The organism is Shewanella sp. 10N.286.52.E4 (assembly GCF_041468785.1).
Lineage (GTDB): Bacteria > Pseudomonadota > Gammaproteobacteria > Enterobacterales > Shewanellaceae > Shewanella > Shewanella electrodiphila.
Genome location: NZ_JBFRJJ010000004.1, coordinates 944 through 58,614, shown reverse-complemented (window position 1 = coordinate 58,614; position 57,671 = coordinate 944). Strand labels below are relative to the sequence as shown.

The window sequence follows — 57,671 nt, the reverse complement described above, 5'->3', positions numbered from 1 at the left end:
GGAAACCCCGTTTGAGCTAAAATTTCGGCGATATGCTCACAAATATCTGGTTGAGAGAGTTGTATTGGCGATATATTGACTGAAATATTATCTTTTAATAATCCTTGTTGATGCCATTTTTGCCCATCCGTGCACGCTTGTAAAAGTACCCAATAGCCAATTTCAATAATTTGGCCATTGCTTTCAGCTTCAGGGATAAACTTCACTGGTGATATGAGCCCTTCCGTTGGGTGATACCATCTTAATAATGCCTCAAACGAACAGACTTCACCATTAACCATATTGACCTTAGGTTGATAGTGAACTTGAAACTGCTTATTGATGAGAGCATTTTTCAATTGCTGCTTAATGGTGGTTTTTTCAAGTAGTGCTTGTGATAACGACTCATTGAAAAAATAAGCGCCATTGCGGCCAGCATGTTTAGCGGCGTACATGGCTGTGTCTGCATGTTTTAACAATGTTTTACAGTCAACGCCATCTTCAGGGAAGCAGGCGACCCCTATGCTTGCTGAGCTCGTTATCCAGTGTTCCTTTATTTGATAACCTGTATTAATGCTGGAGCGGATCTGCTCAATAATATTGATGAGTTTAGCTTGAGTGCCAGGATGTTGAATAATGATAGCAAATTCATCCCCGCCTAATCTTGCCAGTAAATCCTCTTCTTTAAGGGTGTTTGATAAACGTTTACTGACTTCAATAATCAACTCATCGCCAATATCATGGCCCATAGTATCATTCACTTCTTTAAAATAATCTAAGTCTATGAACACGACTGCCGCAGGTTTTTGTATATCATTGACTGTTAATTCGAGTTTCGCATTAAAACGGAAACGATTTGATAGGCCAGTTAAACTGTCAAAGTTGGCTCGATTACTGAGTTCGGTAATTTTTTGATAACGGGTATATAGATAAAGAATCGCGAGGAAAGCACAAATAATGATTAAGATAATAATGGCGTAGGACCACCAAGCTTGTTTGACCTTAAAATCAAACGAAGCGACATTTGGACTCCAGCGACCATCACTATTACTGCCTTGGGCAACAAAAGAATAGTGACCTGCATTAAGGTTGGTGTAAGTCGCTGAGGTATGACTGCCTGCATAGATCCATTCGTCATCAAAACCCAATAATCGATAACGATATTGATTCCTATACGGGGCGGTAAAGTCCATTGATGCAAAGGAGAATTGGACAATATTTTGTTCATAGTCTAATTGAACATCACCGATTTTTTGGTTGCTGTTAGGGCCTAAAAACTGTTCATTGGCAATCAGCGCAGAAGTGATATGGACTTTGGGTTTGAAGCGATTACTTTTGATGGCTTTAGTGTTAATTTTATACAGGCCATTATTAGAGCCTAGGTATAAATTATCGTTTTTCATCGCTATCGCAGAATCAGTAAATGAGCTGCCTTTTTCGTTAGTCGCACTTGGGTACTGTGTTACTTCAAAGGTATCAATATTCATTTTGGCGAATTTGGATTGCGAAGTAACCCAGACAAAACCATCTCGATTACCGGTAACTCCTCTTAAGGTGTTGCTGGTAAACCCTTGCTCTTTATTGAAGTATTTAATTTCAACAGGATCTTGCCACATTTCTCCCATTTCGATACGTGCGAGGCCCAATCCTTGGGTGGCAACCCAAATATGGTTATTTTCATCTTGATAAAGTTTAACGGTTCTTATGTTTTCTGTTTCTGAGCCAAGCGATAAATGCTTAACCTCGAAAGTCTCAGGATTCACTCTGTAAATGGCATTGGTTGTTGCTAACCATAGCTCGCCATTATGGATAAATTGCTTATCAAAAGTGAAGTTGCCTCCTGCGGCATAAGAAAAGTCATGTTCTGTCAGTAGTTGCTGTTTAATTCCTTCTTGAGGATTAAACAGGATCAGCCCCACATCTAAGTAACCCGTGATCCAAACATCGCCGTTATTATCAGGCAGCGCCAAATAGAAAGGACTATTAGGGAAGTCATGAGGATTATCTAGCGCGTTACTATAGTGGGTTAAGGTTTCATTAAGTGTGTTAAATACCGACAAACCATTTGCACTGGCAATCCAGAGGTTTTCTTCATCGTCTTTAATTGCACTGTATGGCGACGAAATTGATGCGTCTTCAATTGGGTTTAATTTTATCGCTTCTGTTTTATCGCTGATGAGATTTATTTTTTCTGATGTTGTTACCCAGACATCTTTGCTTTTATCGGTATTAATCCAATAAGTGAAAGGGCTAGATAATTCAGGTGAAAATGGGTGGGGTCTAAAAATTCGAGTGCCATGCTTAAACGGGGAGTAGTACGATGCCCCCATTGTTGTGGCGAACCAAATGCCGCCTGATTGATCAATCTGCAATTCACCGACAATATTATCTGCAATAGAACTAGGGTTGTAGGCTTGATGTTGTAGGTGGGTATAGCTCATTGTGTCTAATGTGACTTTTGTAGCGCCTTTGTCATGGGCTAGCCAAAGGGTATTGTCATTTTCAAGGGTGAGGTCATATATCGTATTTGATATAATTTGATCGATAGAAGGGTTATTTTCATCGATTACATAGGCAACTACTTCCATGGTTTTAGGGTTGAAATCGATTAAACCTTGTTGATAAGTTCCTAACCAAACTTGCTCGTCAGATATCACTTCAACGGCATTGATTGATCCTGTCATAATCTTATTGGTATCAGGATCTAAAGATGTGACTATATCTAACCGCTGGGTGTCCATGTTGACTGTCGTGAGTCCATAGTCTGTAGCAACCCATAGTGTATCTTTGTAATCACTAAAAATACTGTAAATGGAAGTATCGTATTGCTGACCATCTTCGTCAAAAAGTGAAAAACCCGTGAAGGTGTTTGTTTGCGAATTATATAGACTAATTCCTGCACCTGTACCTATCCAGATATTGTCATACTTATCTTCATATATTCGCGTTACCCAACTAGATCCAAGATTATTTTGACTGGTCTGCATATTGTGCAAAACCATTTCATTAGCAGGTGTTAGCTGATTGAGTCCATCTTCAGTACCGATCCAAATATTGCCGGCTTTATCTTCATAAATATCGGTGACATAGTTGTTTGAAATGTGATTCTTTTCATTAGGCGAAAACTGAAAATGAGTGAAGTTGATACCATCGTATCGGCTTGCACCACTGTCAGTGCCAAACCACATATAACCGCTTCGTTGTTGGTGAATAGTAGTAATACTAGAGGAAAGTAAGCCATCACTTACATTGAGGGTCTCAAGCTGGAATTGCTCAGCGTAGGCAAGTGAAAATATGCCGAAATTGACACAAATAGCAATGATAAAGCTATGTAGGGTGCTTGCCCGTAGAAACATCAACTTCTCTGCTATTTAGGGTGATTACTATTACGTAATTGTTACATAAAAAAATGCTCTATGGAATCCTGTATAGCAGATGAGTTTGTTCGAACTCGCTTTGTTAACGCGATGTTAACATCTGATTTTAAAAGAAATATTTTATAGTTAAATTTTTAATGATGATTTAAATACTATTCAATAGCTTAAGCAATATATCTTCAATGTTTGGACTCATATCATGCAAATTAAACCTGAAATTAACAAACAGAAAACTAGAGCAATAAGTTTGATTCGATAGGGATATGACTGCCTATCACATCCAGCAATGATTTCGCTGTAAGAGCAGCGACACTGATCACCTGTGTATCGCAAGCATATTTCTGCGCAACTTTTGCCATCAATAAATCAAAGTCACCGTCACCTGAAAGCAGAATGACCTTATCAACGTGCTCAGCATAATCTAAAACGTCGATTGTTATCCCGACATCCCAATCGCCTTTTGCACTGCCGTCACTACGTTGAATATAGGGTTTGAGTTTAACCTCAAAACCAATGTGCCTGAGTGCATCTTGAAATTTGACTTGGCCATCATCTGCTGGGGCGATGGCATAAGCAAAAGCATGCTCTACTTGAGCTTGTTGGCTCAGCATTTTAAAAAGCGCACGATAATTAAACGAGCGACCATAAGCCTGTTTACAGGTGTAATAGATGTTTTGTACATCAACAAATACCGCGATTTTTTCCATTATTACACCTGTTATTCCGTTATAAATGCTGACTAGTCAGGGATTGCTCGGATCTCGTCGTTAGCAAACCTAAAATTCACTACGCGCTTTTTTGCTTTTGAAGTTCAATAGCATCATTGAGTTGTTGTTCAACAAACCCTGGTGAGTGAGTCGCACCAGATATCAATCGATACATGGCAGGGATCACTAATAAGGTCACTAGAGTAGCAAATGCCATTCCAAAGAACACTACTGTACCGACTGCAATTCGACTTTCTGACCCTGCACCTGTTGACATAATCAATGGGATTGCACCAATAAGGGTGGTAAATGCGGTCATTAGAATAGGTCTTAAACGTCTAGCTGAAGCATCAATAATAGCTTGCTCTAATTCAAGACCTTTGTCTCTAAGCTGGTTGGCAAACTCAACAATCAAGATACCGTTCTTAGTCACCATACCAATCAACATAATCATGCCGATTTGGCTGTAAATATTAAGGCCTTGCCCAGTTAGGTATAAGCCTAAGAATCCACCAAATATTCCCATTGGTACGGTAAACATAACCACTAATGGGTTAATAAAGCTCTCAAATTGCGCAGCAAGAACTAAATAAGCGACTAACAAGGCTAAGCCGAATACAATAAAGATGCTGCTTTGGTTTTCTTTAAAGTCTTTTGATTCACCGGTATATGACACTGTGATATCACTTGGCAGCATTTCAATGGCTTTAGCGTCAAGAAAATCTAATGCTTCACCTAAAGTATGTCCAGCGCCTAAGTTTGCTTTTAGAGTGATCGATTTTTGCTTATTAAGATGACTTAATTTTTGTGCTGAAGCGACTTCGTCAATTTGAGTAATGGTATCTAAGGTGATCAGCTGGCCTGTTGCTGTGCGCATATATATCTGACTTAAATCAGCGACGCTGTTAAAACTGTTTTCATCACCGCGAAGATAAACATCATATTCTTCACCGCGCTCAATAAAGGTCGTTTCACTGCGGCCACCTAGCATGATTTCCAAGGTGTCAGATACCTCTGTAACACTGACGCCAAGCTCTGCTGCACGTTCACGATCAACGGTGACCAATAACTCAGGTGTTGTTTCTGCATAGTCAAGATCTGCACCTTCTAATATTGGGCTTAAGTCGGCCTCAAGTTGCAGTTTTTGTGCCCAGTCAAATAGTTCGTTGTAGTCAGAACCACCTAAAACAAATTGCACTGGCTCGCTAGATTTACCTCTAAAACCAGGCAGCATAGGGCGAACCATCACATCGGGAATGCCTTCAAGAGACTTAGCAACAATACCGAGTGCCTGTTGGGCATTGATAGAGCGATCTTTCCATTCTTCTAATTGAATAATGACAAAGCCGGTTTGGTCACCAGCACGACCACCAAAAGCGGGCGCCTGAGTACTGAATGACTTAATAAGACCATTACCCAGCATCGGCATTAATCTTTGCTCTACAATGTCCATATTGGCAGCCATGCGATTATAACTGGTGCCTTCTGCGCCTTTGATGAAGGCAAAAATCACTCCACGGTCTTCTTGTGGGGCAAGTTGAGCTGGAACTTGATTCAATAACCAGCCACTACCTACAAGACAGGCAATAATCACAACAGGCGCCGCGAAACGGTATTGAACTGCCTTTGAGACGATAGCGCGGTATTGCTGCTCAAGCTTATCAAATACTCCATCAACCCAAAGGTTAAAACGGTTAGGTTTAACATTGGCTTTAAGTAATTTACTGCCAAGTACAGGGGTTAAGGTGAGGGCGATAAGCGAGGAAAATAGCACTGATACGGCCAGCATTACCGAAAACTCAGTAAATAGTAACCCGACCATGCCCTCCATAAAGGAAATAGGTAGAAATACCATTACTAATACAGCAGTGGTTGCCATGACTGCAAACCCAACTTCGCGCGCGCCTTTGTAGGCTGCTAAAATTGGCGGTTCGCCTTTTTCAATATGATGGAAAATATTCTCGACGACGACGATGGCGTCATCTACGACTAAACCAATGGATAATATTAAGGCCATTAAGGTTAATAAGTTAATAGAAAAACCGAAGGTATTTGCCGCGATAAAGGCTGAAATAAGTGACACTGGCACTGTTACAGCTGGGATTAAGGTCGCACGTACTTGGCCAATGAAAATATATAACACTAAAATCACTAAAATGGCGGTGATAATAAGCGTGTTATAAACTTCATCAATTGAGCGAGAGATAAAAATGGTGGAGTCGTAATCGACAACTAAAGCTGTGCCATCAGGTAAAAAGTCTTGGATTCTATCCACTTCTTTATGGACTAATTTGGCTACATCAAGCGGGTTAGCATCAGACTGAGCAATAATGCCTAAACTGATGTTAGTGACACCATCACTTTTAAACGTTGAGTTTTCGTTCTCTGCACCAATAAATACATCTGCAACATCTTTTAAGTAAATAGGCGTACCGTCATCGGCAGTGCGAACCACTAAATATTCAAAATCGTCGGGGCTGTTATAAAGCCTTGCCGTTCTTACTGTCATTACTGTGGTGTCGTTACGTACTTCACCACCTGGGGTTTCTACATTTTCAGTATTAAGTGCTGAGACAATATCATTGGCCGAAACATTACGACCCGCCATTAGCTCAGGTTTTAGCTGTACGTACATTACCTTGTATAAGCCACCTGATAATGAAATTGAGCTCACACCTGTAATTAAATTAAAGCGATCTTCTAGTACTCGCTGTGAGTAATCCGTCAGCTGAGTTCTATCCATGGTGGATGAACTCAAGTTGACGTAAATAGATGGCTCCCCTGAGCCATTATCTTTTGATACGACAGGATCGTCTGCTTCATCAGGTAATCGGCGTTGAGCGCGCGCAACAGCGTCACGTACATCACTGACGCCTTCAGTTAAATCCCAGCCTAATAAAAAGGTCACTGTAATACGTGACATACCGTTGCGGGTGACAGATTCAATTTCATCAACGCCACTGATACCTGTAAGTTCATCCTCAATGGTAGTGGTGATCTGGCTTTCCATAATCGTTGCCGAAGCACCGCTATATGTGGTCATGACTGTAACGACAGGGCTTTCGACATCTGGCATTTCTCTCACTGATAATTTTGACAGTGAAACAAGGCCAAATACCCCTAATAGCAAACTCAGAACAATCGCAACAACAGGGCGTTTAACTGATACATCAGAAAGCCACATTAACTTTTCTCCTGTTGAACTTCAGCTGTTGGGTTACTCAAAGATCCTAAGATTGATCCATTTTCTGAATGCATGTCTGAATCAACAATTGAATCATCTTCTTCATGGGCTAGCTTTTCCGCAGTACCTTGTTGCTCTAATACGTCTACTGAGACGCCATCACGCATATTAACTAAACCTTGAACGACAACAATATCACCAACGCTTAACCCTTCAGAGATCAGGACTTCATTATCAATACGGGCGCCGAGATTGACTTCAGTGCGCTTAGCAATGTTTTGGCTATCAACAAGATACACAAATCTTTTGGTGCCAGAGTATTCAATGGCTTGAACTGGGATGACAGGTTCAGAAACCGCAGGGAAGCTAAGCGTGGCCGCCATCATCATGCCAGGTTTTAACTTGTTATCTGGATTAGCAAATTCTACTCGCACACGTAAGTTTAAGGTGTCTTGATTAATACGCGAATCAATTGCGACTATTTCACCGTTAAACTCATGAGATGGCCATGCACGGCTTTGTGCTGACACTTTCATACCATTAGATAATAATGATAAGTAATGCTCAGGAACTTGTAAGTCGAGTCTCATGGTTGAAAGGTTGTCAAAAGACAGTAATTCGGTACCGACAGAAATCATCTTGCCAACGCTAAAATCGATTAAGCCTGCAGAGCCTGAAAATGGGGCATTAAGTGAGTGGTAATCTAAATCAGCTTGGGCTGCAGCCAATCTTGCCGCAGCAATATCAACACTGGCACGTTGAGCATCAATTTCGGTTTGAGTAATGGCATTGCTTGAAATGAGTTTAAGGAATTCCTTTAACTTTCTTTTTTCATCAGCAAGATAAGCGGCTGCTTCAGCTGTTGCTGCTTTGGCTTTTGAATCGTCTAGCTGAACCATGACTTGTCCAGCTTGAATGTCTTGATCGGGTTTTATCAAAATGTCACTAATTTTCCCGGCAACTTGAGAAGAAATAAAAACAGATTGTTCAGCATCAAGTTTGCCAATTAACGACAGTGATTGTGATAGTTCATGTTGATCGACAATACCTGTCACAACAGGAATAGTTTTTTGGGCTTTTCCCTTTGCATGAGGCTTGGCTTTATCTGCTTGAGATAAACCACTAAAAGACACAACAGCAGCGATAAGACTGCTTACTATGATAAGAAATGCCAGTTTTTTCATTTTTTGACTCTAAGAAAGATCAACAGACCGATTGCTGAATTAGGGTCTATTTTAATGAAAAAAAGTCATATAAGGGTAAAGGAATGTAAAGCTAAACATATAAGATTGTAAGGAAACATGCTGATAACATAAGTGTTTATCAAAATGATCTTAAATGTTGTTTGCCGATCTTACTTGTTACCAAATATATACAGTTGAATCTTTTTTTTAGTCAATAAGTCGTGTTTGAAAGGTAATGAGTAATTTATTTTTTCCAATAAAAAAGCCACCTTTTAGATAAGGTGGCTTGATGCTAGTAACTGGTATTTACAGTTTCTCAGAAGGCGTTGAATCAAAGCTTTTATTTTGCTCTGTCGTTGTTGGTTCAATTCCCATGAAGTACTCATACCCTTTGTCTTGTAGGGTCTTCTTAGGTTTATTTACAGTAGCGTTAGCTTGATTGTTAACTAAGCTAGGCTGTTTTGGCTTCATCTTCATGGTTTGCTTTTTATGCTCGTTATCAGGCAAAGTAACCATGTCACTATTATGAGAATTGCTATTAAAGTTATAGCTAAACACACCGTTGCCCTGAATAAATTCAACACTGGATTTATCTTCAGAATGATAAGACGCTAAAATGCCATGTTGGCCTAATGGCACTTCATGAAACAGTTCACGACCAGTACCAATTTTAACCCCATCTATAAACCAATCGGCAGCAACATTACTGACCAAGGTTATCATCGCAGATTTGAGCCCAAGTTGTTCATTGATTAATGAGTCGATTTTACTGTTATAAGATGGTTTGAATGCCATTTTAATTTTGTAATTTAAATTGCCACTCATATTCATGCTGGCATCAACAACATCGTAGGACAACAGCACACTTCGTTCATTTAAAAACGGGTCGGTTTTAATTGTATTGGTCACAATGTAATTTTCTGAGTCTTTTAAACAATCGTTAATAGACTGAAACTTAGAACATAAAGTTGAACCATCTAAATCGACAGATTGCACAGTATCTGGCTTAGAGACGTCTGCAATAACACGTTTGGTTATTTCACTTTTGAGTGCGGCTAGCTGTTCGTCTTTATTAGTACGAGTACTGTTGATGATATCGTACTCAGCCATGATTGATTTGTACTCTCGCTTTAGAGACTTGCCATCAATATCATATTTAGTTTCAAGTTGATCGACTTTAAGGACTAAAGTTTCGAGCTCTTTATAAAAGGAATCGAGATTAGCGCGAGATAAAATTCTTGTTGGCAGTTTAGAAACTAAATGCTCATATTCTGTTTGCTTACTCTTAATTTCAACGCTCAATGCATGATAATCAGATTCTTTCTTCTTATGAGTCGATAATTTATCGTTCGCAGAAATAAGTAAACTATCAATATTATACTTTTGCTCAATTTCTTGAAGTTTTTGCGTCTCACTACTAGAAATGATCTCTAAACCAAATGAGCTACTTGCATAAAAACATAATAAAATAAAAGTAATTTGACTATATCTCACTGATTCCTCCATTTTTAATTGATTTTTTGGTGTATAGCTTACGCTATAACAATTGGTCAACAGTTAGGTGATCCGTCAATAATTTTATAGTACTTAAGTTAATTTGTCTTTACAAATAGATTGTGGATTTTTGACGCTTTTTTACAACCCCCTCAAACTGTTTAGCAAGATGAATCTGTTACGGCACTCGCTTGATGCTGGTCATTACCTTTTAATGTTACTTAAGTAACTATTAATGTTGAGTATATTTTATTTTTATCATACAAGATGAGAATAGTTTATAGCTTGAGCATGATAGGAGTGAGTTCAAGGTCTAAAACATGAGGTTAATGGGTGGTTGCAGCTAAAATGTTAACTTAACGCCAAAAGTCATTTTTATGACATCGCCTTATTTGAACTTATATTTTTAGCCGCTACAGCCTGATTTTTGTGCTAAACATAGAAAAGCCCCTGTTTAACAATACCTCGAGTGAAAGAGCATTATTACATGGGGCTTTAATATCGTATGAACAACTCAATTTACAACAATTAAATTGCACACTTTTTGTGATGCCTTATTTAGCGATGCGCTTGTACTTCAGGCGATGAGGCTCAATGGCTTCGGTACCTAAGTGTTCTTTTAACCAAGCTGTATATTCAGTGTAGTTACCTTCATAGAAGTTAACTTGTCCTTCATCGCGGTAATCAAGAATATGGGTTGCGATTCTGTCTAAGAACCAACGGTCATGTGAAATAACCATGGCACAACCAGGGAACTCTAAAAGGGCTTCTTCTAATGCACGCAGTGTTTCAACGTCCAAGTCATTGGTTGGTTCATCGAGTAATAATACGTTGCCGCCAGCTTGCAATAATTTAGCAAGATGGACACGGTTACGCTCACCGCCTGATAAAGTGCCAATGATTTTTTGTTGATCGCCGCCGCGGAAATTAAAGCGGCCTACGTATGCACGACTCGGGATCTCAGTATTGTTGATACGCATGATATCTTGACCGTCTGAAATCTCTTGCCAAACGGTGTTCTTATCATTCATTGAATCTCGGAACTGTTCAACAGAGGCTATTTGCACTGATTCGCCGACTTCAATGCTGCCGCTATCCGGTTGCTCTGCACCTGAAATCATCTTGAATAGTGTCGATTTACCTGCACCGTTAGCGCCGATGATACCGACAATCGCGCCTTTTGGAACAGCGAAAGTTAAGTCATCAATCAATACTCGGTCACCATATGATTTGGTCAGGTTATTTACTTCAATAACCTTATCACCTAAACGTGGCCCAGGAGGAATGAATAACTCATTGGTTTCATTTCGCTTTTGGTAATCATTGGTGTTCAATTCTTCAAAGCGAGCCATACGGGCTTTGCCTTTTGATTGACGACCTTTTGAACCTTGGCGTACCCATTCTAATTCTTTTTGAATGGTTTTCTGGCGCGCACTTTCTGTTGAAGATTCTTGCTGTAGACGAGCATCTTTTTGCTCTAACCAAGATGAGTAATTACCTTCCCAAGGAATACCTTCACCACGGTCGAGTTCTAAAATCCAACCTGCAGCATTATCCAAGAAATATCTATCATGGGTAATAGCCACAACGGTGCCAGTATAGTCTTGTAAGAAACGTTCAAGCCAAGCGACTGATTCAGCATCCAAGTGGTTGGTTGGTTCATCGAGAAGCAACATGTCTGGCTTTTCAAGTAGTAAGCGACAAATCGCGACACGGCGACGTTCACCACCCGAAAGTACTTCGATTTTTTCATCCCAATCAGGCAGACGCAGTGCATTGGCTGCTCTATCTAATACCACATCAAGATTATGAGCATCTTGAGATTGAATAATTGCTTCAAGCTGCCCTTGCTCTTTTGCAAGCGCATCAAAATCGGCATCTGGTTCAGCATAAAGTGCATACACTTCATCTAAACGTGTAAGGGCATTTTTAGCTTCGCTTACGGCTTCTTCGATAGCCTCACGGACGGTTTGAGATTCATCCAGCTTAGGTTCTTGAGGAAGGTAGCCGATTTTTAAATCTTGCATCGGGCGAGCTTCACCTTCGATTTCAGTATCTAACCCTGCCATGATTCTAAGCAGAGTAGATTTACCTGAACCGTTTAAACCCAGAACACCAATCTTGGCGCCAGGAAAAAAACTAAGGGAAATATCTTTAAGGATTTGTTTTTTAGGTGGAACAATCTTGCCCACTCTAAGCATGCTATATACAAACTGAGCCATATTTATATCTCTTTGACTAAGATTCGGACTAGGAAATTTAATTAATTCTACTTCAATCTCGCCGTAACTGAAAATCGAACTTTTGTCATTGAAGGTTTATTCCACACCGATAGGTCAAAAAACTACTTAACAAAAACAACCGAATAAAGTAATAATCGTCTACAACATAGTTGTAACAACCCGATTTATGGATAGAAAGAGGGACAATCACTGATTGTTGGTGATATCAGGTTAATTTTTCAAAATATGTTAAGGGATTAAAGTGAGCACGATACAAAGGAAGGCTTTAAAGAGAATATTACTATGTAATTCGTTGTTTTCTGTTTCAATATTCTGCTTGTGTAGTCAAGTTAATGCCCAAGAACTCCAAGCAAAAGAATACAGGTCTTTATTCATTGAAAAAGACCAACCAACCGCTGTTTTCGCCATTAACAGCAAAGATGAAAGTTCAGATAAATCCTTTTATTCAGCAGTTAATCAATCATATTCAAATGAAGTTAATCAACTTAATTATGAGCCATCAGGTTTAGTCATAAGCTCTATCACTGCAGGAAAAGACATTAGAAGTATTAGTGGGCCTGATTTACAAAAAGGTGAAACTCTTATCACAGATACTGAGCTAATAGATAAAGACTGGTGGGGAGCATTAATTGAAATTTCTACGGTATTAGTCATTGGCGAGGTACTTTACCTGACCAGTGAAGAAAGTATGGAAGGAGATTTTGATTACGAAATTGAAGGCAATGCAGGGCAATATTTTGCAGATAGAATTGTGACAACTGATGCTTGGAAACTTGATGACAACAAGGTAGGCATGAATTGGGGGCATACCTATGCTGGCGCACTGTATTATCAAGCGTTTCGTAATTATAACTTTAATTATTATGAATCTATGGCGGGTAATTTTATCGCATCGGCAGTCTGGGAAGTCTTTGCTGAATATAAAGAAGTGGTAAGTGTGAATGATCAAATCGTTACAACATTTGGTGGTGCAGTATTGGGTGAAAGCTTATTTCAAATATCTGAAATGTTAGATTCAAAACAAGGTTGGGTTCCAACGGCTTTTAGTAGTGTTTTTAATCCGGCTAAAACCATTAAAGGTTGGTTTGGTTATGATAACCCACAAAGGTTTAATCGAACATACGCCAAGGATACGTTCAACATCTATACAGGTGCAATGTACTCCAGCAAAAAGCAGGCTGATATTTCTACGACTTCTTTAATATTGGGATTAGAGGCGAGTGTTGATAGCGTTCAAGGAAAATATGATGCTTTATCTGCGACACCTAGCCAGGTCGATTTAAACATGGAACTGGGGGTTTCTAACGAAGGGATTGAAGATTGGCAAATGGATTCTTCGATTTTTTTAGGTGGCTGGACGAGCGATGTTAATACCATATTAGATTCTGAAAATAGACGCCAGACTTGGTTTATTGGCCCATCCATGGGGCTGGAATATAGCAGTCTGGGTCAAGATGAAGAGGAAGATTTTTACGCTGCAATAAATGTGATTGGTGTATCTGCTGGAACGCAATGGTTTGTTGATGATGTTTCGATAAGTATCAGAGGCGACCTGTTTGGTGATTTTAGTATGGTGAAACCATTTGCAACAAAAGATTATCGCCAAAATGGAGGCCATTTTTGGGGGACAAAATCGGTGCTTTGGGAAGGTGGCTATGGATATGCTTTAGGCCATACTGCCAAATTAGCACTAGAGGCGAATTATAAACAATTGTTGCTCGGGGTTAAGTTTCAAAGTCAACGCTGGGACTCTATAGATGATAATGAGTTTAATCGAAGCAGTGATTGGAATCCAAACGTCAGTGACCTAGATTTTAAAGATGCACGTGATAGGTATGAAGTTTATCTCGATGTTCCTTTAACGAATACTATGAGTATCAGTATTCACCATGAACGTATCGATCGAAGTGGCACATTAACCGGAATTGAAAACTTGGCCATTGCCAATCGAAATGATGAAACAGAAAGTCGCAGTAGTATTCACTTTACTTATCAATATTAGCCGATAAATCATTGCCTGTATCATAGATTAGACTATCTAGTTTTTGTGATAAATTGAGCTGTAGAGCTTAAATATTTTGCTGATTAATATTTTAGAAAAGAGTTTTCTTAAAATTGTCACAAGGTTATGAAACTAAGAGTTAATTTGGATTTTTCTATGAAATACAATTACTGAAAGCTGCTGCAGCTGAAAATTTATAGATGGCAAATGGTACTCATAATGAATTGCAAGTAATTTCATGTTTCAAATGCTGGGATTGTGATCAATTGCGCTGTATCATACCGCGCAACCCTACTATAAGAATTAACAGCTGGAGTGAGCAATGCTAAAGAAAGCTATGAATATCGCAGATTATGATCCACAACTATTTGCAGCAATTGAAGATGAGACTCGTCGCCAAGAAGAGCACATTGAATTAATCGCATCAGAAAACTATACCAGCCCACGTGTTCTTGAAGCTCAAGGTTCACAGCTAACTAACAAGTATGCAGAAGGTTACCCTGGTAAGCGTTATTACGGTGGTTGTGAGCATGTGGATATTGCAGAAGAGTTAGCTATTTCTCGTGCAAAAGAATTATTCGGCGCTACATACGCTAACGTACAACCACATTCTGGTTCTCAAGCAAACTCAGCTGTTTTCATGGCACTGCTTCAAGGCGGTGATACTGTTTTAGGTATGAGTTTAGCCCATGGTGGTCACTTGACTCATGGTTCTCACGTTAGCTTTTCTGGCAAGTTATATAATGCTGTTCAGTACGGTATCGATGAAACCACAGGTAAGATTGATTACGCTGAAGTTGAACGTTTAGCCGTTGAACATAAACCAAAAATGATCATTGCTGGTTTTTCTGCTTATTCAGGTATTATCGATTGGGGTAAATTCCGCGAAATCGCTGACAAAGTAGGTGCTTACTTATTTGTCGATATGGCGCACGTTGCTGGTCTTGTTGCTGCAGGTATCTACCCGAATCCACTGCCACACGCTCACGTTGTTACAACGACAACTCATAAAACGCTTGCTGGTCCTCGTGGTGGTTTGATCCTTTCAGCTGTGAATGATGAAGACATTTACAAAAAGTTAAATTCGGCAGTATTCCCTGGTGGCCAAGGTGGTCCTTTAATGCACGTTATTGCTGCTAAAGCGGTTGCATTTAAAGAGGCACTAGATCCTGAGTTCACCACTTACCAAGAGCAAGTTGTTGCGAATGCTAAAGTGATGGCAAAAACCTTCATTGAGCGTGGTTATGATGTTGTTTCTGGTGGTACAGACAACCACTTATTCTTGCTAGATCTAATCAGCAAAGATATGACAGGTAAAGATGCCGATGCTGCGCTAGGTAAAGCTAACATCACTGTTAACAAAAACTCAGTACCAAATGACCCACGTTCACCATTTGTTACTTCTGGTTTACGTATTGGTTCTCCAGCAATCACCCGTCGTGGTTTTACTGAAACTGAATCTGTTGAGCTGACTAACTGGATGTGTGATGTGTTAGATGACATCACTAATGAAGGTACAATCGAGCGCGTTAAAAACCAAGTGCTTGAGTTATGTGCTAAGTATCCTGTTTACGGGTAATACTGTTTACAGGCAGTGCTGTTAACAGGAGTACTGCTGCATTTTTGTCTAGCAAAGATGCTTGTATGTTGTTTAATAATATTAGCAAGCATTTCAACATCAGCTTAGACATATCATCCATATGAACTAAGTAGGATAATCTTAATGATAAGGTTAACCTTATAAAGTAAATAGGATAAACTTTAATGGCTGTAAGTACTTTGTGCTTACGGCCATTTTATTTTTATTTCAGGAGCGAATATGCATTGCCCATTTTGTAGCGCGACAGATACCAAAGTGATTGATTCTCGTCTTGTGGCTGATGGCCATCAAGTCCGTCGTCGTCGGGAATGTACATTGTGCCATGAACGCTTTACCACCTTTGAAGGTGCAGAATTAGTCATGCCACGGGTCATTAAACAAGATGGCACCCGTCAACCGTTTGATGAAGATAAGCTACGTGGCGGTATGCTGCGTGCGGTTGAAAAACGTCCGGTATCGATTGATCAAATTGAACAAGCACTATCTAAGATTAAATCTACCTTACGTGGAACAGGTGAGCGCGAGATTGACTCTGCAATGATTGGCAACCTGATGATGGAACAATTGATGGTATTAGATAAAGTAGCGTACATACGTTTTGCGTCTGTTTATCGCGCCTTTGAAGACGTTTCACAGTTTGGCGAAGCCATCGCTAAATTACAAAAGTAATTCCTGTTTCCATTTTTTATACCGCAGAGGCCATTTGCTGCGGCTATTTCAAGTAGGTGTCTATGTCTCAGTGGTCAGTAGTTGATGTTGAAATGATGAGCCTTGCCATTTCATTGGCAGAGAAAGGGCGCTATACCACGCGTCCAAATCCAAATGTTGGCTGTGTCATTGCTGTAAACGATCACATTATTGGTCAGGGGTACCATATTAAAGCGGGTGGCCCACATGCTGAAATTCATGCGCTTCAAGATGTACAGACGAAGCAAAATCAAACAAAACTATCATCGGCTACTGCTTATGTCACCCTTGAACCGTGCAGTCATTATGGCCGAACGCCGCCCTGTGCTTTAGCCTTAATCGAGGCAGGGGTTAAACGGGTTGTGATTGCTGAAGTGGATGCAAACCCACAAGTGGCTGGCAATGGAATCCGTTTATTAAAAGAAGCAGGCATTCAAGTCGACATAGGTTTGCTAACTGAGCAAGCTAAGCTATTAAACTTAGGCTTCACCAAGAAAATGAACACGGGTCTGCCTAGAGTTACGATTAAACTGGCAGCCAGTATTGATGGCAAAACAGCGCTTTCAAATGGTGTTTCCAAATGGATCACTGGACCTGATGCGCGCGCTGATGTTCAAAAGCTTCGCGCCCGTCATTGTGCCTTAGTGACAGGCGTTGAAACGGTATTGGCTGATGACCCATCATTGAATGTGCGTTATGAACAACTTGGCAGCTTGAAAAACTCAGTTTCGGCCGCAGATCTACAACAACCTCTAAGGGTGATTTTAGATAGCCGCGCAAGGCTAACAAGTGAATTCAAATTATTTGATATCCCATCGCCTATCCTGTTGGTTTCTTGTGTCGACTACGCCGCAGAAGTAAGAGAAAAATTTAACAATCATGTTAGTTGTATCACTATTGCCGCAAATGAAGATGGACGCGTTGATTTACATGCGTTATTTACTTACTTAGGTAAACAATGCAACTCAGTTTTGATTGAATCAGGCGCATCCCTTGCGGGTAGCGTGTTAGATGCAAAGCTTGCTGATGAACTCTACCTTTATCAAGCAATGAAAATTTTAGGTAGTCACGGGCGTAATTTATTACAACTGAATGACTATCAAAGTATGGAACAAATTCCTGAGCTACAATTAGTCGATTCGCGCCGCATAGGTGCAGATCAACGTATGATATTTAGTCTCTAGCAGAATCAACTTGCTTAAATAGGCTGTAATTGCTGGCATGAGCAAGCACTGGCCAAGTTGATTAAATTGAACCGAAATTAATACAAGTGAGTCATTATGTTTACCGGCATTATTGAAGCCTTAGGCACATTAAGAAAAATCGAGCGTAAAGGTGATGATATACGCCTAAACGTAGCAAGTGGTCATCTGGATTTATCTGATGTGAAGTTAGGCGATAGTATTGCCACTAACGGTGTGTGTTTAACCGTGGTCCAATGCCTTGCTGACGGATACGTTGCTGACATTTCGGCAGAAACCGTGGCACTGACAGGCTTTGCTAATTATCACGTTGGTCAAAAAGTTAATTTAGAAAAAGCGGTATTGCCGACAACTCGCCTTGGCGGTCACATGGTCAGTGGTCATGTAGATGGCATAGCCGCTGTTGAGCAAAGAAGTGTCCGCGGAAAAGCGATTGAATTTTGGTTAGCGGCGCCAGCTGAGCTTGCTCATTACATTGCTCATAAAGGTTCAATTACCATCGATGGCGTTAGTCTGACAGTGAATGAAATAGATGGGCACCGCTTTCGATTAACGATTGTGCCGCATACAGCATCTGAAACAACACTTACAGCATTACAAGCGGGTGATAAGGTCAACATTGAAGTTGATTTGATTGCTCGTTATTTAGAGCGCTTAATGAATCCTGAAAAGCCAACAACTTCAGGCGGTGGGGTCACTATGGAAATGCTCGCCAACGCTGGATTTATGCGATAACCCTATTTTTACCCTTTATTGCAAATATCGGGAATAACAACACAAAGGTCTTAATATGGCACTACATAGTATAGAAGAGATCATCGAAGACATTCGCCAAGGTAAAATGGTTATCTTGATGGACGATGAAGACAGAGAAAATGAAGGCGATTTGATTATGGCTGCCGAAAAGGTGACGCCAGAAGCAATTAACTTTATGGCGACTTACGGTCGTGGTCTAATCTGTCAAACTATGACTAAAGAGCGTTGCCTGCAACTAAACTTGCCATTAATGGTGACCAATAATAACGCTCAGTTCTCGACAAACTTTACCGTGTCAATTGAAGCGGCAACCGGTGTAACAACAGGTATTTCAGCTCACGATCGCGCAGTGACAGTTCAAGCAGCAGTGGCAAAAGAGGCTAAAGCGGCTGACTTAGTTCAACCTGGACATATTTTTCCATTGATGGCACAAGATGGCGGTGTGTTAACTCGCGCAGGTCATACAGAAGCTGGCTGTGATTTATCGCGTTTGGCTGGACTTGAGCCGTCTGGAGTGATTGTTGAAATCCTCAATGATGATGGCACTATGGCGCGCTGTCCTGATTTAGAAGTATTCAGTGAAAAGCATGGTATCAAAATGGGTACTATCGCTGATTTGATTGAATATCGTAATACCAAAGAAACCACAGTAGTGCGCGAAGCAGAATGTAAATTGCCGACACGCTTTGGTGAATTTAACATGGTGACTTTCAGAGATACCATCGATAACCAATTACATTATGCGTTAGTTAAAGGTGATGTTGAACAGAACTGTTTAGTACGCGTTCATTTACAGAATACGTTTAACGATTTATTACATTCAGAACGAGATCAAAAGCGCAGTTGGCCACTTGATAAGGCCATGGAACGTATAGCTTCAGAAGGCGGCGTTTTAGTCTTGTTAGGCCATGAAGAACATTCAAGTGAAATGCTAGCCAAAGTCAAAGCCTTTGAAGCTGAAGATAATGGTCAAGCACCCACAGCGGCTAAATGGGAAGGAACCTCTCGTAAAGTCGGTATCGGCTCACAAATTCTATCTAGTCTTGGTGTTAGCACAATGCGTCTATTGAGCTCGCCGAAACATTACCATTCGTTATCAGGCTTTGGTTTAGAAGTTACTGATTACATTGCAGAATAATTCACTAATTTAGTGAAGTTAACATTTATCATTAATTGCACAGGACTCAGGGCATTTTGCTGTGGTATTATAGCGCCACTTTTGCCCAGAGCTGGGTGCTTTAGCTAATTTAGGTAAGATAATGAACGTAGTTCAAGGTAATATCGAAGCAAAAAATGCCAAAGTGGCGATCGTTGTGTCGCGTTTCAACAGTTTTTTAGTTGAAAGTCTGCTTGATGGCGCAATAGATACACTAAAACGTTTTGGTCAGGTTGAAGATGACAACATTACTGTTGTTCGTGTTCCTGGCGCTGTTGAATTACCACTTGCTGCACGTCGTGTTGCTGCTTGTGGAAAGTTTGACGGTATCATTGCACTAGGTGCAGTGATTCGTGGTGGTACTCCGCATTTTGATTTAGTTGCAGGTGAATGTAACAAGGGTCTAGCTCAAGTTGCTTTAGAGTTTGATATCCCAGTTTCATTTGGCGTGTTAACCACAGATACTATTGAGCAAGCAATTGAGCGCTCTGGTACTAAAGCAGGTAATAAAGGCACAGAAGCTGCCCTTGGCCTACTTGAAATGGTTAACGTTCTGCAAGAATTAGAACAACAGTTGGTATAGTAGTAGGAAAAGTAATGAAGCCTTCAGAGCGCCGTAAGGCACGCCGTTTAGCTGTTCAAGCTATTTATTCGTGGCAATTAAGCAAGAATAACGTTGCTGATGTTGAACATGAATTTTTAACTGAGCAAAACATTAACGGTGTTGATGTAGCTTATTTTCGTGAATTGCTATCAGGTGTAGCCACGAAAGCAACTCAACTTGATGATCTTCTAAAACCTCACTTAGATCGTGATATTGAAGATGTATCTCCAGTTGAAAAAGCCATTGTGCGCTTAGCTGCATATGAATTAACTTATCGTAAAGATGTGCCATATAAAGTGGCTATCAACGAAGGTATTGAGTTAGCGAAAGCGTTTGGTGCCGACGACAGCCATAAGTTTGTCAATGGTATGCTAGATAAGCTTGTTACTCGCAAGTAATAAATGAAAACGGTATCTTCGGATACCGTTTTTGTATCACTCAGATACTTCTATAAAACATATAGGTGGGCGGGCAACCGTACCAGATTTATCGTGAAAGAATTCCAAATTATTGAACAATTTTTCCGTGATAAAGGCCAACAGCGCCGTGATGTTCATCTCGGTATTGGCGATGATTGCGCCATAGTGCAACCAGCAGAAAATAAATCCATCGCGATCTCTTGCGATACTCTCGTCGAAAATATTCACTTTTTGCCAACCATGCCAGCTCACGAGTTAGGCTATAAATCTGTGGCTGTTAATTTGTCAGATTTAGCCGCAATGGGCGCAGACCCTGCATGGATGACATTAGCGCTCACTCTACCTGATGTTGATAACCAATGGTTACAAGAATTCAGTGAGGGCTTATTTGAAGCTGCAGAATATTATAGCGTCAGCTTAATTGGTGGAGATACCACTCGTGGCCCTCGATGTATTAACATCACTATTCACGGTCAAGTACCTACCGGTAAAGCATTAACCCGTAGTGGCGCAAAAATCGGTGATTGGATTTATGTGACAGGCACGTTAGGCGATTCAGCCTTAGGTTTAGATGTATTGCTGGGCAACAAAGAAGTTGATCTGCAATATAAAGAATTTTTGATAAACCGACATTATCATCCAACGCCTAGAATTATTGCCGGTCAAGCTCTGCGTTCATTGGCTACCAGTGCCATTGATTTATCTGATGGATTAAATTCAGATATAAAGCATGTTTTAAAAGCCTCCAATGTCGGTGCGATTATTGATGTCAATGAATTGCCTTTATCCAAATCACTTATTGAGTCTGTAGGTAAACATGAAGCAATTAATTACGCACTCACAGGCGGTGAAGATTATGAGCTATTATTTACAGTACCAGAAGCCCAGCGAGGCGCATTAGATACAGCCTTACTCCACGCCGGGGTTAAGTTTGTCAAAATAGGCCAAATTTGTGCCGGTGATAAATTACGACTTGTATCTGATGGACAACCTTTTGAGTTAGACGCGAAAAACTTTGAGCATTTTTAATGAAATTTTTATCTACTGATCCGGCAGTATTAAAGCTGTCTTTAAAAAATCCAGTACACTTCTTAGCGCTGGGTTTTGGTAGTGGTCTTGCTGCGAAAGCACCGGGTACATTTGGCACCCTTGCCGCTGTGCCATTGGTTTATTTAATGAGCCACTTAAGTCTGACAGCTTTTATTATTATAACTCTCGTCAGCACGCTGGTGGGCTTTTATATTTGTGATAAAGCTGCAAAAGATATGGGCGTACATGATCATGGCGCCATTGTTTGGGATGAAGTTGCAGGCTTAATGATTACCATGATAGCTGCGCCTGCTGGGCTTATATGGCTTGTCATCGGTTTTGCATTGTTTCGTTTTTTCGATATCCTTAAACCTTGGCCTATCCGTTGGTTAGACGCAAAAGTTCATGGCGGATTTGGGATTATGATTGATGATGTCTTAGCTGGTATCTTTGCTCTAGTTTGTTTGCAGGCGATTTATTATTTCGTATAGAGCCATCTAAACAGCTATTGAAAGCAACGTTACTTTCAGTAAATTAAAATTTCGTTTCAATAAGTAAAACTAGAAAAGCCCACATGAAGTGGGCTTTTTTGTTTGATAAATAAGTGCCGATTGCGGCTTGTTATCGAGCAAGATTGGCTTAATCAGTGTAAAAGCTCTCGCGCATTTGCGAGTGCATTTTCAGTGATAACATCACCCGCCAGTAACCTTGCTAACTCACTGATGCGCTGCTCTTTATCAAGCGGTTTCATTTGAGTCTCAGTGCCACCACTTTTGGTAAACTTGTTCACTAACATATGTTGATGACCATTACCGGCAACTTGCGGTAAATGAGTCACACAGATAACTTGGGTCGATTCCCCCAAACTACGAAGCATTCGACCGACAACCGCTGCTGTCGGGCCAGAAATACCCACATCAACTTCATCGAATATTAATGTTGGGGTTGAAACTTTTCTAGCCGTGATGACCTGAATACCTAAGCCTATTCGAGATAACTCACCACCTGATGCCACTTTAGCAATAGGTTGTAAGGGCTGGCCTGGGTTGGTGGTTACTTGAAATTCTATTTGATCGCTGCCCATTAATGACTGTGACTCAGGATTAAAGTTAACCGCAATATTGAACTTGCCTTTAGGCATATTTAGCTCGTGTATTGACTGAGTTACCAGTTTATTGAGCTCTTTGGCATAACGTTGGCGGCTTTGGCTGAGTTTCTGTGCGTTTTTAATATAAGCGAGTTTACTGTCATCTAATTGTTGCTGAATCTCATCTAGACGGCTTGCATCGCTACTGAGCTCTGATAGTTCAGCTTTTAACTGCCCGTGGTGCTCAGCTAGATATTCGGTCTGCACATGATGCTTGCGAGCCAGTTGCATTGCTTTAGATATTCGCTGCTCAAGAAAGGCAAAATGTTCAGGGTCTAACTCAATTCTACTGAGATAATCCTGCACTTCACTAGTGCTTTCTTGGACTTGTATCAAAGCTTCATTGAGCATTTCTGCAATGTTTTTAAGTGTAGGGTCAAAGCTCTGTAAGCTGTCAGCGACTGTCACAGCGCGGTTAAGCAAAGATTCAATATTATGTTCGTCATCTTCACTGAGCAATTGGAGTGCGCTTTGACAACTTTCAATTAAGTCGGTGCCGTTTGCTAAGCGTTTATGTTCTTGCTCTATTTGTTCAAACTCGCCAGGTATTAAAGCAAACTCATCTAATTCTTCAACTTGATATTGCACCAGTTGTTTTCGAGCAATACGCTCTTGTTGATTCTGTTGTAATTGTTTGAGTTCATTTTCAACATTTTTACAGCGCTGATAACTTTTAGTCACGCTATCAAGCAATAACTTATGATTGGCGTAGCTATCGAGCAGTGTGAGTTGATGTTCACTTTTTAGCATTGCGTGGTGTGCATGTTGCCCATGGATCCCAACAAATAATTGCCCAAGTGTTTTTAACTGCGAAAGTGGTACAGGGTTACCATTAATGTAAGCGCGAGAACGCCCATCGGCACTGATGGTTCGACGTAATATACATTCATCTTCGACATCAAGATCGTTATCTTCAAGCCAGCGTTTGGCAAATGGCACATCATCTATTGTAAAGCGTGCGCTCACTTCAGCTTTGTTGGCACCTGGTCTCACTGTATTGGCATCAGCGCGATTACCTAAACATAAACCTAAGGCGTCTATTGCAATCGATTTACCCGCACCTGTTTCACCTGTAATGCTGGTCATGCCGGCTTTAAAGTCGAGTTCAAGAAAACGTACAATCGCGAAATTATTAATGCTTAATTGGCAAAGCATAATCAATCCTTGTGTGAATAATCATCAAACCACTGTATTTATAAACAGTTTACACTGTTTTTTTATACAGTAAAGTACTGGTTGTTGATTTTTGTTATAAGGATTTTAATCTCCATGTAAACAATAATATAAGCTGGCTCAGTTTATGTTGTGGAGTAACTTCTCAATAATAGGCAGTGTAATAAATGTGGCGATAGTACTGATTAAAATGCATTTAGCACTGGCTAAACCATAGGTTTGATAGCGTTGGGCAAGTAAGTAAACACTCGCTGCAGTAGGAAGCGCCGCCAAAATAACGCCCATGATAAGCAACTCAGTATCAACATTAAAATACCGTAACAAGGCGTATGCGATAATGGGCTGAAATACCAGCTTTAACATATTTAGCACGGTCATTTCGATAGCAATGTGGTGTCTAGTTTCTGAAGGCTCTTCGCCGCCATGCATGGCTTTGGCTAACACCATACCGATTGCAAACAGCGCACACGGGCTAGATGTATTACCGATAAGTCGCATCATCACGCTTAGACTATCAGGTATGGGAAGCTTAACAGCGGAGGCTGCAACCCCCAGGGCGCAACCAATAACAATTGGGTTACTGCTGAGCGCATTGAGCATGATAATAATGGGATGACGTTTTTGCTGCTTATTAATGGCCAGCTCCATGCTTACCATCACAAAGGCAAACATGACAATTGATAATAAACTGGCAATCGCAGCTAATGTAATTGCATGGTTGTTTCCTGGATAGATCATCATCATCAGAGGAATACCGATAAAGGCTGTGTTACCAAAACTGGTATTAAGCCCCCTGATAGCAGCTAATGCAGGTTGCTTCTTATCAGCTGATAACGAGATGACAGCAGTGACAAAATAGGTAACGAGCATTGTAATGCCAAATGATGCAATAAACCCCCATTGCAAAATTTCATCAATGTCTGTTTCGGCTAAGGCAATAAACAGTATTGAAGGGAAGGCAACATAGTAAACATATTCATTAAGGGTAAAGTCAGTATCATGTGGCAAGACTTTAAGCTTTTGTATAATAAAGCCTAAAAGCATGATTCCGAAAACGGCAATAAGAGGGGTAAGAATACTGGGCATCCCTCAATCCTTGTTAATGAGTAAAGTGATAATGATAGGCGCTAGTCGTGAGTGTTTTGCGATTCAAGCATAAAATACTCAATCATAATGTTGTAAATATTAAGGTGAAACTAATCGAGCGCAACCTTCAATAGCTTGTAGGTAATACAAGAAGTTTTGGCTGTAAGTTGAATGAGTCATAGCCTTTAATTTCGATTCTATTAAATGAGTCTACTTGAAATAACGTAAAAGAAAATGCGATTAAGGTCTTACTTTAGATGATAAAAACCTTCAAAGAAGTAAAGGGAGTGTTGCTGGCATCACTCCCACTATTAACTCTGATTAAACAGCGTCACTTTTAGCTATTTACTGAGCGCTAATGCCAATATTTGATACACCAGCATCGACAATTTCTTTGCGTAACTCTTTAATAAATTCAGCAGATATTTTTGGATTAGCTTCAACAATATCCAACAACATCCCTTGAAGCTCTTTCTCTTCTTTCATAACAGGATGATTGAAAACAAACTCTTCGACTACTTCTTCGTTTAGCTCGTCTTGAAGTTCTTCAACACTGATTGCTTCGATATAATTGGCTACAGTGCTTGAAGACAGCTTACTGATGTTAGTAATATCTTCTTCTATTTTACCTTGAATGCCGCCTAGAAGCGTTGTTAATGCCACTGCTGCGTCCATTGCTGGATAGACACCATATGCTTCAAAGTCACTTGGCTCAGGCGTGTTGTCTTCAAGACGTTGTAAATGGATATCGTAGTTAAATTTAAGTTTTTTATCGTACTGAGATTGCCAAAGCAAATCTAATACAGTGCTGAGCATTTTTGGCTCGCCAAACTCACATACTTCAGAAAAAAGTTGGTAGTTTGGCAGCATACGCTGACAAAGTGCGGTCGCAAATAATTGCTTTTGAGGTAAAGATAACGCTTTTAAACGTTTAAAAAAGCCGGGTTGATTACTCATTGGGAACATCCGCTGATAACTGTGATATCACTTGATTTGCTGCTGATTCTACCTTAGTTAGCTCGTCAAGTAACTCTAGTATTTCCGGTTCTAGATCATCAAGGCTGATTTTTTTCTTCAGTGATGATTCTATCTCTTGGCAAAGCTTTTGGGTATTGGGCACGCCGCAGTAACAACTGGCGCCATGTAACTTGTGTACCGTTTGTATCATGAGTTGATGATCCGCATTTTTGATGGCGGTTTCGATGTCTATGATAGTGCTAGGTAATGAGTCCACAAGCATTTGCAGCATTTCAATTGCCAAGTCTGGTTTTTGATTGGTTTGAGCTAAGCATAGTTCCCAATTCAAGGTGTGCATATCAAAGTGGGTAAACTTAGGTTTATTGATCCAGCGATTAATCACGCCCTTTAGCGCTGCTTCATCAATCGGTTTTGGCAAATAACCATCCATACCACTACCTAAAATCAATTCTCGTTCTTCCGCAATGGCGTGAGCTGTGACCGCAATAATTGGCGTATTTCTATTTTGTGACTCTTGGCGAATATATTTGGTTGCAGTAATGCCATCGGTGCCAGGCATTTGAATGTCCATAAAGATGACATCAAAGGATTGTTGTTTAGCGTATTTGACCGCATCATCACCGTTATTGACAGAAATGACATTAACGACAATTTCTTTTAGCAATGTGTCGATGAGTTTTAGGTTGGCAATGTTGTCATCAACAGCGAGCACGCTTAAATTCTTGCGCTCGAAAACAACCTCTTGGCTAACTTCTGTTAATAATGCCGTTTGGGTTGGCGGATGGATAAGCTGATTGGCTAAATCATAGTCACTGATTGGCATGCTCATCAAAATATCAGTATTAGGGCGTAATGCCTGATTGAGTATTTCTTGTTGTTCTATGCAGTCATGGAGCAAAACTAAGCAAGCCGTTTTTTCTCTCGCAATTTTTAAGAACTCGAGTAATTGTTCGTTATCATTAAAGCCATGACAACTAATCAAAATATAGTCGTAGTGAATTTTGCTTGACGAAAGTGTTGACGCTAAATGGTTAACTTGACCTACAGAAGTTAAATGTAAGCCCCATGCCTCAAAGCGACGGTTGAACGTATCTCGGGTCAATTCACGAGCTTCAAACAATAATAGCGTTTTATCACGAAGGGAGTCTAAATGAAGTACTTCTCCAATATGGAATTGGCTAAGTTCTAGCGGCAGCATAAACCAGAACGTGGACCCTTTGTTCGGCGTGGATGTAAACCCAATTTGACCGCCCATTTGGTTTATTAAGCGCTTGGTAATGACGAGCCCAAGCCCAGTTCCGCCAAAGCGTCGCGAGATTGAAGAGTCAGCTTGACCAAATGCCTGGAATAAATATTCTTGCTGGCTTTCATCAATACCGATGCCGGTATCTATGATTTCACAACGCAAGGTAATGTTTTCATCTTTTTGGCCAACAAGATGAATCTTTAATACCACACTACCTTGGTCGGTAAATTTAATCGCGTTGCCGATTAAGTTTGTCATGATTTGGCCAACACGCATGGCATCGCCGCTGACACTTTCTGGTACGTTATCATCTATATCAATGACTAATTCGATTTTTTTCTCTTGAGCGCTACCCGATACAATACTGACCGTCTCAGAAATGGTTTCTCTTAATGCAAATGGCATTTTCTCAAGCACCATTTTACCCGCTTCAAGTTTAGAGAAATCAAGAATGTCGTTAATGATACCGAGTAAGTTACTGGCACTGCGCTCAATGGTTTTGATGTAGTCAAGCTGACTTGAATGCAAAGGGGTTTTGATTAACTGCCTAGAGAAACCAATTACACCATTAAGCGGTGTGCGTAGTTCGTGAGACATGTTAGCTAAGAACTCTGATTTTATTCGACTGGCTTCTAATGCGCGTTTTTTCGCTAAGTCTAATTCAACGTTTTGAATTTCAATTTGTTCTAAGGTTTCACGTAAATCAGAAGTTGCTTGATCGATATTTTGCTGCATTTCATCGTGATATTCAGATAAGGAGCTCGCCATGGCATTGATACCACGTTTCAATAAATCAAGCTCGCCAATAAGCTGGCCATCTAATCGAGTATCCAGTTTGCCTTCGCGAATTTTAGCCACCACTCGTACCATTTCAGTAATAGGGTAGTTAACGTGTTTTACTAATCTAAACGTGAAAAATAAGTTCAACTGCACACCAATCAAAACGATGACAAATGCCGCTATCGCAGCGCGGTGCTGCTCGAGTAAGGCGTTTTCCTTATTCAACAATATCGAGATATAACCCAAGATCTGCTGACCTTCAGCATTGGTTATCGTAGGGGGGACGTTTTTTGCTGGAGAAGCTGTAGCGATATAATTGGTATTTTGTTGATTGATGCCAGTATGGGAAATAATGGGTACACGGATCACCATAGTGTCATCAATGGTTTCGTACTGACTAGCAATCAGTGACTCAAGCGCTCTGGTATAGCGCATACTTTCAAAATCTTTGTGATAATGGGAGGTGACGAATAATTGGTTATCATTGTCAAAAATCGCAATTGAATGAATTAAAGATGAGTTACTCAGCTGCGATGCTGCCAGTAATCGTTTGCTGGCTTCTCTGTCTTCAGTCGCTAAGCCAAACTCACTGGCAATGGCCAAAGGTTCGACAATACTTCGACCTTGGGCTATTAAGGTTTCTTCAAGTTCATAAAAACGGTTTATGGTGAAGTAACTTCCAAGTAGAATACCCACCATAACAGTAGGCGCTAACGCAAGTACGAGCACCCAAGAACGGAGGCTGTATTTGGTCATGTTGTTAGCAGTATTCATCGTGAAGTTATTATTCCTAAAGACTTTTATTCATTATGTTGTCTAGATTGCCAGAAATACAGCACTCTTGACTAGTGATTTATTCAAAACCAGAGGCCAAAATGGCGCAATTTTTTAAAGCAAAACCAAACAAGACTAAGCAGTTATCAGCAAAGTTGAGTTTAACGGTAACACAACTCGATCACCTCGGTGCAGGTATTGCACAACATAACGGGAAAGTCGTGTTTGTACCGGGTGCGCTTCCTGGTGAAACAGTGACAGCTCAATTGACTGAGCAAAAGAAAAAATATGCCAAGGCCAAATTATTTAAGGTTGATAAACCAGCACCTCATCGCGTAAACGCTCAATGCCCACATTATCAGCAATGTGGAGGATGTGATTTACAGCATATGGACATAGAAGCACAGCGTGACCATAAACAATTAGCGTTAACCAATTTAATGAGTAAATTGGCCATTAATGTCGATTCAACGATGGTAGCTGACGCCGTCATCGGTGAAGAGTGGCATTATCGACGTCGTGCTCGTTTAGCGACATTATTTGATAAAAAAACCAAGAAATTACAACTAGGGTTTCGGGCTGCTAATAGCAGTGACATTGTTCAAATTAAACAGTGTGACGTACTTGCTAAGCCTCTATCAGCATTAATTACACCGTTTACAGAACTGCTCAATCAATTACAGGCTAAAACGACCTTAGGCCATTTAGAACTCACAGAAGCTGAGAACGGTTTGTTTGCTGTATTGCGAATAACTAAAGCATTAAAACCCGCTGATGAGCAATTACTGATTGATTTCGCCGCATCGCATAACATTAACTTGCTTGTGCAAGATAATGATAGTCAAGTTCATGGGTTATATTCAGTGCCGTCAAATACTGCTTCAGATGATACGGCATCAGACCAAGCAGGAATTGAGTTGCCACAATACAGTTTAGCTGATGGGCAAGTGGATTGCCGCTTTAGCCCAGGTAATTTTGTTCAGGTTAATGCTGATATTAATCAACGAATGGTTGCGCAAGCTATTGAATGGCTAGCCCCCCAAGCGAATGAGCGTATTTTAGATTTATTTTGTGGTGTTGGTAACTTTAGTTTGCCACTGGCTACCAAAGCTGCGGATGTTATTGGTGTTGAAGGCGTACCTGAAATGGTGGCTCAAGCAAAACAAAATGCACTGGATAATAATTTAACCAACTTAAGTTTCTTTCATGCCGATTTGAGCGCTGATTTATCAGAAGCATCATGGCTTGGACGTATCGATAAGTTACTGCTTGATCCTGCCAGAGCCGGGGCATATGAAAGTTTACAATGGCTTTCTAAAATGAAGCCTAAGAAGGTCGTTTATGTGTCGTGTAATCCAGCAAGTTTAGCCAGAGACAGTCAAGTATTGATAGAACAAGGCTATAAACTAAAACAATTGATGATGCTCGATATGTTTCCTCAAACACATCATATTGAAGCCATGGCTTTGTTCGAAATAAAGTGAATCATCGCTTAGGTGTACTATGTGTTGCCTGTAGAACATTCGTTAGTAACTTGATGCTTTATTATTGATATCAGATATACGCTAATCTTGTTTTAACTAGAAAACGATGAAACATTGTACTGATATCGGTTTTTTAAGTAAGAATTTGTAAAATGATTAATAATAATTTGACATAGATTACTGAACATTCAAGATGATTCTTTTGTAATAATGTAGAGCGCATCTGCAATAACCAGTTTATTGAACTTTTAAGCTGGTTTGTTAGTACTGGTAGCAATTAGGTACCAATAAGGAAGTTAATTATGGTCTCAGTTCGAGAAGCACATTTTAATTCAGCCGATTTCAATATCGACGAATGGGTGACTCGTTATATTGATAATGCCGAGGAAGCCCAAATGTTGCTGGATCTTATTAAACAGTTAGATGCGCTGCCAACTCCTTCACCTGATGTACATCGCGGTTTATTAGATCGTGCTCGCGAAATGGTCGAAATCCTTGCGCCTTTAAACATGGACATCGAAACGCTCCAAGCCTCTTTGTTATTCATCGTTCATGATGAAGGCATTTTGTCGATTGAAGATATTGAAGAAAAATTCGGTAAAAATTTAAGTAAGCTTGTCGCCAGTGTGGTGACAATGGAAGCGATTGGGGCATTAAAAGTCAGCCAAGATTCTCGTACTGCAGAGCCGCAAATAGACAATATCCGAAAAATGCTTTTGGCAATGGTAGAGGATGTTCGTGCTGTAGTGATAAAACTTGCTGAGCGTTTGCGTTTACTTCGAGAAATTAAAAATGTCGATGAAGAAACACGTGTGCTTGTAGCCCGTGAAGTCGCAGACATTTATGCGCCATTGGCAAACCGATTGGGTATAGGTCAACTTAAATGGGAGTTAGAAGATATCTCATTTCGCTATCTTCACCCCGTTGTCTATAAAGATATTGCGAAACAACTCGACGGTAAGCGTGTAGACAGAGAAGTATTTGTCGATAAATTTGTGACCCAGTTACAAGAGCGATTAGATGCTGATCAGATCCGCGCTAAGGTCTATGGCCGTCCAAAGCATATCTACAGTATCTGGCGCAAAATGAAAGGCAAAGATCTTAAGTTCGATGAACTGTTTGATGTACGTGCAGTGCGTATTGTCACCGACCGACTTCAGGATTGTTATGGCGCATTAGGTGTCGTTCATACGCTTTGGCATCATATTCCACGTGAATTTGATGACTATGTGGCTAATCCTAAACCCAATGGTTACCAGTCAATTCATACCGTCGTCGTAGGCCCTGAAGGTAAAACGGTCGAAATCCAAATCCGTACAGAAGCCATGCACCAAGATGCTGAACTTGGCGTTGCAGCGCACTGGAAGTATAAAGAAGGCACTGCTGGTGGTAAGCAAAGTGGCTATGAAGAGAAAATTAACTGGCTACGTAAAATTTTACTCTGGCAAGAAGATGTTGCTGAAACCGGTAATTTGGTCGAAGAAGTACGTAGTCAGGTTTTTGAGGACCGAGCATATGTTTTTACCCCTAATGGCGAAGTGGTTGATTTACCGCTAGGGTCAACGGTGCTTGATTTTGCTTATTATATTCATTCACATGTGGGGCATAAGTGCATTGGCGCTAAAGTGGATGGTCGTATCGTGCCGTTTACTTATCAAGTCGAAACGGGTGAACGCATTGAAATTATTACCTCAAAGCATCCTAATCCCAAACGTGATTGGTTAAACCCTAATTTAGGCTACATTAAGTCGTCGCGTTCTCGCTCTAAAATCCAACATTGGTTCAAGCAACAAGATCGCGATAAAAATATGGTTGCAGGTAAAGAATTACTTGAAGCTGAATTGACGCGAGTATCGTTAAAGATCAAAGATGCTCAAGTCGCGGTAGAACGATTTAACATGAACAACATGGACGACATGTTAGCAGCGATTGGCGGTGGCGATTTACGTCTTAATCAAGTGGTTAACTTTATTGAAACCAGCTTGCGTAAAGAGCCAAATTCAGAACAAGAAATTGTTGAAGAAATCATTAAACGCTCGCATACCAGAGCGCCTCGTAAAGGTAAGGGGCAAGTTGAAGTGAATGGTGTGGGTAATCTACTCAGCCATATTGCCAGCTGTTGTAAACCGGTTCCTGGTGATGAAATCTTCGGCTATATAACAATGGGACGCGGCGTGTCGGTTCACCGCAGTGATTGCGCACAAGTGAAAGAGTTAATGCGCGCTCATCCAGAAAGAAGTGTTGAAGTGGTGTGGGGCGAGAATTATTCTGGTGGTTATCGGATTAAAGTGCAAGTCAGTGCCCATGACAGAAGCGGTTTATTGCGTGATGTGACTACCGTGTTGGCAGCAGAAAAGTCGAATGTGATGGCGATGAGCTCTACATCTGATGAAAAGAATCAAACTGCAGCGGTAGATCTGGAGCTTGAACTTTATAATCTCGATGGCTTGTCCCGTATATTAGTTAAGCTTGGCCAAATTGAAGGCGTAATAGAAGCAAGACGTCTATAAAGATTAAAGCTTGTAATAAGCTCGTTGTTAATTGAGGTGGTAAATCATTAGGTTTACCACCTTTTTGTTTAATCCTGCTCATTAATTGGATACTTCCCCATGCCAAAAGGCCAATCGAAAACTGACAATATTATCCAACCGCTTTTAACCATCATGGAAAAGCTGCGTGATCCTGAAACTGGTTGCCCATGGGACAAGCAGCAAAACTTTAAGACGATAGTGCCTTTTACTCTAGAAGAAGCATATGAAGTTGCAGATGCAATCGAACAAGCTGACTTTGACTCCTTACCTGATGAATTAGGCGACTTGTTATTCCAAGTGGTGTTTTATTGTCAGTTAGCGAAAGAGCAGGGCATGTTTGACTTTTCAACCGTGGTCGAGAAGATTTGTGACAAGCTGACGAGGCGTCACCCTCATGTGTTTCTTACTGATAATACAGATTCTGCTCTTGTAAGTGCTGAAAAGGTTAAACAATCTTGGGATGCGATAAAGCAGTCTGAGCGAGAGCAAAAACAGCAGTTTTCATTATTGTCTGATATTCCTGTCACTTTACCCGCAATGAACCGCGCAATTAAGATTCAAAAAAGGGTCGCCAAGGTCGGGTTTGATTGGCCTGATTTAGCGCCTGTGGTGGCGAAAGTGCACGAAGAAATAGATGAGGTGATGGAAGAAGCAAAGCACCTTAATACTGAGCCAGAAAAGTACCACGAGCGAGTGGTTGATGAAATGGGCGACTTGTTATTTGCCGTTGCAAACATGGCAAGGCATTTAGGCGTAGAGCCAGAACAAGCCTTAAGACAAGCTAATCAAAAATTTGAACGACGTTTTCGAGGCGTAGAAGCGTGTGCCGAGCAAAGTGGTAAATCAATCAATGAACATTCTTTAGAAGAGCTAGATGCTTACTGGGATAAGGTTAAACAGCAGGAAAAAGCAAAATAACTTTTGCAAAGTAAAGTTAATGCTAGTGGTGACTTCAGTGTTAGTTGGTTTAATCGCATTGTAGCGATAACTGCGGTTATGTTAATAAGCTAAAAATCGCATTGAATGAAGCTGTTGGCTAATTAAACGTTATTAACGCAATTTTATGAGTTTATTGTTTGTTGTTATCAGGCTAATTTGGTAGAATGTCGCCCCGTCCTAGTGCTTTCTTACAAGCACGTATTTTTCAAACTCACATTCTCAGGTTCAGCATGACTACAAGGTATATCTTCGTAACTGGTGGCGTTGTTTCATCACTAGGTAAAGGCATTGCAGCAGCATCTCTAGCAGCAATTTTAGAGGCGCGTGGCCTCAATGTAACCATTATGAAACTGGACCCATACATTAACGTTGATCCAGGAACCATGAGTCCAACTCAGCATGGTGAAGTTTTCGTTACTGAAGACGGTGCTGAAACTGATTTAGATTTAGGCCATTACGAACGTTTTATTCGCACCAAAATGAATCGTCGTAATAACTTCACTACAGGCCGAATTTATGAGCAAGTGCTTCGTAAAGAACGTCGTGGTGACTATTTAGGCGCAACTATTCAGGTCATCCCGCATATTACTAATGCGATTAAAGAAAAAGTGCTTGAAGGTGGTGAAGGCCATGATGTTGCTATCGTAGAAATCGGTGGCACAGTGGGTGATATTGAATCACTACCTTTCCTAGAGTCTATTCGTCAATTAAGTGCTGAGCTAGGACGTGATCGCACTTTATTCATGCATTTAACCTTAGTGCCATTCTTGGGCGCTGCGGGTGAAATTAAAACCAAGCCAACACAGCACTCTGTAAAAGAGTTACGCTCAATTGGTATCGCACCAGACGTTTTAGTTTGTCGTGGTGACCGCGCAATTCCTGCAAACGAAAAAGCGAAAATCTCGTTATTCTGTAATGTAGAAGAAAAAGCGGTTATTTCATTAAAAGATGTAGACAGTATCTACAAGATCCCAGCTTTACTTCGCTCACAAGGCCTTGATGAATTAGTGATCAAGCGTTTTGGCATTGATTGTAAAGAAGCTGATTTATCAGAATGGGAAAATGTTATTTACCAAGAAGCTAACCCAACTGGTGAAATCACCATTGGTATGGTGGGTAAATACATTGAATTACCTGATGCATATAAGTCAGTTAATGAAGCATTAAAACATGCAGGTCTAAAAAACCGCGTTACAGTAAACATTCAATATGTAGACTCACAAACTGTTGAAGCCAAAGGTGCAGAAGTCTTAACTGGCTTAGACGGCATTTTGGTTCCTGGTGGTTTCGGTGAGCGTGGCGTTGAAGGTAAGATTTTTGCGGCTCAGTACGCACGTGAAAACAACATTCCTTACTTCGGTATTTGTTTAGGTATGCAAGTTGCGCTTATCGAGTTTGCTCGTCATGTTGCTAAACTTGAAGATGCCCATTCTACTGAGTTTAACTCTAAAACTGAGCACCCAGTGATTGGTTTGATAACTGAGTGGATCAATGAAGAAGGTAATGTTGAAACTCGCCATGAAGAGTCTGACTTAGGCGGCACAATGCGTTTAGGTGCCCAGCTATGTCATTTAGCTGAAGGCACAAAAGCTGCTGCAGCTTATAACTCGAATACCTGTGTTGAGCGTCATCGTCACCGTTTTGAAGTGAACAACAACTACGTTGAGCGTTTAGAGAAAGCGGGACTGATATTCAGTGGTTTATCATCTGATCGCAAGCTAGTCGAAATGATTGAGTTACCAAACCACCCTTGGTTTGTTGCTGGTCAATTCCACCCAGAGTTCACCTCAACACCACGTGATGGTCATCCTTTATTTGAAGGCTTTGTAGCAGCAGCTGCAGCGCATCAAAAAGGTGAAGCAAGCTAAATAACGAAAGCCATTGATGACTCCATCAATGGCTTTTTTTTCATGGCAGATTCCAACTTGGTACTTTGATAGTTGAAGCATCAAGATAATAGGTCTATGCTATGCATCGAATTGACAGTTAATTACCAAACTGAAAGTGAAATACCAATAATCAATCTTCAATATTAAGAATGTTGCTGATTAATGGTATTGATTTTCTATTTTAATTTTATCTTACATTTATCGAGGAAGTTATGGCTAACATTATTAATGTCATTGGTCGCGAAATCATGGATTCACGCGGTAACCCAACGGTTGAAGCTGAAGTGCATCTTGCAGATGGTTCTATCGGTATGGCTGCAGCACCATCAGGTGCATCTACTGGTTCTCGTGAAGCGTTAGAATTACGTGATGGCGATAAAGCGCGTTACTTAGGTAAAGGTGTATTAAAAGCGGTTGAAGCCGTTAATGGCCCAATCGCAGAAGCGCTAAAAGGTAAAGATGCATTGGCTCAAGCTGAACTTGACCAAATCATGATTGACCTAGATGGCACTGAAAACAAAGCTAAGTTTGGCGCAAACGCTATCTTAGCAGTATCTTTAGCTGCAGCTAAAGCAGCAGCAATTTCAAAGAAAGTTCCTTTATACGCACATATTGCTGACTTAAACGGCACTCCAGGTGTTTACTCTATGCCATTACCTATGATGAATATCATCAATGGTGGTGAGCATGCTGATAACAGCGTAGATATCCAAGAATTTATGATTCAACCGGTTGGCGCAGCTAACTTCCGCGAAGGTTTACGTATGGGTGCAGAAGTATTCCATAGTTTAGCGAAAGTACTTAAAGCTGATGGTCACTCTACAGCTGTGGGTGATGAAGGTGGTTTCGCACCAAACCTTCCATCAAATGCATCTGCTTTAGCTGCAATTAAAGTGGCTGTTGCTAATGCTGGCTACGAGCTAGGCAAAGACATCACCTTAGCGATGGATTGTGCTGCATCAGAGTTCTTTGATAAAGAAGCCAATATCTACGATCTTAAAGGTGAAGGTAAGAAATTCACTTCAGAAGAGTTTAACTACTTCTTACAAGATTTGACGAAAGAATACCCAATCGTTTCTATTGAAGACGGTCTAGATGAGTCAGATTGGGAAGGTTTTGCACATCAAACTAAATTGATGGGTGACAAAATCCAATTGGTTGGTGACGATTTATTCGTAACAAACACTAAGATTTTAAAACGTGGTATCGATAACGGTATTGCTAACTCAATCTTAATTAAATTCAACCAAATCGGTTCACTGACTGAAACTTTAGCAGCAATCAAAATGGCTAAAGATGCAGGTTTCACTGTTGTCATTTCTCACCGTAGTGGTGAAACTGAAGACGCAACCATTGCTGATTTAGCTGTTGGTACTGCTGCAGGTCAAATCAAAACGGGTTCTTTAAGCCGTAGTGACCGTGTTGCTAAGTACAACCAATTACTTCGTATCGAAGAAGCATTAGGTGAAAAAGCACCTTACAACGGTCTTAAAGAAGTGAAAGGCCAAGCTTAATCTTTACTAAATCTTAAAAAGGCCACCACTAGGTGGCCTTTTTTGTTGTACTATAGCGTTACTATTACTAATAATTATCGCTGATAACCGATTTATGAAACGACTTTTACTATTACTGATTATCTTAGTAGGCTTGTTGCAGTATCGACTTTGGTTAGGCGAGAACAATCTTTCCCAGTATATGAATCTGCAAAAGCAGATTGCCAGTCAGCAAGAAAGCAACGATAAACTCATCGCCCGTAACCAAGTGCTTAAAGCCGAAATTATCGATCTAAAAAGTGGCACCGAAGCCATTGAAGAGCGTGCTCGTAACGAGCTGGGTATGGTCAAAGAAGGTGAGACTTTTTATCGCGTTGTTGGAAATAACCCTCGTAATAATTCAACTTTCGGTCAGTAATTTATATGAATTCTGCAAAGCAATCAGTTGTAGCAATTGTACCTGCTGCAGGTATTGGCGCCAGAATGGGCGCATCTATTCCCAAACAATATTTAATGCTCGGTGAACAAACTATTTTAGCCCACACGTTAGACAGTTTAATTTCGCATCCAAATATCAGTAAAGTCATTGTAGCACTGCATCCCGAAGACGAGTTTTTTGCCAACCTTAGCCAAGCTAATCATGCGAAAGTCATGACCGTGATTGGTGGTAATGAACGTGCTGATTCTGTTCTTGCAGCCTTAAACGAACTAAGCGTTAATCAAGTAAATGCAACGGGTGATACATGGGCGTTAGTGCATGACGCAGCAAGACCTTGCCTGACTCAAACTGATATCGATAAGCTTCTACAGTCTCGCGATCATCACCCTCAAGGTGCAATATTGGCCATGCCAGTTCGAGATACGATGAAAAGAAGTATCGTTGCTAAAGAGGCCAACTCAGCTCAAGTTGCAGAAACTGTGTGTCGAGACAACCTATGGCATGCCTTAACACCACAGTTATTTCCTTGTCAGCAACTTAAGAACAACCTAGCTGCAGCACTTGAGCAAGGTGTACAAATCACTGATGAAGCCAGTGCTATGGAGTGGGCGGGTGTAAATCCTGGGTTAGTATCAGGTAGAGCTGATAATATAAAGGTTACACATCCTGACGATTTACAATTGGCAAAGTTGTTTTTAGCCAACATTCAGTCGGTTTGAATAGGCAGAGTTAATTAATAATAGTTAATTCATAAAAATATTGTGCAATAACAGTCATATAATAAACGGTAATCTAAGATAATGAATATTCGAATTGGCCATGGGTTTGACGTACATAAGTTTGGTGGTGATAAGCCCCTGATTCTTGGCGGCGTTACAGTTCCGTATGAGACAGGCTTAATAGCCCACTCTGATGGTGATGTTGTTTTGCACGCTATTTCAGATGCGATTCTCGGTGCCATGGCAATGGGGGATATTGGTAAGCATTTCCCTGATACCGATGCGGAATTTGCAGGAGCTGATAGCCGTGTATTACTAAGGCATTGTTTTAATCTAGCCAAACAGAAACAGTTTGTTATTGGTAATCTCGACGTCACTATTATTGCCCAAGCACCGAAAATGTTACCGCATATTCAAGCGATAAGAATGTGTTTAGCAGAAGATTTAGAAACCGATATTGAAAATATTAACGTTAAAGCCACGACTACAGAAAAGTTAGGATTTACAGGCCGTAAAGAAGGCATAGCGGTTGAGTCTGTCGTCTTAATGAATAAACTGGTATAAACCTGCCCGTTAAGATTTACCTTTTAAACTTTTATCTGTGTAAGTTAGCCATTTGCTTGATGAGTTAGCCGCTTACTATAAATTGATTTCATACTTTGAGAATAAAACATGAGTTCGTTACATTACCTTTTTGATAAACCCACCTGCACTGCAGATTTACGCACTTTTAATAGTGATTTTATCGTGAAGGAAATGCTGCCTTTTAGCCCAACAGGCGAAGGTGAGCATCATATGATCCATGTTCGCAAAGAAGGCCTGAATACAAATCAGGTCGCTGAAATTCTAGCAAAGTTTGCCAAAGTGCATCAAAAAGAAGTGACTTATGCAGGTCAAAAAGACAGAAATGCAGTGACTGAGCAGTGGTTTGGTGTGCGCATACCAGGTAAAGAAACCCCAGATTGGCAATCATTATCAACGCCTGTTGATGAAGTTTCTGTTGGGAATGTCAATGATGAAACTCATCAGAATCAAACTCGATTGACGATTCTGTCTAGTCAGCGACACAGTAAAAAATTACGCATCGGTGCATTATTAGGTAATCGCTTTGAGCTGACATTACGTAACGTGTCAGATAAAGATGCACTTGAAAAGCGCATTCAACAAGTCATGGAAACTGGCGTTCCTAATTACTTTGGTGAACAACGTTTTGGCCATCAAGGTAAAAACTTAATCTTTGGTCAACAAATGCTGGCTGGTAAAAAAGTGAAGGATCGCAAAAAGCGTAGTATCTATTTATCGGCTGTAAGATCGAATGTATTTAATCAGGTAGTTTCTTATCGATTACACCATCACAGTGTTGCGCCCCTTACGGGAGATTGCGTTATGCTTTCAGGTAGTAAAAGCTTTTTTGTGGCTGAAAAGTGGGACCCAGCTACGTTAAAGCGTTTGTCTGATAATGATATTCAATTATCTGCGCCATTGTGGGGACGAGGCTCGGTACTTCCACAAGCTGATGCAGCGTTAGTAGAACAAACTGCATTAGCAGAGCTAACCCAAGATTTAACCGGTCTTGAACAAGCAGGTCTAGAACAGGAACGCCGCCCATTATTGCTTAAGCCACAAGCAATGAAGTATCGATTTGAACAGGACAGTTTAGTTATCGAATTTATTTTACCTGCAGGAAGTTACGCGACATCCGTTCTTCGCGAGTTACTGGATTATCAAGATGTGCAAGAAGTGCAACGTCAACAGATGGTTGCTGAGCAAAATGCACTGATACAGCAACAAAAACTTGCCGAAGCTACAGCAACGAACCAAGAGTCTAACTCGTGATTAATATACTTGTCAGTAATGATGATGGTGTAACAGCACCAGGGATTAAAGCGTTAGCTGAAGAATTAGCCCAAATTGCTAATATTACGGTTGTCGCACCTGATCGTAATTGTTCAGCCGCAAGTAATTCTTTGACCTTGACTAATCCATTAAGAATTAATAACTTAGAGAATGGTTATATTGCAGTTAATGGAACGCCATCTGATTGTGTTCATTTAGCGATTAGAGAGCTGTGCGAAATTGAGCCTGATATTGTTGTTTCAGGCATTAATGCTGGCGCTAACATGGGTGATGATACCCTTTATTCTGGCACTGTTGCCGCAGCAACTGAAGGTCGTTTCTTGGGGTTACCTGCTATTGCAGTCTCCCTTGTGGGTAAAGAACTTATCCATTATCGAAGCGCCGCAATATATGCCGCTAAAATTGTCCAAGGACTACTTGAACACCCGATTGATAGCGATCAGATTTTGAATGTAAATGTTCCTGACTTACCTTTAGAGCAAATAAAGGGCATGAAAGTCACTCGTTTAGGTTCAAGACATAAAGCTGAAGGAATGATCAAAGCCCAAGATCCTGCTGGGCGTGATATCTATTGGCTTGGCCCGCCAGGAAAAGAACAAGATGCGAGCGCAGATACTGACTTTGGTACAGTTGAACAAGGTTACGTGTCCATTACGCCGCTAACCGTCGATTTAACTGCATATAACCAGCTTGCTGGTTTAGAGAACTGGATAAACAAATTATGAGTCAGGTAGCCTCAACTGTAGCTATCAATTTAGCGAGAAAACTGCATGAAGCAGGCATCAGCAATAGCGCTGTATTAGAAGCTGTATCTAATACACCAAGAGAGTTGTTTTTAGATGGTGCTCTTGCCCATAAAGCTTATGAGAATACAGCACTTCCAATTGGCCAAGGGCAAACGATATCTCAGCCATATATAGTCGCGCGAATGACCGAATTACTCCTGCAACATAATCCCGTTAAAGTGTTGGAAATTGGTACGGGTTCTGGTTATCAAGCGGCTATCTTAGCCCAACTTGTACCGCAGCTATGTACAATTGAACGGATCAAAGCACTGCAAATCCAGGCGAGGCAAAGATTAAAGCGCTTAGACTTACATAACGTATCGTTTAAATACGGTGATGGTTGGAAGGGCTGGCAAAATAAAGCGCCATTTGACGCGATTATGGTTACTGCTGCGGCGGCATCAGTACCTGAGGCTTTATTAACCCAGTTATCTGAAGGCGGTGTGTTAGTGATACCAGTAGGTGAGGATTCACAGCAGCTATTAAAAATAACCCGTCAAAATAATGAGTTTAACTCGCAAATCATTGAAGCTGTTAAATTTGTGCCATTAATTAATGGTGAACTTGCTTAATTAGGGTGATATTTCCCATCTTAGCTGGAGAGAGTGATTGAAGTATCACAATTGGTTGTATGTCTTTTTATTCGTGAGTTTTTTATCAGGCTGTAGCTTTCAAGCTCATACACCTGCGCCTGTGCAAAGCATTTCCTCCTCAGCAGGCCCTAAATATAATAAAGGCTCAATTACTTCTGGAAGCTATAAAGTCAAACGAGGTGATACTCTTTACTCTATCTCATGGGGAGCGGGTAAAGATTTTAGTGATATTGCGGCTTATAATAAGCTCAAAGCGCCATATACCATCTACCCTGGTCAGACCTTAAAACTCTACAAGCCTACAACAGTTAAATCCACATCTAAATCGGTTGCTGTAGCGAACGCCAAACCCAAGCCAGTAAAGAAAACTGTGCCAAAACAAACCACAGTAACAAAACAAGCTAATGCCACAGCTAATAAAAACAGTACAAAAAAAGAGCTTGATCACAAAGCGAAGCCTGCGTATTCTGTAAAAACTACCCCAGAAAAGACGGTTCAAGTAGCGAAAAATCCTGTTTCAGGCTTACCTGATAAAGTAAGTAAGTGGAACTGGCCGAATAAAGGCAAGATAATAGGGTATTTCTCTACAACGCAGCAGGGCAACCAAGGTATTAAGGTTGCAGGTACACGTGGCGATATCATTAAAGCCGCTGCTGATGGAAGAGTTGTTTATGCTGGTAATGCGCTTCGTGGTTATGGCAATTTGGTGATTATCAAACATAACGATGATTTTTTAAGTGCATATGCTCATGCAGATTCAATATTGGTCAAAGAAAAGCAATATGTAAATGCCGGACAGACAGTTGCGAAAATGGGTAGTACAGGGGCCAACCAGGTGATGCTTCATTTTGAGATACGTCTCCATGGTAAGTCAGTAAACCCATTAAACTATTTACCTAAACGTTAACTGTTTAGTTCACATTAAAACGGAGGATAGGCAAGTGCACTAGTTACTTAAATTTACCAGGTTTGGGAGAGCACCATATGAGCCAAAAAAACAACGCTGCAGTCGCAGTAGAGCTTATGGATTTAGCCACACAACCACAAGAGGTTGCGCCGAAGGCAGGAAAAGCCAAAGAAGGGCAGCAATCCGATATTGATCAACAAGTTCAAGATGATTTGCAAAAGAATCTTGACGCCACTCAGCTATATCTAGGTGAGATCGGTTTTTCCCCTTTGCTTAGTGCAGAAGAAGAAGTCTTCTTTTCACGTAAAGCACTCAAAGGCTGCGAGAAGTCTCGTAACCGCATGATAGAAAGTAATTTACGCTTGGTTGTCAAAATTGCCAGAAGGTATAACAACCGAGGCTTAGCGTTACTTGATCTTATTGAAGAAGGTAATCTTGGGCTTATTCGCGCGGTCGAAAAATTTGACCCAGAGCGAGGATTCCGTTTTTCAACTTATGCGACTTGGTGGATTAGACAAACCATCGAAAGAGCTATCATGAATCAAACCCGCACCATTCGTTTACCTATTCATGTCGTTAAAGAGCTTAATGTGTACTTACGTACCGCAAGACAGCTAGCTCAAAAACTTGATCATGAGCCAACGGCAGAAGAAATTGCTGACACTTTAGATGTCTCTACCAGCGATGTAAGCCGCATGTTAAAGCTGAACGAAAAAATTACCTCAGTAGATACACCGTTAGGTGGCGATAATGACAAAGCCTTACTTGATGTTATTGCTGATGATGATTCAGTTGGGCCAGATTATAAAGTACAAGATGAAGATTTATCTCATTCAATTGTAGGATGGTTAAACGAGCTAAATACTAAACAAAGAGAAGTATTAGCGAGACGTTTTGGATTACTGGGTTATGAACCTTCTACGCTAGAAAATGTGGGTGCTGAAATTGGCTTAACGCGTGAACGTGTGCGTCAAATTCAAGTTGAAGCATTAAAAAGATTGAAAGACGTATTAGGGGCTCAAGGCTTGTCAGTAGAAGCATTATTTAGAAGCTAGTGCTCTGAAATATAGAGAAATAAGGGCATTAATGCCCTTTTTTATTGCCTGAATGTTCAGAAATTGGAGGTTTAAGATGAAAAGTAAAATTATTCTATTATTAATTCCATTGAGCTTATTAATTATTACAGCTTGTCAAAGTACTCGCGATAGTATGGTCGAGCAAGGTTACCCTTTAGCTTATGCCGATGGTTTTCAGGATGGTTGTGATAGCGGAAATAAAGCTGGGGGAAGTTTATTTGATCAATTTAAAAAGGATGTAACCCGTTTTAATAGTGAAACAGATTATGCTCAAGGTTGGTCTGATGGATTTCGTCAATGTGAAACTGAGCAAGAATCGATACAGCGTCAGGTAAGAATGAGCATTGAGCAACAAAATTTACAGCAGCAGAAAAAGACTAATGAGCTAGCTGAGCAACACGCGTTAGAGAGAGAAGTTATGAAAGGTGTTGATACGAGTGGATTAAAATCACTTGAAAACTAATATTTAAAGCAAATCTTCAGATTAAAAAGCCGCGTCATTTTACTGTTGCGGCTTATCATCAAAGAGTTAACCAATAGCGTCTTACAGATTAGTTAATCGCTTTAGTTCATACAGCATATCTAAAGCTTGTTTAGGACTGTAATCATCAGGATTAATCTGAGCGAGCTTTTCTGTCGCAGCTGATGATAGCGGCTCAGGCATGGTAAGATTAAGTGCCTCTTGGATAGGGACATTCTGTGTATTCGCTAAATCGCGACTTTCAAGCATATGCAGTTTTTGTTTGGCAGCTTTTATGACATGAGCTGGAACGCCTGCAAGTGATGCGACTTGTAATCCATAACTTTTACTTGCAGCACCTTCTTGCACAGCATGCATAAAGGCGATGGTGTCATCATGTTCTACGGCATCTAAATGCACATTGGCAGCGCCTGATATTTGTTCAGGTAGTTGAGTCAACTCAAAATAGTGAGTTGCAAATAAGGTTAGCGCTGCCACTTTTTCAGCTAAGTATTCAGCTGCAGACCACGCAAGCGATAGTCCATCATAGGTTGATGTTCCTCGGCCAATTTCATCCATTAATACTAAGCTTTTCGCTGTCGCATTGTGAAGGATGTTTGCTGTCTCAGTCATTTCAACCATAAAAGTTGAACGCCCAGATGCCAGATCGTCAGATGCGCCAATACGGGTGAATATGCGATCAATGGGGCCAATCACAGCTTTTTGCGCAGGCACAAAACTGCCTATATGTGCCATAAGCGTGATTAGCGCGACTTGGCGCATATAGGTTGATTTACCGCCCATATTAGGCCCAGTGACAATCAGCATACGTCGCTCTGGTGCCAGTGCAACTGGGTTGGCGATAAATGGACTTTGGCTGACTAGTTCAACGACTGGATGGCGACCCGCTTCTATATGAATACCAATTTCATTACTAATTTGTGGGCAGTTATACCCTAATGTTTCTGCACGCTCAGCAAAATTACTAAGTACATCTAACTCCGATGCAGCTTGAGCAAATTGCTGTAATTCATGTAACTTGGGTAAAAGTAAATCGAACAATTCTTCCCAAAGTTGCTTTTCAATTGCCAAAGCTTTGCCTTGGCTTGAAAGTACTTTCTCTTCGTATTCCTTAAGCTCAGGGGTGATATATCGCTCAGTATTTTTAAGAGTCTGGCGACGTTGATAGCTTAATGGTACTTGATCAGATTGTAACCGGCTGACTTCAATGTAATAGCCGTGCACTCGGTTATAGCCAACTTTTAGCGTATTAATGCCAGTTTGTTCTTTTTCACGGGCTTCCATTTGTACTAAATAATCATTGGCACCTTCGCTAAGGCCACGCCACTCATCTAACTGAGCATTATATCCTGAACGGATAACGCCACCGTCACGGATTAGCATTGGCGGGTTATCAACAATGGCTGATTGCAATAATTGTTGTTGCTCAGGAAACTCACCTAATAAAGCTGCTAAGCGTTGCATTTCAGCTTGTTTGCAGTGACTGAGAGTTTGTTGGATTTCAGGCAACAAATCTAAGGCTTGGCGAAGGCGTGCAAAATCCCTAGGACGAGCACTACGAATAGCAAGGCGAGCCATGATACGTTCGATATCGCCTAAGGCTTTTAATTGTTGGTGTAAGTCAGCAAATAAGCCTGTTTCTATTAACTCAGAAACCGCTTGTTGTCGTTGGCTTATATGCTGTTGATCGCGCAATGGCTGATGGATCCAGCGCTGTAACATTCGGCTGCCCATTGGCGTAGCCGTTTTATCTAATACCCAAGCAAGAGTGTTATCACGAGAACCCGAAAGATTAACGGTCAACTCAAGATTACGCCTAGTTGCGGCATCTAAAATTATCGTATCAGCTTGGTTAAACATGGTAATGCTGCTGATATGGGGTAGAGCTGTTTTTTGAGTGTCTTTTACGTATTGCATAAGACAGCCAGCGGCTTGTAAAGATAAACGCGCATGGCTAACACCAAAGCCATGAAGGTCTTTTGTGCCAAACTGTTCCAGCAATAACTGGATACTAGTGTCGTAATCAAATTCCCATTCAGGGCGACGTCTAATCCCCTTAAGGTTCTCGATAAGATGCCTATCAGCTAAATCTTCACTGTATAAAAGCTCTGCTGGGCTAGTACGCTGCAACTCAGCTTCTAATGTTTCTGAATTCTCAAGTTCAACAATGACAAATCGACCTGATGACACGTCCAAGGTTGCGTAGCCATAGCCATTTTTACCTTGGTAAACCGCAGCGAGTAAGTTGTCTTGTCTTTCTTGTAATAAGGCTTCGTCAGTTAAGGTGCCAGGGGTAACAATACGAACGACTTTACGTTCTACTGGACCTTTACTGGTAGCGGGATCGCCAATCTGCTCACAAATAGCGACTGATTGACCAATTTGTACTAGCTTGGCGAGATAACCTTCAACGGCGTGATAGGGTAAACCTGCCATAGGTATTGCATTGCCGCCACTCTTGCCTCTAGCAGTAAGTGAAATCCCTAATAGTTCAGAAGCCAGTTTGGCGTCTTCATAAAATAATTCATAAAAGTCTCCCATACGATAAAACAAAAGCATCTCTGGGTGCTGTGCTTTTAGCGTCAAATATTGACGCATCATTGGGGTATGCTTTTCTAAACTTGGGTCTTCATTTACGGTCATTAAGTAGTTGCTCTTAATCTGGCTTTAATACGGGATAATAAACGGGGCTCATCTTAACAATATTTAGTTTGATTCCCAATAAGCGATGTTCATACAGTGACTTTTAGAAAGACAAGTACTGTTATTTATTACGAATTAAATCTTTGAAAACTCGATAATTCACATTCGCTCATACTAGTGTATACAGTAGTTTGTTCAATGAGGCCTTTGAGGTTTTAAAACTTATTTTGGTTATTAGGTATTGATTAATAAGATAAAAATATTATACAAATGAAATAATGTCAAAAAAGTATACAGTAACTATTGATACTGTATGATTATACAGTATACTGAGCTCATATTGTTAGACAGACAAATTTATTCGTTACCAAGTTCGCATGTCGAATTGAGTCACCTTAAAGGGATAAAGAGAATGAAAGCAGATCCAAATAAAGAGAAAGCGTTAAATGCCGTATTAGGCCAAATTGAAAAGCAATTTGGTAAAGGTTCAATCATGAAGTTGGGCGCAGATCGCACAATGGATGTTGAAACAATTTCTACTGGCTCACTTTCATTGGATGTTGCACTAGGTGCTGGTGGTTTACCAATGGGACGTATCGTAGAAATCTACGGTCCTGAATCTTCTGGTAAAACAACCTTAACACTTGAAGTGATTGCAGCAGCACAGCGCCAAGGTAAAACTTGTGCCTTTATTGATGCTGAACACGCACTTGACCCTATTTATGCGAAAAACTTAGGCGTAGATATTGATAACCTTTTATGTTCTCAGCCTGATACGGGTGAGCAAGCGCTTGAGATTTGTGATGCATTAACACGCTCTGGCGCTGTTGATGTGATTATTGTCGATTCGGTTGCTGCATTAACACCTAAAGCAGAAATCGAAGGTGAGATTGGTGATTCGCACATGGGCTTAGCGGCACGTATGATGAGCCAAGCAATGCGTAAACTTGCTGGTAACCTTAAGCAATCAAACACACTGCTTATCTTTATTAACCAAATCCGCATGAAAATTGGTGTTATGTTTGGTAACCCAGAAACCACAACGGGTGGTAATGCACTTAAGTTCTACGCTTCAGTTCGTCTTGATATTCGCCGTACAGGTGCGATTAAAGATGGTGATGCTGTTGTGGGTAATGAAACACGCGTGAAAGTGGTTAAGAACAAAATTGCTGCGCCATTTAGACAAGCTGAATTCCAAATCCTCTATGGTAAAGGGATTAACCGTACTGGCGAGTTAGTTGATTTAGGTGTAGCGCATAAGCTTGTTGAAAAAGCAGGTGCATGGTACAGCTATCAAGGTAATAAAATCGGTCAAGGCCGTGCTAATGCTGGTAAATACTTAGTTGAAAACCCAGCAATAGCTGAAGAGATTGAAACTAACTTACGTCAAATGCTATTAAGCAAAGAAAAAGAAGCAGCTCCTGCAGAGTCTGATGAAAATATTGATTTAGAAACAGGTGAAGTTTTTTAAATCGAGTTTAACTCCAAGGTAGCAGGAAGCTAACTCGAACAGCTATAAACTAAGTTATCTTTAAACGAGTTTCTCTACAGCTTGCTTGAAATTAATAAATCGCGATTGGTTTTGCCAATTGCGATTTTTTTATATTTTGAAATAGTTTGTAATGCGAGTAAGTCATTAGTAAAAATGCTTTAAAACTAGAACAGAGTTTTGCCTTTTCGAACTGCTAGGAATTTTCAGAATATAACCCTAAGATCTTGCCATCACCATCAAATCGCTAGGGTAATTAGTGAATTACAGATGATTCCCTAGTCAAGCTTGATGAAGGCTAGTTATCATGTGGTTCGTGAAATAAAGACTATTTAAGTTATCGCAATATTGTCATAACGCTCCTTTCAATTTTGATTTGGACTATTTAGGCCATAAAATTGAATTGTCGATTAACATAATCGCTCCCAAATGTAAGAAAATCGCTAATCTAAGCCGCTAGATTCTCGCACCTTCAGTTTGTTTAAGTATATAATGTTGCCAATATTCGAGCTGTTATACAGCTTCAAGATAAATAGAATTTATCCATTTAGGGCGATTTCATGTTTCAGACCACCACAGAATTAAGAAGCGCATTTTTAGCGTATTTTGGTAACAACGGACACCAAGTTGTCGACAGTAGCTCATTAGTGCCGCATAACGACCCAACGTTATTGTTTACTAATGCGGGTATGAACCAGTTTAAAGAAGCTTTTCTTGGCTTGGAAAACCGTGGTTATACTCGAGCGACAACATCACAGCGTTGTGTTCGTGCTGGTGGTAAACACAATGATTTAGACAATGTCGGTTATACCGCTCGTCATCATACGTTTTTTGAAATGTTAGGTAACTTCAGCTTTGGCGATTACTTTAAAGAAGAAGCGATTTCATTTGCATGGAACTTCTTAACTCAAACATTGAAATTACCGACAGAAAAATTATGCGTCACTATCTATGATACTGATGATGAAGCATTTGAAATTTGGAATAAGAAAATCGGCGTTGCAGCTGAAAATATTATTCGCATTGGTGACAACAAAGGCGCAGCTTACGCTTCAGATAACTTCTGGCAAATGGGTGACACTGGCCCTTGTGGTCCATGTTCTGAAATTTTCTATGATCACGGTGAGCACATTTGGGGCGGCCGCCCAGGCACACCTGAAGAAGATGGCGATCGTTTCATTGAAATCTGGAATATCGTATTCATGCAGTATAACCGTCAAGCTGATGGTGAAATGCAGCCGTTACCAAAACCTTCAGTTGATACTGGTATGGGCATTGAGCGTATTGCAGCAATTATGCAAGGTGTTCACTCAAACTACGAAATCGATATATTCCAAGCCTTAATCAAAAAAGCCGCTGAAATTATCAATGTAGAAGATTTAGAAAATAAATCATTGCGCGTTATTGCCGACCATATTCGTTCTTGTTCATTCTTGATTGCTGATGGTGTTATGCCATCAAATGAAGGTCGTGGTTACGTGCTACGCCGAATCATTCGCCGTGCAGTACGTCACGGTAATAAGCTAGGGGCGACTGAGACATTCTTTTACAAGTTATTACCTACACTTATCGAAGTGATGGGCGATGCGGGTAAAGGCCTTGTTGAAGCGAAAGCGATTATTGAAAAGTCGTTGAAAGCGGAAGAAGAACAGTTTGCTAGAACTCTTGAGCGTGGTTTAGGCATTCTAGATGCTGCATTAAACGAGTTAAGCACTAATGTGTTAGACGGTGAAACCGCATTCAAACTTTACGATACTTATGGTTTCCCTGTTGATTTAACGGCAGATGTTTGTCGTGAGCGTGATATTACTGTTGATGAAGCAGGTTTCGAAGCAGCAATGGCAGAGCAAAGAAGCCGTGCACAAGCAGCTGGTAACTTTGGTACTGATTATAATAGCGGCCTGAAAATCGAAGGTGAGACTGAATTCTGTGGTTATACCGAATTAAATGGTCAAGGTGCTGTAACAGCAATCTACGTTGAAGGTGTTGCAGTAGAGTCACTTGCCGCAGGACAAGACGCTGTCATCGTATTAGATAACACGCCGTTTTATGCTGAGTCTGGTGGACAGGTTGGTGATAAAGGTCAACTGTCTGTTGATGAGACGGTATTTACTGTCGCTGACACTCAAATTTTCGGTCAGGCTTTTGGTCATGAAGGTAAGTTAACTGCTGGAACCTTAACCCTTGGTCAAACCGTTAACGCTGAAGTGGATAAAAAACTACGTCATCGTACTCAATTAAACCATTCAGTGACGCATTTATTACATTCTGCATTACGTAATGTATTGGGCACGCATGTTAACCAGAAAGGGTCATTAGTAAACCCTGAACGTTTACGTTTTGACTTTGCACATTTTGAAGCTGTTACTGCAGCAGAACTTAAGCAAGTTGAAGAAATGGTTAACACTCAAATTCGTCGTAATCATCAACTGAAAACCGCAGTAATGGGGATTGATGAAGCCAAAGAGCAAGGCGCTATGGCGTTATTTGGTGAGAAGTACGACAACGAAGTACGTGTCGTTACCATGGGCGATTTCTCTATCGAGCTTTGTGGTGGTACTCATGTGGGCCGCACTGGTGATATTGGTTTATTCAAAATCACATCAGAAGGTGGTATTGCTGCGGGTATTCGTCGTATTGAAGCAGTAACTGGTGCAGCAGCAATGGCTTATGTAGCAGAGCAACAAGCTCAGCTTGATAAAGCGGCTTCATTACTTAAGTCTGATTCTGCTTCTGTGGTTGTAAAACTAAAAGCACAGCTTGATAAAGTGAAGCAACTTGAAAAAGAAATGTCTCAGCTTAAAGACAAGTTGGCGGCAGCAGCGAGCGCAGATATTGCTGGCGAAGCCATTGATCTTAACGGCGTTAAAGTATTAGTTAAAAAACTTGAAGGTGCAGACCCTAAATCACTTCGTGGTTTGCAAGATGAATTAAAGCAAAAGCTTAATTCAGCGATTATCGTATTAGGCATTGCAAACGAAGGCAAAGTGAACTTAATTGCGGGTGTGAGCAAAGATCTTGTAGGTAAAGTGAAAGCGGGTGAGTTAGTTGCTATGGTTGCTCAGCAAGTTGGCGGTAAAGGCGGTGGACGTCCTGATATGGCTCAAGCTGGTGGTACTCAGCCTGAGAAACTTGATGAAGCGTTAGCGTTAGTACAACCATGGTTAACAGAACGTTTAAGCTAGTAATGAACCATAACTGTTCTAACGGATAGTTTAGGTGATGATTTAAGAGATTAAACTGTTTTATTTCATCATCTTTTGATCTCAGTCGCTTTATGGCTTGAGTGATTGTTTAAGGTTTGGCATAGTAGATTTATTGATGTTGGTTAATAAGTTAACCAACATCAATATTTTGTATAATCTGGTTCAAAGCACTACAAATTAATTGGTTATAGATTTTTATGCTAATTTGATGATGAAAGCAGCAACTTGATGCGAAAGTTCTGTTTTAGCTTTGTCTAAAGAATGGTCTGCAAATGTTAACAGCTTGATACGAGCAGACTTTTAAAATGCCAAAATTCTTTGATTTTCGATTTTTTACGCTAAAAAGCTTAAAAATTTTATTGATTTAGTGTCGTCACTAATGATTTGTATTAAGCTAACACTATTAAACGCGCATATTACGGATAGAAGCTGGTGTATGCTGATTGGACTAAAGGAGCAATCGAATGCTGATTTTGACTCGCCGTGTAGGCGAAACATTAATGATAGGTGATGAAGTGACTGTTACTGTACTGGGTGTTAAAGGTAACCAAGTACGTATCGGTGTGAATGCACCTAAAGAAGTATCAGTTCATCGTGAAGAAATTTATCAACGTATCCAGTCTGAAAAATCTGGAAATAGCACCCCTGAGGGTGGCAATTTCTGATAAATCAGAATTGTTAAGCGTTATACCATTTAAGCCAGTGAAAGCTGGCTTTTTTGTGTCTGGCACAAAAATGAACCAACTTTTGATTATGAGCTTTGAATATAACCGAACCAGCTATTATTGAATGAGTTAGTCGTGTTTCGGTTTGTGTTATTTCTGTATGTCATGAACAATCTTTTAATGATTCGATTATTCTGTATAGCACTTTAGGTCTACTAAAGCTTACTCAGGTTTTGCTGATTCTCTCATCGTTGTACTCGTTTTATATTCCTTCTTCTATCCATTCTGCTATTCCTTCTTCTATCTACTCCGCTATTCCTTCTTCTATCTACTCCGCTATTCCTTCTTCTATCCATTCTACTATTCCTTCTTCTATCCATTCTGCAATTCACTCTTCAATTCATGGTTATTTTCGCGTTGCAAGCTTTGGTGCTGTTATATAAAGAAGGCTTAATATCATGATGTGGTCATGTGTACTTTTAAGGACAATAAAATCGTTGTCGATTGCAGAAGTGGATAAACTGAAACGTTTCGACTTTAAATAGTGATATTGTTTTAAAGCAAAAAAACAAAAATCGGTAGGGTGAATTGAAAATATTTGTGGCTTAAGTCGGCAATATGATTAAAAACAGTTCAAATGAATATATGTTTCTGAAAAAGGGTTTGACTTATTTTCTTCAAACAGTAATATACCGCCCAAGAAACGGAGAGGTGGCCGAGTGGCCGAAGGCGCTCCCCTGCTAAGGGAGTATGGGCTTTAAATCCCATCGAGGGTTCGAATCCCTCCCTCTCCGCCATTTCTTAAAAAATAGTAAACGATGCGGATGTAGCTCAGCTGGATAGAGTACCTGGCTACGAACCAGGCGGTCGGAGGTTCGAATCCTCCCATCCGCACCATTGCTATTTTGTGTTTGAATTATTTAATGAGCGGATGTAGCTCAGCTGGATAGAGTACCTGGCTACGAACCAGGCGGTCGGAGGTTCGACTCCTCCCATCCGCACCATTAGATTATTCAAAAGCTTTACCATTTTATATATGCGGATGTAGCTCAGCTGGATAGAGTACCTGGCTACGAACCAGGCGGTCGGAGGTTCGAATCCTCCCATCCGCACCATATAAAATTCATACCAAATTATGCGGATGTAGCTCAGCTGGATAGAGTACCTGGCTACGAACCAGGCGGTCGGAGGTTCGACTCCTCCCATCCGCACCATAATTCGGAGAGGTGGCCGAGTGGCCGAAGGCGCTCCCCTGCTAAGGGAGTATGGGCTTTAACTCCCATCGAGGGTTCGAATCCCTCCCTCTCCGCCATTATTTGCATATATTGAATATGCAACTAAGCTCAAGTAGCATTGAGCATGCAGTAAACGTAAAAAATTAGCGGATGTAGCTCAGCTGGATAGAGTACCTGGCTACGAACCAGGCGGTCGGAGGTTCGAATCCTCCCATCCGCACCATGATAAAGAGAATGCCCTGTAGATTACTACAGGGCATTTTTTTTTACGTTTAATTTATGCTTTATGACTTGGTTGACACAGATTTATCAGTACTATCTGTTATCACTCGTTCACATTGCCATATAAGTTGTTATTAACAGATAATCACAAGATCAAAACTTTCACGTTCCACCTTTCACTTTCAAGATTCTAAAGTCCCAAAACTCCTCTTATAATTTCAATCTGTTCTAGTTAACTGAACTACATAATCAATTTTTTAAAGCCACTCTCTGAAGGATTTGTTTGATTCACTAGAATAGTTAACTGCTAACAAAGCCAACCTGGTTATAAAGTTCATAAATAGTCACCTTCTAGGGCTAAAACTGGCATATTTATGCTTTTGAGCATTCATGCACAGCATTGGGGCGATTGGTTGTTCTTATTCTTGATATCTCTTTTTATATAGAAGTGGTCATAATCTTGTCATTTTTGCGATAAAACCCTCGGAATTGAATAATGTTCAATATTACTGTGAATATTTTATAGAATTATCACATAGTGAGGTTTAATTTTATTATTTTTGGTCTGACCAATTTACAGTGTGTTGGATTAATTGTTATAAATTAGTTATATTTTTCGTCGATGAAGAATCTGATATAACTAAATTAGACAGTTTGAGCTCTTTTTTATAATCTGAAATTGGTTAATATTGATTGAATAATTATTCTATGTGGTACTTAAATGATGTGTACTGCATGAAAATGGTGCAACACTGATAGGCTATATAATTTCATCGGCTTTACGCAATCGAAATGGATCCTATGTGCAATCACTGATTGAACATTAAGACAAGAGAGGATGTATGACTTCAATATCTGAGCAGTTATTTGACGCCCTAGGCGTGATGATAATGGGGATGGGCTTAGTATTCATATTTTTGAGTATGCTAATTGTCGGTATTAAAATCGTCGCCAGATTATGCAAGTCAGAGATTCAACCTACCGTTGCCTATGCGCCAGCACCTGTCGCAGCTTCAGCAACAACACTTGATCCTAAGTTAGTAGCAGCCATTACCTCTGCTATTCATCAGTATCGTGCAAAAGATTAACAGTTTAGGAGTATTTATGAGCAAGCCTTTAGCGTTAACAGATGTAGTATTACGAGACGCCCATCAGTCTATTCTTGCAACACGCCTGCGTTTAGACGATATGTTACCTATCGCTCCTTTACTGGATAAAGTTGGTTTTTGGTCTTTAGAATCTTGGGGTGGTGCAACATTTGATTCTTGTATCCGTTATTTAGGCGAAGATCCTTGGGATCGAATTCGCGAATTGAAAAAAGTGATGCCAAATACACCACAGCAGATGCTACTGCGTGGCCAAAATTTATTAGGTTACCGTCACTATGCTGATGACGTAGTGACGCGCTTTGTTGAGCGCGCACATACAAATGGCGTTGACGTTTTCCGTGTTTTTGATGCGATGAACGATGTACGAAATCTAGAGACTGCAGTAAAAGCGGTTAAACAGGTCGGCGGTCATGCCCAAGGTACGATTTCATTTACCACTAGTCCAGTTCACACTGTTGATACTTGGGTCTCAATGGCGAAAAACCTCGAAGATTTAGGGTGTGACTCGTTATGTATTAAGGACATGGCTGGTTTACTTAAACCAATGGAAGCTTATGACCTTATTACTCGTTTGAAATCACAAACTGATTTAACGGTATCAATGCATTGCCATGCTACAACGGGTTTAAGTACTGCAACGTACCAAAAAGCCATCGAAGCCGGTATTGATGTTCTTGATACTGCGATTTCTTCTATGAGCCAAACTTATGGTCATTCAGCAACTGAAACACTGGTGGCAATGGCAGAAGATAATGGCCGCTCAACGGGCTATGACATGGCGACCCTTGAAGAGATTGCTGCATATTTCAGAGATGTACGTAAAAAATATGCACGTTTTGAAGGTGCGCTTAAAGGCATTGATTCTCGTATCTTGCGTGCACAAGTGCCAGGTGGCATGTTAACTAACATGGAAAACCAGCTTAAAGAGCAGGGCGCTGCTGACAAGATGGATGAAGTATTAGAAGAAATCCCACGAGTACGTGAAGATCTTGGCTTTTTACCTCTAGTTACACCAACCTCACAAATTGTCGGCACACAGTCAGTTATTAATGTCCTGATGGGTGAACGTTATAAAACACTCGCAAAAGAAACAGAAGGCGTATTAAAAGGTGAGTACGGCGCAACACCAGCCCCTGTTAACGCTGAACTACAAGCTAGAGTACTAAATGGCGCAGAAGCGATTACATGTCGTCCTGCCGATCTTATCGAGCCTGAACTTGAAAAACTACGTACCGAGTTAAGCGACATCGCTAAGAAAGATGGTTTTAGTTTAGCGACTGAAACTGATGACGATGTGATGACGTATGCATTATTCAACCAAATCGGCCTGCAGTTTTTATCTAACCGTGGTAATCCAGATGCATTTGAGCCAGTCCCAAGTGCTGATGATATGGCTGTACCTGCTGCGAAAACAGAGAAAGGCCCTGAAACGTACACTGTTAATGTTCAGGGGCAAAACTTTGTCGTTGAGGTGAGTGAGGGTGGCGATATAAGCCAAATCGTTCCAGCAACCACTGAAGCGGGCTCACAAGCGCCTGCACCATTAGCGCCACATGCTCCTGTCAGCAATACAATCAAAACCACGATGAATGCGCCATTATCTGGCAATATTTTCAAAGTCTTGGTTAATGATGGCGATCAAGTCAATGAAGGTGATGTCATCATCATCCTTGAAGCAATGAAAATGGAAACAGAAGTGCGTGCAGAAACTGCGGGTATCATTCGTAATATATCAGTTAAGCAAGGTGATGCAGTTACAGTTGGTTCACCACTGTTAGCATTAGCGTAGGAGATAGCATGGAAGGATTAATGGCCTTTTGGTCTGAGACGGGTATTGCTAACTTCGCACCTGATCAATTATTTATGATGGCAATTGGAGGCTTATTACTTTTCCTTGCCATTTCTAAAGGTTTTGAGCCGCTATTATTAGTACCGATTGGTTTTGGTGCCATTTTAGCGAATATTCCAAATGCAGGTTTTACCGACGAAGGTGGTTTGCTTTGGTATGCCTACCATGTGGGAATTGAAACGGGGATTTTCCCGCTATTGATTTTCATGGGCGTAGGTGCACTGACAGATTTTGGTGCATTGATTGCTAACCCGAAGACCTTGTTATTGGGTGCAGCTGCGCAGTTTGGCATTTTTGCTACCTTGCTAGGTGCGATTGCACTGAACCTAGTGCCAGGGTTTGAATTTTCCATGCAAGATGCGGCTGCTATTGCCATCATTGGCGGTGCAGATGGTCCGACAGCTATTTTCTTAGCCTCGAAGCTTGCTCCTGATTTATTAGGTGCGATTGCGGTTGCTGCATACTCATATATGGCTTTAGTACCATTAATTCAGCCACCGATTATGCGTCTATTAACCAGCGAATCAGAGCGTACCATTAAGATGGAACAGCTTCGTGAAGTCAGTAAGAAAGAAAAAATCATCTTCCCACTGATGGTGGTCGGTATGACAATTCTGTTCTTACCAGCAGCAACACCGCTAGTAGGTATGTTTTGTTTAGGTAACTTAATGCGTGAATGTGGCGTGGTTGATAGACTTTCAAGCACTGCGCAGAATGAGTTAATTAACGTTGTGACGATTTTCCTTGGTTTAGCAGTGGGCTCAAAGCTGCAAGCTGAAGAATTCCTGCGCATCGAAACTTTAGGCATTTTAGTCTTAGGCGCTGTTGCTTTCAGTATTGGTACTGCGGCAGGTGTGATGATGGCTAAATTGATGTCTAAGTTATCTGGCGGCAAGATAAACCCATTAATTGGTGCAGCGGGCGTATCTGCAGTTCCTATGGCAGCGCGTGTTGTAAACAAGGTAGGTCTTGAGGCTAATCAGCAAAACTTCTTACTGATGCACGCTATGGGGCCTAACGTTGCTGGTGTTCTAGGTAGCGCTGTGGCTGCGGGTGTATTACTTGCAGTATTAGGCTAATCGTTATCAAATGTAGCGACAAGTAAACGCGAGTAATCGAATGAAGCCACTGACTAACAGTGGCTTTTTATTGGCTTAAAATTGTTATTGCGCTGATGCATGCCATTTAAGGTGTTAGACCATCCTATCCTGCTCAAATCTATTCCACCTCGTTTCAACAAACTAAGTCTCATT

The 57,671-nt window shown here is 40.7% G+C and carries 41 protein-coding genes and 7 tRNA genes (1 of these 48 cut by a window edge); 37 read left to right on the top strand and 11 right to left on the bottom strand.

Translation table 11 applies throughout. The annotated features are described in order from the left end of the window. The 6 genes from AB4153_RS01675 to ettA all read right to left on the bottom strand — a co-directional run. A protein-coding gene (locus AB4153_RS01675) for an EAL domain-containing protein (RefSeq protein WP_371996152.1) crosses the window boundary here: on the bottom strand, window positions 1-3,335 show its 5' portion. It extends 418 nt beyond the left edge of the window; 3,335 of the gene's 3,753 nt are visible here — the first part of the coding sequence; the start codon lies at window positions 3,333-3,335; its stop codon lies beyond the left edge, outside the window. Window positions 3,336-3,589: 254 nt separating this feature from the next. Further along, the gene (locus tag AB4153_RS01670; RefSeq protein WP_248954938.1) at window positions 3,590-4,063 is read right to left on the bottom strand and encodes an NYN domain-containing protein; all 474 of its coding nucleotides are present in this window, start codon (window positions 4,061-4,063) and stop codon (window positions 3,590-3,592) included. 79 nt (window positions 4,064-4,142) lie between these two features. Beyond that, on the bottom strand, window positions 4,143-7,247 hold the full coding sequence (locus AB4153_RS01665) for a multidrug efflux RND transporter permease subunit (protein WP_303513044.1): 3,105 nt from the start codon (window positions 7,245-7,247) through the stop codon (window positions 4,143-4,145). Beyond that, window positions 7,247-8,431 carry an efflux RND transporter periplasmic adaptor subunit gene (locus AB4153_RS01660; protein WP_102526934.1) on the bottom strand — a complete coding sequence of 395 codons (1,185 nt, stop codon included), beginning with the start codon at window positions 8,429-8,431 and terminating at the stop codon, window positions 7,247-7,249. The genes AB4153_RS01665 and AB4153_RS01660 overlap by 1 nt, the downstream gene beginning before the upstream one ends. Before the next feature lie 306 nt (window positions 8,432-8,737). Next, window positions 8,738-9,925 carry a hypothetical protein gene (locus tag AB4153_RS01655; protein ID WP_102526935.1) on the bottom strand — a complete coding sequence of 396 codons (1,188 nt, stop codon included), beginning with the start codon at window positions 9,923-9,925 and terminating at the stop codon, window positions 8,738-8,740. Window positions 9,926-10,479: 554 nt separating this feature from the next. Then, window positions 10,480-12,147, bottom strand: coding sequence for an energy-dependent translational throttle protein EttA (gene ettA / locus AB4153_RS01650; RefSeq protein WP_102526936.1), 1,668 nt, complete (start codon window positions 12,145-12,147; stop codon window positions 10,480-10,482). 337 nt (window positions 12,148-12,484) lie between these two features. On the opposite strand from ettA, the gene AB4153_RS01645 reads away from it, so the two are divergent. The 10 genes from AB4153_RS01645 (at window position 12,485) to AB4153_RS01600 (ending at window position 22,114) form a co-directional block, all read left to right on the top strand. Then, on the top strand, window positions 12,485-14,170 hold the full coding sequence (locus tag AB4153_RS01645) for a DUF3943 domain-containing protein (RefSeq protein WP_303513037.1): 1,686 nt from the start codon (window positions 12,485-12,487) through the stop codon (window positions 14,168-14,170). Window positions 14,171-14,492: 322 nt separating this feature from the next. Beyond that, complete coding sequence (glyA, locus tag AB4153_RS01640; protein WP_102526938.1) at window positions 14,493-15,749, top strand: serine hydroxymethyltransferase; 1,257 nt, start codon at window positions 14,493-14,495, stop codon at window positions 15,747-15,749. 240 nt (window positions 15,750-15,989) lie between these two features. Continuing rightward, complete coding sequence (gene nrdR / locus AB4153_RS01635; protein WP_102526939.1) at window positions 15,990-16,439, top strand: transcriptional regulator NrdR; 450 nt, start codon at window positions 15,990-15,992, stop codon at window positions 16,437-16,439. A 56-nt stretch (window positions 16,440-16,495) separates the two neighbouring features. Further along, complete coding sequence (gene ribD, locus AB4153_RS01630) at window positions 16,496-17,641, top strand: bifunctional diaminohydroxyphosphoribosylaminopyrimidine deaminase/5-amino-6-(5-phosphoribosylamino)uracil reductase RibD (protein ID WP_371996148.1); 1,146 nt, start codon at window positions 16,496-16,498, stop codon at window positions 17,639-17,641. A gap of 96 nt (window positions 17,642-17,737) precedes the next feature. After that, window positions 17,738-18,394, top strand: a complete 657-nt coding sequence (locus AB4153_RS01625; RefSeq protein WP_102526941.1) for a riboflavin synthase — start codon at window positions 17,738-17,740, stop codon at window positions 18,392-18,394. A 55-nt stretch (window positions 18,395-18,449) separates the two neighbouring features. Continuing rightward, the gene (gene ribBA, locus AB4153_RS01620; protein WP_371996146.1) at window positions 18,450-19,553 is read left to right on the top strand and encodes a bifunctional 3,4-dihydroxy-2-butanone-4-phosphate synthase/GTP cyclohydrolase II; all 1,104 of its coding nucleotides are present in this window, start codon (window positions 18,450-18,452) and stop codon (window positions 19,551-19,553) included. Between the two features lie 121 nt (window positions 19,554-19,674). Next, window positions 19,675-20,154, top strand: a complete 480-nt coding sequence (ribE, locus tag AB4153_RS01615; RefSeq protein WP_055023789.1) for a 6,7-dimethyl-8-ribityllumazine synthase — start codon at window positions 19,675-19,677, stop codon at window positions 20,152-20,154. A gap of 14 nt (window positions 20,155-20,168) precedes the next feature. Further along, window positions 20,169-20,573 carry a transcription antitermination factor NusB gene (gene nusB, locus AB4153_RS01610; RefSeq protein WP_076543020.1) on the top strand — a complete coding sequence of 135 codons (405 nt, stop codon included), beginning with the start codon at window positions 20,169-20,171 and terminating at the stop codon, window positions 20,571-20,573. A gap of 93 nt (window positions 20,574-20,666) precedes the next feature. Then, complete coding sequence (thiL, locus tag AB4153_RS01605) at window positions 20,667-21,623, top strand: thiamine-phosphate kinase (RefSeq protein WP_303513027.1); 957 nt, start codon at window positions 20,667-20,669, stop codon at window positions 21,621-21,623. Further along, a complete protein-coding gene (locus AB4153_RS01600) occupies window positions 21,623-22,114 on the top strand; it encodes a phosphatidylglycerophosphatase A (protein WP_303513025.1) in 492 nt (163 codons plus the stop codon). The genes thiL and AB4153_RS01600 overlap by 1 nt, the downstream gene beginning before the upstream one ends. Window positions 22,115-22,266: 152 nt before the next feature. On the opposite strand, the gene recN is transcribed toward AB4153_RS01600, so the two are convergent. The 4 genes from recN to barA all read right to left on the bottom strand — a co-directional run bounded on the left by recN (window position 22,267) and on the right by barA (window position 28,807). After that, a complete protein-coding gene (gene recN, locus AB4153_RS01595; RefSeq protein ID WP_102526945.1) occupies window positions 22,267-23,925 on the bottom strand; it encodes a DNA repair protein RecN in 1,659 nt (552 codons plus the stop codon). 138 nt (window positions 23,926-24,063) lie between these two features. After that, a complete protein-coding gene (locus tag AB4153_RS01590; RefSeq protein WP_371996144.1) occupies window positions 24,064-25,029 on the bottom strand; it encodes an AEC family transporter in 966 nt (321 codons plus the stop codon). Window positions 25,030-25,374: 345 nt separating this feature from the next. Then, a complete protein-coding gene (locus AB4153_RS01585) occupies window positions 25,375-25,986 on the bottom strand; it encodes a YjaG family protein (protein ID WP_229368923.1) in 612 nt (203 codons plus the stop codon). After that, window positions 25,979-28,807: a two-component sensor histidine kinase BarA gene (barA, locus tag AB4153_RS01580; RefSeq protein WP_102526948.1), complete on the bottom strand. Its 2,829-nt coding sequence runs from the start codon at window positions 28,805-28,807 to the stop codon at window positions 25,979-25,981. Before barA ends, AB4153_RS01585 begins: the two co-directional genes overlap by 8 nt. A gap of 101 nt (window positions 28,808-28,908) precedes the next feature. Here barA and rlmD point away from each other — a divergent pair, with 101 nt between their 5' ends. The 14 genes from rlmD to AB4153_RS01510 all read left to right on the top strand — a co-directional run bounded on the left by rlmD (window position 28,909) and on the right by AB4153_RS01510 (window position 43,982). After that, complete coding sequence (gene rlmD, locus AB4153_RS01575; protein ID WP_371996141.1) at window positions 28,909-30,291, top strand: 23S rRNA (uracil(1939)-C(5))-methyltransferase RlmD; 1,383 nt, start codon at window positions 28,909-28,911, stop codon at window positions 30,289-30,291. Window positions 30,292-30,593: 302 nt separating this feature from the next. Continuing rightward, window positions 30,594-32,801 (top strand): GTP diphosphokinase, encoded by a 2,208-nt coding sequence (gene relA, locus AB4153_RS01570; RefSeq protein ID WP_371996139.1) that lies wholly within the window; start codon window positions 30,594-30,596, stop codon window positions 32,799-32,801. A gap of 99 nt (window positions 32,802-32,900) precedes the next feature. Beyond that, window positions 32,901-33,740, top strand: a complete 840-nt coding sequence (gene mazG, locus AB4153_RS01565) for a nucleoside triphosphate pyrophosphohydrolase (protein ID WP_371996138.1) — start codon at window positions 32,901-32,903, stop codon at window positions 33,738-33,740. Between the two features lie 251 nt (window positions 33,741-33,991). After that, window positions 33,992-35,629 (top strand): CTP synthase, encoded by a 1,638-nt coding sequence (locus AB4153_RS01560; protein ID WP_102526952.1) that lies wholly within the window; start codon window positions 33,992-33,994, stop codon window positions 35,627-35,629. 233 nt (window positions 35,630-35,862) lie between these two features. Continuing rightward, window positions 35,863-37,164: a phosphopyruvate hydratase gene (gene eno / locus AB4153_RS01555; protein WP_102526953.1), complete on the top strand. Its 1,302-nt coding sequence runs from the start codon at window positions 35,863-35,865 to the stop codon at window positions 37,162-37,164. Between the two features lie 94 nt (window positions 37,165-37,258). Beyond that, window positions 37,259-37,561, top strand: a complete 303-nt coding sequence (gene ftsB, locus AB4153_RS01550) for a cell division protein FtsB (RefSeq protein WP_102526954.1) — start codon at window positions 37,259-37,261, stop codon at window positions 37,559-37,561. A gap of 5 nt (window positions 37,562-37,566) precedes the next feature. Continuing rightward, window positions 37,567-38,301: a 2-C-methyl-D-erythritol 4-phosphate cytidylyltransferase gene (gene ispD / locus AB4153_RS01545; protein WP_248954950.1), complete on the top strand. Its 735-nt coding sequence runs from the start codon at window positions 37,567-37,569 to the stop codon at window positions 38,299-38,301. An 81-nt stretch (window positions 38,302-38,382) separates the two neighbouring features. Continuing rightward, complete coding sequence (ispF, locus tag AB4153_RS01540) at window positions 38,383-38,865, top strand: 2-C-methyl-D-erythritol 2,4-cyclodiphosphate synthase (RefSeq protein WP_102526956.1); 483 nt, start codon at window positions 38,383-38,385, stop codon at window positions 38,863-38,865. A gap of 108 nt (window positions 38,866-38,973) precedes the next feature. Next, window positions 38,974-40,137 carry a tRNA pseudouridine(13) synthase TruD gene (gene truD, locus AB4153_RS01535; protein WP_371996136.1) on the top strand — a complete coding sequence of 388 codons (1,164 nt, stop codon included), beginning with the start codon at window positions 38,974-38,976 and terminating at the stop codon, window positions 40,135-40,137. Beyond that, a complete protein-coding gene (surE, locus tag AB4153_RS01530) occupies window positions 40,134-40,883 on the top strand; it encodes a 5'/3'-nucleotidase SurE (protein WP_229368915.1) in 750 nt (249 codons plus the stop codon). The genes truD and surE overlap by 4 nt, the downstream gene beginning before the upstream one ends. Next, complete coding sequence (locus tag AB4153_RS01525) at window positions 40,880-41,515, top strand: protein-L-isoaspartate(D-aspartate) O-methyltransferase (RefSeq protein WP_102526959.1); 636 nt, start codon at window positions 40,880-40,882, stop codon at window positions 41,513-41,515. Before surE ends, AB4153_RS01525 begins: the two co-directional genes overlap by 4 nt. 37 nt (window positions 41,516-41,552) lie before the next feature. Then, window positions 41,553-42,443: a peptidoglycan DD-metalloendopeptidase family protein gene (locus tag AB4153_RS01520; RefSeq protein ID WP_371996134.1), complete on the top strand. Its 891-nt coding sequence runs from the start codon at window positions 41,553-41,555 to the stop codon at window positions 42,441-42,443. 77 nt (window positions 42,444-42,520) lie between these two features. After that, the gene (gene rpoS, locus AB4153_RS01515; protein WP_102526961.1) at window positions 42,521-43,498 is read left to right on the top strand and encodes an RNA polymerase sigma factor RpoS; all 978 of its coding nucleotides are present in this window, start codon (window positions 42,521-42,523) and stop codon (window positions 43,496-43,498) included. A gap of 76 nt (window positions 43,499-43,574) precedes the next feature. Next, window positions 43,575-43,982: a hypothetical protein gene (locus AB4153_RS01510; protein ID WP_248954954.1), complete on the top strand. Its 408-nt coding sequence runs from the start codon at window positions 43,575-43,577 to the stop codon at window positions 43,980-43,982. A gap of 81 nt (window positions 43,983-44,063) precedes the next feature. Here the strand turns inward: AB4153_RS01510 and mutS are convergent, their stop codons facing one another. Continuing rightward, on the bottom strand, window positions 44,064-46,643 hold the full coding sequence (gene mutS / locus AB4153_RS01505; RefSeq protein ID WP_102526963.1) for a DNA mismatch repair protein MutS: 2,580 nt from the start codon (window positions 46,641-46,643) through the stop codon (window positions 44,064-44,066). A gap of 412 nt (window positions 46,644-47,055) precedes the next feature. Between mutS and recA the strand changes: the two genes are divergently transcribed. The 13 genes from recA (at window position 47,056) to AB4153_RS01440 (ending at window position 57,497) form a co-directional block, all read left to right on the top strand. Further along, the gene (recA, locus tag AB4153_RS01500) at window positions 47,056-48,114 is read left to right on the top strand and encodes a recombinase RecA (RefSeq protein ID WP_102526964.1); all 1,059 of its coding nucleotides are present in this window, start codon (window positions 47,056-47,058) and stop codon (window positions 48,112-48,114) included. 578 nt (window positions 48,115-48,692) lie between these two features. Continuing rightward, window positions 48,693-51,317, top strand: a complete 2,625-nt coding sequence (gene alaS / locus AB4153_RS01495) for an alanine--tRNA ligase (protein WP_371996133.1) — start codon at window positions 48,693-48,695, stop codon at window positions 51,315-51,317. Between the two features lie 485 nt (window positions 51,318-51,802). After that, window positions 51,803-52,003, top strand: a complete 201-nt coding sequence (csrA, locus tag AB4153_RS01490) for a carbon storage regulator CsrA (protein ID WP_102526966.1) — start codon at window positions 51,803-51,805, stop codon at window positions 52,001-52,003. Window positions 52,004-52,708: 705 nt separating this feature from the next. Beyond that, a tRNA-Ser gene (locus AB4153_RS01485) sits at window positions 52,709-52,800 on the top strand. Window positions 52,801-52,823: 23 nt separating this feature from the next. Continuing rightward, window positions 52,824-52,900 (top strand) — tRNA-Arg (locus tag AB4153_RS01480). A 30-nt stretch (window positions 52,901-52,930) separates the two neighbouring features. Next, a tRNA-Arg gene (locus tag AB4153_RS01475) sits at window positions 52,931-53,007 on the top strand. A 34-nt stretch (window positions 53,008-53,041) separates the two neighbouring features. After that, window positions 53,042-53,118 (top strand) — tRNA-Arg (locus AB4153_RS01470). Window positions 53,119-53,140: 22 nt separating this feature from the next. Then, window positions 53,141-53,217, top strand: a tRNA-Arg gene (locus AB4153_RS01465). A 6-nt stretch (window positions 53,218-53,223) separates the two neighbouring features. Continuing rightward, window positions 53,224-53,315 (top strand) — tRNA-Ser (locus AB4153_RS01460). Window positions 53,316-53,384: 69 nt separating this feature from the next. After that, window positions 53,385-53,461, top strand: a tRNA-Arg gene (locus AB4153_RS01455). 841 nt (window positions 53,462-54,302) lie between these two features. Beyond that, on the top strand, window positions 54,303-54,548 hold the full coding sequence (locus AB4153_RS01450; RefSeq protein ID WP_102529597.1) for an OadG family protein: 246 nt from the start codon (window positions 54,303-54,305) through the stop codon (window positions 54,546-54,548). Between the two features lie 16 nt (window positions 54,549-54,564). After that, a complete protein-coding gene (oadA, locus tag AB4153_RS01445) occupies window positions 54,565-56,358 on the top strand; it encodes a sodium-extruding oxaloacetate decarboxylase subunit alpha (protein WP_371996131.1) in 1,794 nt (597 codons plus the stop codon). A gap of 8 nt (window positions 56,359-56,366) precedes the next feature. Then, on the top strand, window positions 56,367-57,497 hold the full coding sequence (locus AB4153_RS01440) for a sodium ion-translocating decarboxylase subunit beta (RefSeq protein WP_102529595.1): 1,131 nt from the start codon (window positions 56,367-56,369) through the stop codon (window positions 57,495-57,497). Window positions 57,498-57,671: the final 174 nt, after the last annotated feature.

Bases quoted from the DNA above. Each gene is read 5' to 3' on its own strand.
- AB4153_RS01670 (WP_248954938.1), bottom strand. From the start codon at position 4,063: ATGGAAAAAATCGCGGTATTTGTTGATGTACAAAACATCTATTACACC.
- AB4153_RS01665 (WP_303513044.1), bottom strand. From the start codon at position 7,247: ATGTGGCTTTCTGATGTATCAGTTAAACGCCCTGTTGTTGCGATTGTT.
- AB4153_RS01660 (WP_102526934.1), bottom strand. From the start codon at position 8,431: ATGAAAAAACTGGCATTTCTTATCATAGTAAGCAGTCTTATCGCTGCT.
- ettA (WP_102526936.1), bottom strand. From the start codon at position 12,147: ATGGCTCAGTTTGTATATAGCATGCTTAGAGTGGGCAAGATTGTTCCA.
- glyA (WP_102526938.1), top strand. From the start codon at position 14,493: ATGCTAAAGAAAGCTATGAATATCGCAGATTATGATCCACAACTATTT.
- nrdR (WP_102526939.1), top strand. From the start codon at position 15,990: ATGCATTGCCCATTTTGTAGCGCGACAGATACCAAAGTGATTGATTCT.
- AB4153_RS01625 (WP_102526941.1), top strand. From the start codon at position 17,738: ATGTTTACCGGCATTATTGAAGCCTTAGGCACATTAAGAAAAATCGAG.
- ribBA (WP_371996146.1), top strand. From the start codon at position 18,450: ATGGCACTACATAGTATAGAAGAGATCATCGAAGACATTCGCCAAGGT.
- ribE (WP_055023789.1), top strand. From the start codon at position 19,675: ATGAACGTAGTTCAAGGTAATATCGAAGCAAAAAATGCCAAAGTGGCG.
- nusB (WP_076543020.1), top strand. From the start codon at position 20,169: ATGAAGCCTTCAGAGCGCCGTAAGGCACGCCGTTTAGCTGTTCAAGCT.
- AB4153_RS01600 (WP_303513025.1), top strand. From the start codon at position 21,623: ATGAAATTTTTATCTACTGATCCGGCAGTATTAAAGCTGTCTTTAAAA.
- recN (WP_102526945.1), bottom strand. From the start codon at position 23,925: ATGCTTTGCCAATTAAGCATTAATAATTTCGCGATTGTACGTTTTCTT.
- AB4153_RS01590 (WP_371996144.1), bottom strand. From the start codon at position 25,029: ATGCCCAGTATTCTTACCCCTCTTATTGCCGTTTTCGGAATCATGCTT.
- AB4153_RS01585 (WP_229368923.1), bottom strand. From the start codon at position 25,986: ATGAGTAATCAACCCGGCTTTTTTAAACGTTTAAAAGCGTTATCTTTA.
- barA (WP_102526948.1), bottom strand. From the start codon at position 28,807: ATGAATACTGCTAACAACATGACCAAATACAGCCTCCGTTCTTGGGTG.
- rlmD (WP_371996141.1), top strand. From the start codon at position 28,909: ATGGCGCAATTTTTTAAAGCAAAACCAAACAAGACTAAGCAGTTATCA.
- relA (WP_371996139.1), top strand. From the start codon at position 30,594: ATGGTCTCAGTTCGAGAAGCACATTTTAATTCAGCCGATTTCAATATC.
- mazG (WP_371996138.1), top strand. From the start codon at position 32,901: ATGCCAAAAGGCCAATCGAAAACTGACAATATTATCCAACCGCTTTTA.
- AB4153_RS01560 (WP_102526952.1), top strand. From the start codon at position 33,992: ATGACTACAAGGTATATCTTCGTAACTGGTGGCGTTGTTTCATCACTA.
- eno (WP_102526953.1), top strand. From the start codon at position 35,863: ATGGCTAACATTATTAATGTCATTGGTCGCGAAATCATGGATTCACGC.
- ftsB (WP_102526954.1), top strand. From the start codon at position 37,259: ATGAAACGACTTTTACTATTACTGATTATCTTAGTAGGCTTGTTGCAG.
- ispD (WP_248954950.1), top strand. From the start codon at position 37,567: ATGAATTCTGCAAAGCAATCAGTTGTAGCAATTGTACCTGCTGCAGGT.
- ispF (WP_102526956.1), top strand. From the start codon at position 38,383: ATGAATATTCGAATTGGCCATGGGTTTGACGTACATAAGTTTGGTGGT.
- truD (WP_371996136.1), top strand. From the start codon at position 38,974: ATGAGTTCGTTACATTACCTTTTTGATAAACCCACCTGCACTGCAGAT.
- AB4153_RS01525 (WP_102526959.1), top strand. From the start codon at position 40,880: ATGAGTCAGGTAGCCTCAACTGTAGCTATCAATTTAGCGAGAAAACTG.
- rpoS (WP_102526961.1), top strand. From the start codon at position 42,521: ATGAGCCAAAAAAACAACGCTGCAGTCGCAGTAGAGCTTATGGATTTA.
- AB4153_RS01510 (WP_248954954.1), top strand. From the start codon at position 43,575: ATGAAAAGTAAAATTATTCTATTATTAATTCCATTGAGCTTATTAATT.
- mutS (WP_102526963.1), bottom strand. From the start codon at position 46,643: ATGACCGTAAATGAAGACCCAAGTTTAGAAAAGCATACCCCAATGATG.
- recA (WP_102526964.1), top strand. From the start codon at position 47,056: ATGAAAGCAGATCCAAATAAAGAGAAAGCGTTAAATGCCGTATTAGGC.
- alaS (WP_371996133.1), top strand. From the start codon at position 48,693: ATGTTTCAGACCACCACAGAATTAAGAAGCGCATTTTTAGCGTATTTT.
- csrA (WP_102526966.1), top strand. From the start codon at position 51,803: ATGCTGATTTTGACTCGCCGTGTAGGCGAAACATTAATGATAGGTGAT.
- AB4153_RS01450 (WP_102529597.1), top strand. From the start codon at position 54,303: ATGACTTCAATATCTGAGCAGTTATTTGACGCCCTAGGCGTGATGATA.
- oadA (WP_371996131.1), top strand. From the start codon at position 54,565: ATGAGCAAGCCTTTAGCGTTAACAGATGTAGTATTACGAGACGCCCAT.
- AB4153_RS01440 (WP_102529595.1), top strand. From the start codon at position 56,367: ATGGAAGGATTAATGGCCTTTTGGTCTGAGACGGGTATTGCTAACTTC.